The 56,688-nt window shown below is 68.0% G+C and carries 55 protein-coding genes and 2 pseudogenes (2 of these 57 cut by a window edge); 18 read left to right on the top strand and 39 right to left on the bottom strand.

Going from position 1 to position 56,688, the window contains the following annotated elements; genetic code table 11:
- Positions 1 to 2,202: the 5' portion of a carbamoyltransferase HypF gene (hypF, locus tag ACZ50N_RS09995; protein ID WP_464475263.1), read on the bottom strand. It extends 108 nt beyond the left edge of the window; only the first 2,202 of its 2,310 coding nucleotides appear in the window; the start codon lies at positions 2,200 to 2,202; its stop codon lies off the left edge, out of view.
- Positions 2,203 to 2,322: 120 nt separating this feature from the next.
- On the opposite strand from hypF, the gene ACZ50N_RS09990 reads away from it, so the two are divergent.
- Both ACZ50N_RS09990 and hypB read left to right on the top strand, forming a co-directional pair.
- A complete protein-coding gene (locus ACZ50N_RS09990) occupies positions 2,323 to 2,685 on the top strand; it encodes a hydrogenase maturation nickel metallochaperone HypA (RefSeq protein WP_046364075.1) in 363 nt (120 codons plus the stop codon).
- Positions 2,678 to 3,436, top strand: a complete 759-nt coding sequence (gene hypB / locus ACZ50N_RS09985) for a hydrogenase nickel incorporation protein HypB (protein ID WP_046364074.1) — start codon at positions 2,678 to 2,680, stop codon at positions 3,434 to 3,436. The genes ACZ50N_RS09990 and hypB overlap by 8 nt, the downstream gene beginning before the upstream one ends.
- Before the next feature lie 4 nt (positions 3,437 to 3,440).
- Here hypB and aldR read toward each other — a convergent pair whose 3' ends face one another.
- A complete protein-coding gene (gene aldR, locus ACZ50N_RS09980) occupies positions 3,441 to 3,953 on the bottom strand; it encodes an HTH-type transcriptional regulator AldR (protein ID WP_464475262.1) in 513 nt (170 codons plus the stop codon).
- Positions 3,954 to 4,058: 105 nt separating this feature from the next.
- Between aldR and ald the strand changes: the two genes are divergently transcribed.
- A complete protein-coding gene (gene ald, locus ACZ50N_RS09975) occupies positions 4,059 to 5,174 on the top strand; it encodes an alanine dehydrogenase (protein ID WP_046364072.1) in 1,116 nt (371 codons plus the stop codon).
- Between the two features lie 5 nt (positions 5,175 to 5,179).
- On the opposite strand, the gene ACZ50N_RS09970 is transcribed toward ald, so the two are convergent.
- Positions 5,180 to 5,542, bottom strand: a complete 363-nt coding sequence (locus ACZ50N_RS09970) for a YchJ family protein (protein WP_464475261.1) — start codon at positions 5,540 to 5,542, stop codon at positions 5,180 to 5,182.
- Positions 5,543 to 5,587: 45 nt separating this feature from the next.
- On the opposite strand from ACZ50N_RS09970, the gene ACZ50N_RS09965 reads away from it, so the two are divergent.
- Positions 5,588 to 6,145 (top strand): DUF4334 domain-containing protein, encoded by a 558-nt coding sequence (locus ACZ50N_RS09965; RefSeq protein WP_046364070.1) that lies wholly within the window; start codon positions 5,588 to 5,590, stop codon positions 6,143 to 6,145.
- On the opposite strand, the gene bla is transcribed toward ACZ50N_RS09965, so the two are convergent.
- From bla to ACZ50N_RS09935, 6 genes are all read right to left on the bottom strand, one after another.
- On the bottom strand, positions 6,128 to 7,027 hold the full coding sequence (gene bla, locus ACZ50N_RS09960) for a class A beta-lactamase (protein WP_464475260.1): 900 nt from the start codon (positions 7,025 to 7,027) through the stop codon (positions 6,128 to 6,130). The two genes, ACZ50N_RS09965 and bla, sit on opposite strands and share 18 nt — an antisense overlap.
- Positions 7,024 to 8,379, bottom strand: a complete 1,356-nt coding sequence (locus ACZ50N_RS09955; protein ID WP_083614497.1) for a M16 family metallopeptidase — start codon at positions 8,377 to 8,379, stop codon at positions 7,024 to 7,026. Before ACZ50N_RS09955 ends, bla begins: the two co-directional genes overlap by 4 nt.
- Positions 8,357 to 10,624, bottom strand: coding sequence for a polyribonucleotide nucleotidyltransferase (locus ACZ50N_RS09950; protein WP_046364068.1), 2,268 nt, complete (start codon positions 10,622 to 10,624; stop codon positions 8,357 to 8,359). The genes ACZ50N_RS09955 and ACZ50N_RS09950 overlap by 23 nt, the downstream gene beginning before the upstream one ends.
- A 279-nt stretch (positions 10,625 to 10,903) precedes the next feature.
- Positions 10,904 to 11,719, bottom strand: coding sequence for a class I SAM-dependent methyltransferase (locus ACZ50N_RS09945; protein ID WP_464475259.1), 816 nt, complete (start codon positions 11,717 to 11,719; stop codon positions 10,904 to 10,906).
- An 18-nt stretch (positions 11,720 to 11,737) separates the two neighbouring features.
- Entirely contained in the window at positions 11,738 to 12,007 is a 270-nt protein-coding gene (gene rpsO / locus ACZ50N_RS09940) for a 30S ribosomal protein S15 (RefSeq protein WP_046364067.1), read from the bottom strand.
- A gap of 142 nt (positions 12,008 to 12,149) precedes the next feature.
- Entirely contained in the window at positions 12,150 to 13,124 is a 975-nt protein-coding gene (locus ACZ50N_RS09935) for a bifunctional riboflavin kinase/FAD synthetase (protein WP_046364066.1), read from the bottom strand.
- A 93-nt stretch (positions 13,125 to 13,217) separates the two neighbouring features.
- Here ACZ50N_RS09935 and mntR point away from each other — a divergent pair, with 93 nt between their 5' ends.
- Positions 13,218 to 13,925, top strand: coding sequence for a manganese-binding transcriptional regulator MntR (mntR, locus tag ACZ50N_RS09930; protein WP_046364065.1), 708 nt, complete (start codon positions 13,218 to 13,220; stop codon positions 13,923 to 13,925).
- A 21-nt stretch (positions 13,926 to 13,946) separates the two neighbouring features.
- Positions 13,947 to 14,378: a type II toxin-antitoxin system Rv0910 family toxin gene (locus ACZ50N_RS09925; protein ID WP_046364064.1), complete on the top strand. Its 432-nt coding sequence runs from the start codon at positions 13,947 to 13,949 to the stop codon at positions 14,376 to 14,378.
- Between the two features lie 63 nt (positions 14,379 to 14,441).
- On the opposite strand, the gene truB is transcribed toward ACZ50N_RS09925, so the two are convergent.
- From truB to ACZ50N_RS09910, 3 genes are read right to left on the bottom strand one after another with little or no spacing between them, the layout of a single operon-like run.
- Positions 14,442 to 15,323, bottom strand: a complete 882-nt coding sequence (truB, locus tag ACZ50N_RS09920; protein ID WP_464475258.1) for a tRNA pseudouridine(55) synthase TruB — start codon at positions 15,321 to 15,323, stop codon at positions 14,442 to 14,444.
- Positions 15,320 to 15,997 carry a 4'-phosphopantetheinyl transferase PptT gene (gene pptT / locus ACZ50N_RS09915; protein WP_133413187.1) on the bottom strand — a complete coding sequence of 226 codons (678 nt, stop codon included), beginning with the start codon at positions 15,995 to 15,997 and terminating at the stop codon, positions 15,320 to 15,322. Before pptT ends, truB begins: the two co-directional genes overlap by 4 nt.
- On the bottom strand, positions 15,994 to 16,941 hold the full coding sequence (locus tag ACZ50N_RS09910; protein WP_046364062.1) for an ACP phosphodiesterase PptH: 948 nt from the start codon (positions 16,939 to 16,941) through the stop codon (positions 15,994 to 15,996). Before ACZ50N_RS09910 ends, pptT begins: the two co-directional genes overlap by 4 nt.
- A gap of 138 nt (positions 16,942 to 17,079) precedes the next feature.
- Between ACZ50N_RS09910 and ACZ50N_RS09905 the strand changes: the two genes are divergently transcribed.
- Positions 17,080 to 17,652, top strand: coding sequence for a DUF3558 domain-containing protein (locus ACZ50N_RS09905; RefSeq protein WP_046364061.1), 573 nt, complete (start codon positions 17,080 to 17,082; stop codon positions 17,650 to 17,652).
- Between the two features lie 18 nt (positions 17,653 to 17,670).
- On the top strand, positions 17,671 to 19,308 hold the full coding sequence (locus tag ACZ50N_RS09900; protein WP_464475257.1) for a CocE/NonD family hydrolase: 1,638 nt from the start codon (positions 17,671 to 17,673) through the stop codon (positions 19,306 to 19,308).
- Here the strand turns inward: ACZ50N_RS09900 and ACZ50N_RS09895 are convergent.
- Together ACZ50N_RS09895 and ACZ50N_RS09890 are read right to left on the bottom strand one after the other, a co-directional pair.
- Complete coding sequence (locus tag ACZ50N_RS09895) at positions 19,297 to 19,857, bottom strand: DUF1802 family protein (RefSeq protein ID WP_464475256.1); 561 nt, start codon at positions 19,855 to 19,857, stop codon at positions 19,297 to 19,299. The two genes, ACZ50N_RS09900 and ACZ50N_RS09895, sit on opposite strands and share 12 nt — an antisense overlap.
- On the bottom strand, positions 19,854 to 20,120 hold the full coding sequence (locus tag ACZ50N_RS09890; protein ID WP_464475255.1) for a DUF2277 domain-containing protein: 267 nt from the start codon (positions 20,118 to 20,120) through the stop codon (positions 19,854 to 19,856). The genes ACZ50N_RS09895 and ACZ50N_RS09890 overlap by 4 nt, the downstream gene beginning before the upstream one ends.
- A 45-nt stretch (positions 20,121 to 20,165) precedes the next feature.
- On the opposite strand from ACZ50N_RS09890, the gene ACZ50N_RS09885 reads away from it, so the two are divergent.
- Positions 20,166 to 20,927: an enoyl-CoA hydratase gene (locus ACZ50N_RS09885; protein ID WP_464468366.1), complete on the top strand. Its 762-nt coding sequence runs from the start codon at positions 20,166 to 20,168 to the stop codon at positions 20,925 to 20,927.
- A gap of 4 nt (positions 20,928 to 20,931) precedes the next feature.
- On the opposite strand, the gene ACZ50N_RS09880 is transcribed toward ACZ50N_RS09885, so the two are convergent.
- The 7 genes from ACZ50N_RS09880 to rimP form a co-directional block, all read right to left on the bottom strand.
- Positions 20,932 to 22,254 carry an MATE family efflux transporter gene (locus ACZ50N_RS09880; RefSeq protein WP_464475254.1) on the bottom strand — a complete coding sequence of 441 codons (1,323 nt, stop codon included), beginning with the start codon at positions 22,252 to 22,254 and terminating at the stop codon, positions 20,932 to 20,934.
- A gap of 6 nt (positions 22,255 to 22,260) precedes the next feature.
- Positions 22,261 to 23,253, bottom strand: coding sequence for a DHH family phosphoesterase (locus tag ACZ50N_RS09875; protein ID WP_464475253.1), 993 nt, complete (start codon positions 23,251 to 23,253; stop codon positions 22,261 to 22,263).
- Positions 23,234 to 23,749 carry a 30S ribosome-binding factor RbfA gene (rbfA, locus tag ACZ50N_RS09870; RefSeq protein ID WP_464475252.1) on the bottom strand — a complete coding sequence of 172 codons (516 nt, stop codon included), beginning with the start codon at positions 23,747 to 23,749 and terminating at the stop codon, positions 23,234 to 23,236. The genes ACZ50N_RS09875 and rbfA overlap by 20 nt, the downstream gene beginning before the upstream one ends.
- A gap of 47 nt (positions 23,750 to 23,796) precedes the next feature.
- Entirely contained in the window at positions 23,797 to 26,631 is a 2,835-nt protein-coding gene (gene infB / locus ACZ50N_RS09865) for a translation initiation factor IF-2 (protein WP_133413192.1), read from the bottom strand.
- A gap of 78 nt (positions 26,632 to 26,709) precedes the next feature.
- Complete coding sequence (locus ACZ50N_RS09860; RefSeq protein WP_464475251.1) at positions 26,710 to 27,279, bottom strand: YlxR family protein; 570 nt, start codon at positions 27,277 to 27,279, stop codon at positions 26,710 to 26,712.
- On the bottom strand, positions 27,177 to 28,232 hold the full coding sequence (gene nusA / locus ACZ50N_RS09855; RefSeq protein ID WP_046366784.1) for a transcription termination factor NusA: 1,056 nt from the start codon (positions 28,230 to 28,232) through the stop codon (positions 27,177 to 27,179). Before nusA ends, ACZ50N_RS09860 begins: the two co-directional genes overlap by 103 nt.
- Positions 28,229 to 28,762, bottom strand: coding sequence for a ribosome maturation factor RimP (gene rimP, locus ACZ50N_RS09850; RefSeq protein ID WP_464475250.1), 534 nt, complete (start codon positions 28,760 to 28,762; stop codon positions 28,229 to 28,231). The genes nusA and rimP overlap by 4 nt, the downstream gene beginning before the upstream one ends.
- A gap of 159 nt (positions 28,763 to 28,921) precedes the next feature.
- On the opposite strand from rimP, the gene ACZ50N_RS09845 reads away from it, so the two are divergent.
- Both ACZ50N_RS09845 and ACZ50N_RS09840 read left to right on the top strand, forming a co-directional pair.
- Positions 28,922 to 29,446 (top strand): hypothetical protein, encoded by a 525-nt coding sequence (locus tag ACZ50N_RS09845; protein WP_082133573.1) that lies wholly within the window; start codon positions 28,922 to 28,924, stop codon positions 29,444 to 29,446.
- Positions 29,443 to 29,925: a ferritin-like domain-containing protein gene (locus tag ACZ50N_RS09840; protein ID WP_464475249.1), complete on the top strand. Its 483-nt coding sequence runs from the start codon at positions 29,443 to 29,445 to the stop codon at positions 29,923 to 29,925. The genes ACZ50N_RS09845 and ACZ50N_RS09840 overlap by 4 nt, the downstream gene beginning before the upstream one ends.
- A 4-nt stretch (positions 29,926 to 29,929) precedes the next feature.
- Here ACZ50N_RS09840 and ACZ50N_RS09835 read toward each other — a convergent pair whose 3' ends face one another.
- The 9 genes from ACZ50N_RS09835 to mqo form a co-directional block, all read right to left on the bottom strand.
- Entirely contained in the window at positions 29,930 to 31,672 is a 1,743-nt protein-coding gene (locus ACZ50N_RS09835) for a proline--tRNA ligase (protein ID WP_046365938.1), read from the bottom strand.
- Between the two features lie 36 nt (positions 31,673 to 31,708).
- On the bottom strand, positions 31,709 to 33,178 hold the full coding sequence (locus ACZ50N_RS09830; protein WP_111512746.1) for an MFS transporter: 1,470 nt from the start codon (positions 33,176 to 33,178) through the stop codon (positions 31,709 to 31,711).
- 81 nt (positions 33,179 to 33,259) lie between these two features.
- Entirely contained in the window at positions 33,260 to 34,864 is a 1,605-nt protein-coding gene (locus ACZ50N_RS09825; RefSeq protein ID WP_046365940.1) for an MFS transporter, read from the bottom strand.
- A gap of 33 nt (positions 34,865 to 34,897) precedes the next feature.
- Complete coding sequence (cobA, locus tag ACZ50N_RS09820) at positions 34,898 to 36,094, bottom strand: uroporphyrinogen-III C-methyltransferase (RefSeq protein ID WP_048425358.1); 1,197 nt, start codon at positions 36,092 to 36,094, stop codon at positions 34,898 to 34,900.
- Positions 36,091 to 37,461, bottom strand: a complete 1,371-nt coding sequence (locus tag ACZ50N_RS09815; protein WP_464475248.1) for a cobyrinic acid a,c-diamide synthase CobB — start codon at positions 37,459 to 37,461, stop codon at positions 36,091 to 36,093. Before ACZ50N_RS09815 ends, cobA begins: the two co-directional genes overlap by 4 nt.
- A 34-nt stretch (positions 37,462 to 37,495) precedes the next feature.
- Positions 37,496 to 38,110, bottom strand: a complete 615-nt coding sequence (gene cobO / locus ACZ50N_RS09810) for a cob(I)yrinic acid a,c-diamide adenosyltransferase (protein ID WP_046365942.1) — start codon at positions 38,108 to 38,110, stop codon at positions 37,496 to 37,498.
- 12 nt (positions 38,111 to 38,122) lie between these two features.
- Positions 38,123 to 40,021, bottom strand: coding sequence for a magnesium chelatase subunit D family protein (locus tag ACZ50N_RS09805; protein WP_464475247.1), 1,899 nt, complete (start codon positions 40,019 to 40,021; stop codon positions 38,123 to 38,125).
- The gene (locus ACZ50N_RS09800) at positions 40,018 to 40,464 is read right to left on the bottom strand and encodes a GNAT family N-acetyltransferase (RefSeq protein WP_046365943.1); all 447 of its coding nucleotides are present in this window, start codon (positions 40,462 to 40,464) and stop codon (positions 40,018 to 40,020) included. The genes ACZ50N_RS09805 and ACZ50N_RS09800 overlap by 4 nt, the downstream gene beginning before the upstream one ends.
- Positions 40,465 to 40,494: 30 nt before the next feature.
- On the bottom strand, positions 40,495 to 42,051 hold the full coding sequence (mqo, locus tag ACZ50N_RS09795; protein ID WP_046365944.1) for a malate dehydrogenase (quinone): 1,557 nt from the start codon (positions 42,049 to 42,051) through the stop codon (positions 40,495 to 40,497).
- Positions 42,052 to 42,168: 117 nt separating this feature from the next.
- Here mqo and ACZ50N_RS09790 point away from each other — a divergent pair, with 117 nt between their 5' ends.
- On the top strand, positions 42,169 to 43,179 hold the full coding sequence (locus ACZ50N_RS09790; protein ID WP_464475246.1) for an alpha/beta hydrolase: 1,011 nt from the start codon (positions 42,169 to 42,171) through the stop codon (positions 43,177 to 43,179).
- Positions 43,172 to 44,584 (top strand): mycothione reductase, encoded by a 1,413-nt coding sequence (mtr, locus tag ACZ50N_RS09785; RefSeq protein ID WP_464475245.1) that lies wholly within the window; start codon positions 43,172 to 43,174, stop codon positions 44,582 to 44,584. Before ACZ50N_RS09790 ends, mtr begins: the two co-directional genes overlap by 8 nt.
- A gap of 7 nt (positions 44,585 to 44,591) precedes the next feature.
- Here the strand turns inward: mtr and ACZ50N_RS09780 are convergent.
- Positions 44,592 to 44,822 (bottom strand): annotated as a pseudogene (locus tag ACZ50N_RS09780) (sigma factor-like helix-turn-helix DNA-binding protein); the annotation flags it as partial.
- Between ACZ50N_RS09780 and ACZ50N_RS09775 the strand changes: the two are divergent.
- The 4 genes and pseudogenes from ACZ50N_RS09775 to ACZ50N_RS09760 form a co-directional block, all read left to right on the top strand.
- Positions 44,823 to 45,212 (top strand): annotated as a pseudogene (locus tag ACZ50N_RS09775) (sensor histidine kinase); the annotation flags it as partial. It lies immediately after the preceding pseudogene.
- A 326-nt stretch (positions 45,213 to 45,538) separates the two neighbouring features.
- Complete coding sequence (locus ACZ50N_RS09770; protein WP_464473616.1) at positions 45,539 to 46,774, top strand: IS256 family transposase; 1,236 nt, start codon at positions 45,539 to 45,541, stop codon at positions 46,772 to 46,774.
- Between the two features lie 57 nt (positions 46,775 to 46,831).
- Positions 46,832 to 47,233 carry a hypothetical protein gene (locus tag ACZ50N_RS09765; RefSeq protein WP_464475244.1) on the top strand — a complete coding sequence of 134 codons (402 nt, stop codon included), beginning with the start codon at positions 46,832 to 46,834 and terminating at the stop codon, positions 47,231 to 47,233.
- Positions 47,211 to 49,925 (top strand): hypothetical protein, encoded by a 2,715-nt coding sequence (locus tag ACZ50N_RS09760; RefSeq protein WP_464475243.1) that lies wholly within the window; start codon positions 47,211 to 47,213, stop codon positions 49,923 to 49,925. Before ACZ50N_RS09765 ends, ACZ50N_RS09760 begins: the two co-directional genes overlap by 23 nt.
- A gap of 282 nt (positions 49,926 to 50,207) precedes the next feature.
- On the opposite strand, the gene ACZ50N_RS09755 is transcribed toward ACZ50N_RS09760, so the two are convergent.
- Both ACZ50N_RS09755 and ACZ50N_RS09750 read right to left on the bottom strand, forming a co-directional pair.
- Positions 50,208 to 50,813: a hypothetical protein gene (locus ACZ50N_RS09755; protein WP_464475242.1), complete on the bottom strand. Its 606-nt coding sequence runs from the start codon at positions 50,811 to 50,813 to the stop codon at positions 50,208 to 50,210.
- A gap of 300 nt (positions 50,814 to 51,113) precedes the next feature.
- Complete coding sequence (locus ACZ50N_RS09750) at positions 51,114 to 52,265, bottom strand: tyrosine-type recombinase/integrase (RefSeq protein ID WP_464475241.1); 1,152 nt, start codon at positions 52,263 to 52,265, stop codon at positions 51,114 to 51,116.
- A gap of 193 nt (positions 52,266 to 52,458) precedes the next feature.
- Here ACZ50N_RS09750 and ACZ50N_RS09745 point away from each other — a divergent pair, with 193 nt between their 5' ends.
- On the top strand, positions 52,459 to 52,725 hold the full coding sequence (locus ACZ50N_RS09745) for an ATP-binding protein (protein ID WP_464475618.1): 267 nt from the start codon (positions 52,459 to 52,461) through the stop codon (positions 52,723 to 52,725).
- On the opposite strand, the gene ACZ50N_RS09740 is transcribed toward ACZ50N_RS09745, so the two are convergent.
- From ACZ50N_RS09740 to ACZ50N_RS09715, 6 genes are all read right to left on the bottom strand, one after another.
- A complete protein-coding gene (locus ACZ50N_RS09740) occupies positions 52,685 to 53,341 on the bottom strand; it encodes a superoxide dismutase (protein ID WP_464475240.1) in 657 nt (218 codons plus the stop codon). The genes ACZ50N_RS09745 and ACZ50N_RS09740 overlap by 41 nt on opposite strands.
- 165 nt (positions 53,342 to 53,506) lie before the next feature.
- Positions 53,507 to 54,259 carry an energy-coupling factor ABC transporter ATP-binding protein gene (locus ACZ50N_RS09735; protein ID WP_046366101.1) on the bottom strand — a complete coding sequence of 251 codons (753 nt, stop codon included), beginning with the start codon at positions 54,257 to 54,259 and terminating at the stop codon, positions 53,507 to 53,509.
- A complete protein-coding gene (gene cbiQ / locus ACZ50N_RS09730; RefSeq protein WP_073684736.1) occupies positions 54,256 to 55,035 on the bottom strand; it encodes a cobalt ECF transporter T component CbiQ in 780 nt (259 codons plus the stop codon). Before cbiQ ends, ACZ50N_RS09735 begins: the two co-directional genes overlap by 4 nt.
- Before the next feature lie 9 nt (positions 55,036 to 55,044).
- Positions 55,045 to 55,416 carry a PDGLE domain-containing protein gene (locus ACZ50N_RS09725; protein ID WP_464475239.1) on the bottom strand — a complete coding sequence of 124 codons (372 nt, stop codon included), beginning with the start codon at positions 55,414 to 55,416 and terminating at the stop codon, positions 55,045 to 55,047.
- Positions 55,413 to 56,099: an energy-coupling factor ABC transporter permease gene (locus tag ACZ50N_RS09720; RefSeq protein ID WP_464475617.1), complete on the bottom strand. Its 687-nt coding sequence runs from the start codon at positions 56,097 to 56,099 to the stop codon at positions 55,413 to 55,415. The genes ACZ50N_RS09725 and ACZ50N_RS09720 overlap by 4 nt, the downstream gene beginning before the upstream one ends.
- 111 nt (positions 56,100 to 56,210) lie before the next feature.
- Positions 56,211 to 56,688, bottom strand: the 3' end of a protein-coding gene (locus tag ACZ50N_RS09715) for a GcvT family protein (protein WP_464475238.1). The gene runs 1,988 nt beyond the window's last position; only the last 478 of its 2,466 coding nucleotides appear in the window; its start codon lies off the right edge, out of view; its stop codon occupies positions 56,211 to 56,213.

Genomic DNA, 56,688 nt, shown 5'->3' with positions numbered 1-56,688 from the left:
CGGCACCACCCTGTGGGTGAGCACCGTCAGTCCTCGGGCGCGCAGACCCGCCGAGATCCCGGCCAGCAGCAGGCGGTTGGCGAACACCCCACCGGTCAGGCCCACGGTCGTGATGCCGGCGTCGGCGGCGGCAGCCGCCGCGGCGCGCACCGTCGCATCACTCACCGCGTCGTGGAAGGTCCGCGCCAAGTCTTCGCGCGCCGCACCTGCGCGCAGGCCCTCCACCAGGCCGGCGATCACCGGCGCGGGATCGATGACACCGGCGGTGACATCCATTCGCAGCGCGGCACAGGGGCGCCCGCGGCGCGCGAGGTGCTCGAGCTCCACGGCGGCCTGGCCTTCGTAGGTCACCTGCTGGCAGACGCCGAGAAGACTCGCGACGGCGTCGAAGAGCCGCCCCATGCTCGTCGTCGGGACACATCCCACGCCACGCGCGAGCTGCTGGGTCAGCACGTGCATGCCCGTCGGCCCCAGTGTCACGACGGGAGGGAGGTCGTCGGCCGGATCGATGCCCGCGCGTCGCAGCAGATCGAGTGCGATACGCGCCGGCTGGCGGACGGCGCCTTCGCCACCCGGCAACCAGAACGGCGCCACGTGGCCGACGCGCGTGAACTCCGTGGCCCCCGTGATTGCGAGCAGTTCGCCACCCCAGATGGTGCCATCGGTGCCGAAACCCGTTCCGTCGTAGGTGATCGCGAGCATCGGCCGGCCGAGCAGGCGATGTTCGGCAAGCAACGACATCGCGTGGGCGTGATGGTGCTGTACGGCCTCCCGCGGGCCGCCGTGGCGTTGTGCCCACCCGGTCGTGGCATATCGCGGGTGCATGTCGTGCGCGACGGCAACGGGCACCGTGGCGGTCAGGAACATCAGGTGGTCGACCGCCGCGGTGAAGCAGTCCTGGGTGCGGGGGTCGGCCATGTCACCCAGGTGCGAGGACAGATGCACGCGCCCGCGCTCGTCGGTCAGCGCGAACGTGGTCTTCAGATCGCCGCCGGTCGCAAGGACCGTCGGCGCCGGCACGTCGAGCGCGACGGGTAGCGGCGCGTAGCCCCGCGACCGCCGCAGCGGGATCTCTGCCCCGTCGTCGGCGATCCCCACCACTGAGTCTTCGCACGGGACGTGGATCGGGCGGTCGTGGCCCAGCACGGCGTCGGCCAGACCGTCGATCCAGTCGAGGTTCTCGTCGCGGAAGACGATCGGGGATCCACCCTGATTCGCCGACGTCATCACCAACGCGGGCACGTCCAACCCGGCGAAGAGCAGATGGTGGACCGGCGTGTAGGCCAGCATCACCCCGAGATCGCCCAGCCCGGGCGCCACCTCGACGCTGACGCCGCCCGGGCGGGCGGGCAGCAGCACGATCGGCGCGGCCGACGAGGTGAGGGCCTGCTCGGCCGCGGTGTCGACCACACAGATCCGCCGGGCCGCGTCCACATCGGCGACCATCACCGCGAACGGCTTGGCAGGCCGGTTCTTTCTTCGCCGCAGCGCAGCGACGGCCTCGTCGTCGTCGGCGCGGCACGCGAGGTGGTAGCCCCCGACACCCTTGATCGCGACGATCATGGCTGCCCGCAGTGCCGCCGTGGCGGATTCGAGAGGAGCTCCACCCGAACCGGGCCCGTCCCACGTCAACTGCGGCCCGCAGTCGTGGCAGGCGATGGTCTGGGCGTGGTAGCGCCGGTCGGCCGGATCGGTGTACTCCGCGGCGCAACGCGCGCACAGAGCGAAACCAGCCATCGTGGTGGCCGGCCGGTCGTAGGGCAGGTCGGTGATCACCGTGTAGCGCGGCCCGCAATTGGTGCAGGTGATGAACGGGTGGCCGTGACGCCGGTCCGCCGGATCGAACAGCTCACGGCGACAGTCCGGACAGGTCGCGATGTCGGGTGGCACCAGCGTGCGGGCATTCTCGTCACCGCTCGTGGCGCTGTCGACGATGCGGAATCCCGGGTCGCCGCCGAGCGGGCGGGCCGTGACGTCGAAGGTGTCGATACGGGCGAGCGGCGGCGGATCGGTCCGCAGCGCATGTATCGCCGCGTCGACCTGCGGTCTCGGACCCTCGAATTCGCACTGCACCGAACCCGCGTCGTTGCGCACGAACCCGCTCAGCCGATGCGCCGCGGCGATGCGGGCCACCGTAGGGCGGAATCCCACTCCCTGGACCACACCGGTGACGCTCACCCGGACACGTATGTGTGCGCTCATGGCGCGGACTCCTCGAACGCTGCGACGCCCCAGGCTAACTCCGCGCGGCGTCCCCAACTATCGAAATCCGGCAGACACTTCTGCGCAATTCCGACCCCCCGTCGGGATTACGCTGACCGTGTGCACGAGTTGTCCCTGTGTCACGCCATCGCCGGCGTGGTCCGCAGCCACGCCGACGGCCGGCCGGTCGAGGTGGTCCGGGTGCGCGTCGGCGCCCTCCGGCAGGTGGTCGCGGATTCGTTGCTGTTCTGCTGGTCGGTCGTCGCCGAACACGACGGCTTGGCCGGGGCGGCGCTGGAACTCGAGCAGGTGCCTGCGGCGGTGAGTTGCCGTGTGTGCGGGCAGGAATCGGAGATCACCTCACGATGGTCGGTGTGCTGCCCGGCCTGCGGGAGCGCCGACGTGACGGTGGTCCGGGGAGAGGAGTTCCTCGTGACATCGATCGATGTCGCCACCGAAGCAGCGGGGCACCGCAGTGGGTAGATTCCACCGCCACGACGACGGCACGGTGCACAGCCACGATCACGATCACGGTCACGGTCACGGCGATCACAGCGGATACCAGACCGCCGGACAGCGCATCGACGTGCTCGAAGCCATCTTCTCCGAGAACGACGTCCTCGCCGCGCAGAACCGGGAGATGTTCGCCGACAACGGAGTTCGTGCACTGAACGTGATGAGCTCACCGGGCTCCGGTAAGACAGCGGTGTTGAGTGCGACCCTCGACGAGCTGGCCGGTGAGCTCGCGGTCGGAATCATCGAAGGGGACATCGCCACGGACCTCGACGCCGCCCGCCTGGCAGGTCGGGGTGCGCAGATCTCACTACTCAACACCGACAACGGCTTTGGCGGTGAATGCCATCTCGACGCCCCGATGGTGCACCGGGCCCTGACGGGACTGGACCTCACCGTCCTCGACCTGGTGATCATCGAGAACGTCGGAAACCTGGTCTGCCCCGCGGAGTTCGACGTGGGTGAACACGCCAAAGCGATGGTCTACTCGCTGACCGAGGGCGAGGACAAGCCGCTGAAATATCCGGTGATGTTCCGGGCGGTCGACGTGGTGCTGCTGAACAAGATCGATCTCGCGCCCTACCTCGATGCCGACGTCGCCACCTACACCGACCGGATCCGGCAGGTCAATCCGGGCGCCACCGTACTGCCGGTCAGCGCCAAGACCGGCGAGGGCATGGCGCAGTGGTTCTCCTGGCTGCGCCGCTTCAGCGGGGCCTGACGTCTCACAGCGGCGATGCGCCGCGCAGATGTTCGAAGATCAGCGACGTCTGGGTGCCCGCGACGTCCGCGTCGGCGTTGAGGTTCTCCACGACGAACTTTCGCAGATCGTCGGTGTCACGGGCGGCGACGTGCAGAAGGAAATCGTCGGCGCCGGCGAGGAAGTACACATCCATCACCTGGGGCTTGCGCCGGATCTGACCGATGAAATTACGGATCTTGCCGCGGGCGTTGGCCTGAAGGCTCACCGAGATCATCGCCTGCAGAGTCAGCCCGATCGCCGCCGGATCGATGTCGGCGTAGAAGCCGCGGATGACGCCGAGTTCGGTCAGTCGTCGCACCCGTCCGTGACACGTGGACGGCGCGATGCCGATGAGTTCGGCCAGGGCGCTGTTGGGTAGCCGAGCGTCTGCGTGCAGTGCGGTCAGAATGCGTCGGTCGACATCGTCGAGAATGATCCGAACATCCTTCGACGAGGTCCGCGATGACGCAGGGGTTGCCGCTGATTCGTCTGACATGGACGCAGTCTACCGAATCTTCGTCATAAATATTGTGTATGCATCGATGTTTCTTCACACTTGGAGCAACTCTGCCCCAGTTTCCCCCGATTTCCAGGAGCAAAAATGCGCGTCGGTGTGCCGACCGAGATCAAGAACAACGAGTACCGGGTCGCGATCACGCCCGCCGGTGTGGCCGAGCTGACCCAGCGTGGCCACGACGTGCTGGTCCAGTCGGGCGCCGGCGATGGCTCGGCGATCACCGACGGCGACTTCAAGGCCGCGGGTGCGCAGATCGTCGCCGATGCCGACACCGTGTGGGGCGAAGCCGAACTGCTCCTCAAGGTCAAGGAGCCCATCGAGCCGGAGTACGCCAAGATGCGGGCCGGCCAGACGCTGTTCACCTATCTCCACCTGGCGGCCTCCAAGCCGTGCACCGATGCCCTCCTGGCCTCCGGCACCACCTCCATCGCCTACGAGACCGTGCAGACCGCCGACGGCGCTCTGCCGCTGCTGGCACCGATGAGCGAGGTCGCGGGCCGACTCTCGGCACAGGTCGGTGCGTACCACCTGATGCGCACGCAGGGCGGACGCGGCGTTCTGATGGGCGGCGTTCCCGGCGTGGCTCCCGCCAAGGTCGTCGTGATCGGCGGCGGCATGGCCGGTGACAACGCGGCAGCGGTGGCCTGGGGCATGGGTGCCCACGTGACGGTGTTCGACCTGAACATCAACACCCTGCGCAAGATCGATGCCGAGTACGGCGGCGCCATCGAGACCCGCTACTCCTCGAGCCTCGACCTGGAAGCCGCGGTCAAGGAAGCCGACCTGGTGATCGGGGCGGTCCTGATCCCGGGCGCCAAGGCACCCAAGCTCGTCACGAATTCCACTGTCGCAGAGATGAAGTCGGGCGCAGTACTGGTCGACATCGCCATCGACCAGGGCGGCTGCTTCGAGGATTCCCGGCCCACCACGCACGACGATCCCACGTTCGCGGTGCACGACACCGTGTTCTACTGCGTGGCGAACATGCCCGGCGCGGTGCCGCGGACGTCGACCTACGCACTCACCAACGCGACCATGCCCTACGTGCTCAAGCTCGCGGGCAAGGGGTGGCGCGACGCCTGCCGCGCCGACGCCGCGCTGGCCAAGGGCCTGTCGACGCACGACGGGGCGCTGCTGTCCGAGCAGGTGGCCACCGACCTCGGTCTGCCGTTCACCGATCCGGCCGGCCTGCTGGCCTGACAACCTCAGAACACCTCCCCGTCGACGTAGAACCAGCGACGGGCTCTCACAGCGAACCGGGACCGCTCATGCAGCGTCCCGGTTCGTTGGCTTTCCCGGTACGTCGCCCGGAACTCGACGGTGTCGGTGTGGGTGTCGAGGATCTCGAGGCCGGTCCACTGCACCGCCGGGTCGACGGTCACCCGCTCCGGTCGGGTGCGCGGATGCCACGTGCGCCAGAGGTAGTCGGCGTCGCCGACCGCGAACGCGGTGTAGCGCGAGCGCATCAACTCCTCGGCCGTGCGCGCCTGCTGCTCCCCCCTCAGCAGCGGCAGGCAGCACTGCTCGGCGGCCAGGCCGCGGCCACACCGGCAGAGGGCTTCCGACATGACTGCAGTGTGCCTTATTTGACGGGTGTCAAGTACACTCCCGGTATGTCTGTGCTGACCGACGTTCTTCCGAGCGCCCCGACCACCACGGCCGATGCGCTGGCGCTGTTCGACTCGCTGCCCGCCGTCGAGACCGAGTTCATGCTCGGCACCTGGCACGGCGCCGAAGTCCCGACCGGCCACCCCCTCGACGGCATGCTCGAGGCCAGCGGCTGGTGGGGCAAGCAATACACCGACAGTGAGACCGTGCACCCGCTGCTGTTCCCCACCCGGGACAGCTCCGGGTTGTGGCCGCTGAATCCGCTACCCGCGTTCGCCGGGCTCGGCATCGCGACCAAGATCCCGGGGCTCAAGGACCGCGATCTCTCGGGGCTCATCGCCGCGCTGCGGCCTGTGCTCGCCGCCCGCGGACCGAAGGCGCGCCTGCGCACCACGCGCTACCGCGGAGTGGACACCGCGACGATGATCTACGACCAGCTGCCCATCAACGACGTGTTCCGTCGGCTGGGCGAGGAGACTGTGCTGGGCGCCATGGATTTGCGCGGTATCCGCAAGCCGTACTTCTTCGTCTTGCACCGCGACAATTCACGCCGGCTGGGATAGCTCGGGCGCTACCGCCGCGGCGATCTCACCGATCAACGGTCGCAGGCTGTCGCCGTCGGGATCATCTGTGGCCGAACGGGTCATGATCGACAGAAGCCACCGCTGGCCCTGCGGGCCGTAGGCGACGCCGACATCGTTGGTGGTGCCGTATCCCCCACTGCCGGTCTTGTCCGCGGTCACCCACCCGCCCGGCAGTCCCGCGCGCATGCTCGACGTCTGATTGGCCCGCATCCAGTCCTCGAGCATTTGGCGGTGCGCCCCGTCGAGGACCTCACCGGTCAACACCGCCCGGAAGCCGGAGCCCAGTGCGCGAGGCGTACTGGTGTCGCGCGGATCGCCGGGGATTGCGGTGTTCAGCTCGGTTTCCCAGCGGTCCAGCCGCGTCCGGTCGTCGCCGATGCTGCGAGCGAAGTCGGTGATCGCCGACGGCCCGCCCAGGGTGCGCAGCAGCAGATTGCCCGCTGCGTTGTCGCTCTGCTGCAGCGCCGCCTGGCACAGTTCTGCGAGCGTCATCGTCGAGCCCACCCGAGGCTCGGTCACCGGGGAATGCTCACGGATGTCGCTGCGCCCCACCAGGACTGCGTCGGTCAGTGCCAATCGCCCCTGCTGCGCGCGCTGCAGCACGGCCGCTGACGCATAGGCTTTGAACGTCGAGCACATCGCCAACATGTCGTCGGCGCCGACCTCGACGGTGCGGTCCGAGCCGAGATCGACGGCGTACACGCCGATCCGGGCGTTGTGCCGACGCCCGAGCGCGGCCAGCCGATCACCGATCGGCGGCAGCGGCTCGGCGGGGTCCGCCAGCACGGTCGATCGCGAACAGGCGGCCAGGCCGGCCAGGGTCAGCCCGCCGACCAGGAGTCCGCGCCGGGAGACCGTCATCCGGCGATCGTCTGCAACGGTCGCGGCAAGGACCTGCGTCCCCGGACAGGACCCAGCACCGCCGCCCCGAACGGCCGGGTGAGCAGTTGTCGGGCAACGGCATTCACGTCGTCCAGGCTGACCTCGTCGATGCGATTCAATGTCTCGGCGATGGTGCGGTGCTGACCGTAGTTCAGCTCGCTGCGGCCCAGCCGGTTCATCCGCGACCCCGAGTCCTCCAGCCCGAGGACGAGACCGCCCCGCAGGGAACCCTTGGCGATCCGGCACTCGTCGGCGGTGATGCCGTCGCGCGCGACTTCGGCCAGCACGTCGGTGGTCACACGCACGACTTCGTCGAAGCGCTCGGGGAGGCAGCCCGCGTAGATCGACAGCGCTCCGCTGTCGGCGAAGGTGTCGACAGTCGAGTACACCGAGTACGCCAGACCGCGGGTCTCCCGGATCTGTTGGAACAGACGCGAACTGAGCCCTCCGCCGAGGGCGGTGTTGAGCACCGAGAGCGCCCAGCGCTGGTCCCAGTGCCGGCCCGGAGTACGGACCCCCAGGGACAGGTGGGTCTGTTCGGCGTCGCGCTTGACCACTTCCAGTGTCGGCCGACCGCTGACCCGTCCCGCACCCTTGCGGGGCGGGATCGGCGTGCGACCGCGCACCAGCCGGTCGCCGAAGTGCTCACGTACCAGCGCGACGACCTCGTGGTGATCGATGTTGCCGGCCACCGCCACCACCATGCGGTCGGGGGTGTAGCGGCGCAGGTGGAAGGAGTGCAGCTGCGCGCGTGTCATCGTCGAGATCGACTCCACGCTGCCGATCACGGGCCGGCCCACCGGATGGTCGCCGAACATCGCCGACAGGAAGACGTCGCCGAGGGTGTCCTCGGGATCGTCGTCGCGCATCGCGATCTCCTCGAGCACGACGTCGCGTTCGACCTCCACGTCGTCGGCGAAGCACTGTCCCCGCAGCACCACGTCGGCGACCAGATCGACGGCCAGCGCGAGGTCGGTGTCGAGCACGTGGGCGTAGTAGCAGGTGTGCTCGCGCGAGGTGAACGCGTTCAGTTCACCGCCGACGGCGTCGACGGCCTGGGCGATCTGCACGGCGGTGCGGGACGGGGTCGCCTTGAACAGCAGGTGTTCGAGGAAGTGGGCGGCACCGGCCACGCTGCGACCCTCGTCGCGCGATCCGACGTTGACCCACACCCCGACCGACGCCGAGTGCACATGCGGAATCCGCTCGGTGACCACACGCAGGCCACCGGGCAGATCCGTGCGACGGATCGCGGTCGATTTCTCGGCCGCGTCGCCACCACCGCGCACCCGGCGCAGTGCCGCCGCGCTAGCTGCCGGCGGTCGCGGCATCGGCGGGTGCGGGCGCTTCCGTACCGGCGGCTTCGGTGGTCGCTTCGGCAGCCTCTTCAGCCACCAGCACCAGCGAGATCTTGCCGCGGTTGTCGATGTCGGCGATCTCCACGCGGAGCTTGTCACCGACCTTGACGACGTCCTCGACCTTGTTGATGCGCTTGCCGCGGCCCAGCTTGCTGATGTGGACCAGCCCGTCACGACCCGGCAACAGCGACACGAAGGCGCCGAAATCGGTGGTCTTGACCACGGTTCCGAGGAACCGCTCGCCGATCTTGGGCAGCTGCGGGTTCGCGATGGCGTTGATCTTGTCGATCGCCGCCTGCGCCGCTTCGCCGTTGGACGCGCCCACGAACACCGTGCCGTCGTCCTCGATGGAAATCGACGCGCCGGTCTCCTCGGTGATCGAGTTGATCATCTTGCCCTTGGGCCCGATGACCTCACCGATCTTGTCGACCGGCACCTTGATCGTGGTGATCCGCGGGGCGTACGGGCTCATCTCGTCGGGGGCGTCGATGGCCTCGGCCATCACCTCGAGAATCGTGATGCGCGCGTCCTTGGCCTGCGCCAGCGCGCCGGCCAGCACCTGCGACGGGATGCCGTCGAGCTTGGTGTCGAGCTGCAGGGCGGTGACGAAGTCCTTGGTGCCGGCGCACTTGAAATCCATGTCGCCGAAGGCATCTTCGGCGCCCAGGATGTCGGTCAGCGTGACGAAGCGGCGCTCGGTCTTGCCATCCACCTCGACGTCGTCACTGACCAGACCCATCGCGATTCCCGCGACCGGCGCCTTCAGCGGCACACCGGCGTTGAGCAGCGACAGGGTCGAGGCGCACACCGAGCCCATCGAGGTGGACCCGTTGGAGCCCAACGCTTCCGAGACCTGACGGATGGCGTACGGGAACTCCTCGACGCTCGGCAGCACCGGCACCAGGGCGCGCTCGGCGAGCGCGCCGTGGCCGATCTCGCGCCGCTTGGGCGAGCCGACGCGGCCGGTCTCACCGGTCGAATACGGCGGGAAGTTGTAGTGGTGCATGTAGCGCTTGGAGGTCTCGGGCCCCAGCGAGTCGATCTGCTGGGCCATCTTGACCATGTCGAGGGTGGTGACACCCATGATCTGGGTCTCGCCACGCTCGAACAGCGCGCTGCCGTGGGCCCGCGGGATCACCGCGACCTCGGCCGACAGGGCGCGGATGTCGGTGACGCCGCGGCCGTCGATGCGGAAGTGGTCGGTCAGGATGCGCTGGCGCACAAGCTTTTTGGTCAGCGACCGGAACGCGGCGCCGATCTCCTTCTCACGGCCGGCGTACTGCTCGGCCAGCCGCTGCAGGACCTCGACCTTGATCTCGTCGGTGCGGTCGTTGCGCTCGTTCTTGCCCGCGATGGTCAGCGCCTCGGAGAGCGCGTCGGTGGCCACGGAGGCGACCGAGTAGTACACGTCGTCGCCGTACTCGGGGAACAGCGGGTACTCGGCGGTTTCCTTGCCGGCCGAGCCGGCCAGCTCGGCCTGCGCGTCGCACAGCACCGCGATGAACGGCTTGGCCGCTTCCAGGCCCTCGGCCACGACGGTCTCGGTCGGCGCACCGGCACCGCCGGCGACCAGCTCGATGACGTTCTCGGTCGCTTCGGCCTCGACCATCATGATCGCGACGTCATCCTCGACCTTGCGCCCCGCGACGACCATGTCGAACACGGCCCGCTCGAGTTGTTCCACGGTCGGGAACGCGACCCACTGACCGTCGATCAGAGCGACGCGCACGCCGCCGACCGGGCCGGAGAACGGCAGGCCGGAGATCTGCGTCGACGCCGAGGCGGCGTTGATCGCGAGGACGTCGTAGAGGTCCTTCGGATCAAGCGAGAGCACGGTGACGACGACCTGGATCTCGTTGCGCAGCCCGCTGACGAACGACGGGCGCAGCGGCCGGTCGATCAGGCGGCAGGTCAGGATCGCGTCGGTCGACGGGCGACCCTCGCGGCGGAAGAACGAGCCGGGGATCCGGCCCGCGGCGTACATCCGCTCCTCGACGTCGATGGTGAGCGGGAAGAAGTCGAAGTGCTCCTTGGGCGCCTTGCTGGCGGTGGTGGCACTGAGCAGCATGGTCTCGTCGTCGAGGTACGCGACGACGGCGCCGGCGGCCTGCTGGGCGAGCCGGCCGGTCTCGAACCGGATGGTGCGGGTGCCGAAGCTCCCGTTGTCGATCACGGCGGTGGCTTCGAACACGCCGTCTTCAATTTCAACTACAGACATGGACGTCCGTATGGCCTCTCTGGATCAATTCGCTGTTTTGCGTCGTCACAGCGCGTCGACCACCGCTTTCGATGCGGCTACGGCCATCGATCGAAGCTGCCGGCATTCCTATCCGGCAGCCACTACCGAAGACCGCGCGATCGAGCGGGTCGGCGATGCGACGTGCGGGAACGGCACTCGCGGGTCTGCGATGACCGCACCCAGGTGTCCGCCTCGAGAAAACCCGGAGCCGAACCAGGCCATCGTACTCTGCGGCCCGTGTCCGGCGAAAAACGACGGTCAGGCGCGCCGGCCCCATCCGCCGACGATCGTCGGCATCGTCCACACCGCACCGCGCTCCTCGATCGCTTCGCCGAGGCGTTGCTCGAGCGTGGCGAGGTCCAGATCGTCGGCAGTGGCCGCGCCGGACGCGATGATCGCGTCCTCGAGAGCCCGCACCACCCCGACGACGTAACCCGCCGCTTGGCGTGCCTGGGGCGGGAAGTACACCTGCAGACCGAGGGTGCCGACATCGGCATAGCCGGCCTGCTCGAAGAGGACGGGGAATCGCATCCCGACCGCCGCATCGGCCTGAGCGTGGGCGAAGCCGGCCTGAATCCAATCACCGACACGGGTGAAGAGATCGACCTCGGGCAGCGCCCGGGCGCCGGTCATGTCGTAGTCGACGGCGATGAACACGCCACCCGGACGCAGGTTGCGGCGGTGGTGAGCCAGCACGTCGGCCGCGTCGGGTAGGTGCATCAGCAGCAGCCGGCAGACCACGGCGTCGAACGGTTCGTCGCTGACGAACGTGCGAGCGTCGCCCTGCTCGAACAGGACATTGCCCAGCCCGAGATGCTCGCGGCGCTGTTCGGCGACGGCCAGCTGCGCGGGGTCCTGTTCGAGCCCCAGCACTGAACCCTCGTCACCGACGATGCCGGCGACGAGAAACGACACGTCGCCGGGACCGCTGCCCAGATCGAGAACGCGCATGCCGGGACGCAGCCCGCCACGCCGAAAAAGCATGTCGGTGGGTTCGGCGATGATCGCGGCCTGACCCTGCAGGCGGGCGATCTCGGCGTCGTCGCTGCCGAGGACGTAGTCGGGTGTTGCCACCCGTGTGACGTTAGCGCGTCAGCGGCGCAAGCCGAGGCGCTCAATCAGCGAGCGGTAGCGCGCGACGTCGACCTGGGCGACGTACTTGAGCAGCCGGCGGCGACGGCCGACGAGCAGCAACAGGCCGCGGCGCGAGTGGTGATCGTGCTTGTGCTGCTTGAGATGCTCGGTGAGATCCGAGATCCGCTTGGTCAGCAGGGCGACCTGGGCTTCCGGCGACCCCGTGTCGGTGTCGTGCAGGCCGTACTGGCCCAGGATTTCCTTCTTCTGGTCGGCAGTGAGCGCCACGAAACAACTCCATCGATTCGGTCCGCGAGTGAGAATCTAGGGTGCGGCCACCGCGAACTGCAGCGCGCACCAGGTCGGCGAGGAGTCTAGCAGCGCCCGCGACTCGACCCCAATTCGCGCAGGGCGCGGGCCCCGATTCGCTTCAGCGGGCCGACAGGATCGTGCGGGCGCGGTCGGTGTCGGCGTTCATCGCGACGATCAGCTCGTCCACCGAGTCGAATTTCTCCTGGCCCCGCAGCCGCGCGACGAAGTCCACGGCGACGTGCTGGCCGTACAGATCGGCGCTGGTGTCGAGCACGAACGCCTCGACGGTGCGGGTGCGGCCGGAGAACGTGGGATTGGTACCCACCGACACCGCCGCCTGGTACCGCTCTCCCGGCGTCACGGTGCCGACGACCGGTCCGTGCCCCAACACCGTGAACCACGCGGCGTAGACACCGTCGGCGGGGATCGCCGAGTACATGGGCGGGGCCACGTTGGCGGTCGGGAAACCGAGGTCGCGGCCCCGGCCGTCGCCGCGTACGACCACGCCTTCCACCCGGTGGGCGCGGCCCAGCGCCTCGGCGGCCGCCACCATGTCGCCGGCATCCACGCAGGACCTGATGTAGGTCGAGGAGAAGGTGACCGTCTCGTCGCGGTGGTGTTCGGCCACCAGGCTCAGCGAATCCACCGCGAATCCGAACCGCTCACCGGCCTTGCGGAGGAGCTCGACGTTGCCGGCCGCCTTCTTGCCGAACGTGAAGTTCTCCCCCACCACGACCTCGACCACGTGGAGGCGCTCGACGAGCAGTTCATGGATGTAGCGCTCAGGCGTGAGCTTCATGAAGTCGGCGGTGAACGGGACGACCAGGAACACGTCGATGCCCATTTCCTCGACGAGCTCGGCGCGCCGGGTCAGCGTCGTCAGTTGGGCGGGGTGACTGCCCGGGAACACGACCTCCATCGGATGGGGGTCGAAGGTCATCAGCACGGTGGGTACGCCCCGGGCGCGGCCGGCCTTGACCGCGCCGTTGATCAGTTCCTGATGACCCCGGTGGACGCCGTCGAACACCCCTATGGTGACGACGCACCGGCCCCAGTCGGTGGGGATGTCGTCTTGACCCCGCCAGCGTTGCACGCCGCAAGCCTACGGCGTGCCGGCGACGCCGGCTCGAACTGTGGCGAAGCAGCGCCACCGGATCAGGTGATGTTTGCCTAAACTCTTGGACTTATGAGTCCTGAAGCCAAGCCGCCGGAGCTGACGACGGTGGCCCAGGACTACCTGAAGGTCATCTGGACGGCGCAGGAGTGGTCCCACGAAAAGGTGAGCACCAAGCTGCTCGCCGAGCGAATCGGCGTCTCGGCCAGCACCGCGTCGGAGTCCATCCGCAAGCTCGCCGACCAGGGATTGGTCGATCACGAGAAGTACGGCGCGGTGACGCTGACCGACGCGGGACGCCATGCGGCGCTGGCCATGGTCCGCCGCCACCGGCTGATGGAGACCTTCCTGGTGCGCGAGCTCGGCTACGGCTGGGATGAGGTGCACGACGAAGCCGAGGTGCTCGAACACGCCGTCTCCGACCGGATGCTCGACCGCATCGACGCCAAGCTCGGCTACCCGACGCGCGATCCGCACGGAGATCCGATTCCCGCCGCCGACGGCCGCGTGCCCACCCCGCCGGCCCGCCAGCTGTCGGCCTGCCAGAACGGCGAGGCGGGCACGATCGCCCGGATCTCCGACGCCGATCCGGAGATGCTGCGCTACTTCGACTCCGTGGGCATCAACCTGGATTCGCACATCCGGGTGGTCGCGCGGCGGGATTTCGCCGGCATGATCTCGGTCGCCGTGCACGATCCTCACGACAGCGACGGACCGGACGAGATGACCGTCGATTTAGGAAGCCCAGCCGCAGAAGCAATCTGGGTCATTGCACAGTGATTGCATAGGAGCGCACGCGAGATGGCCAAACTCGAACTGTCCCGATCCCTGCCGATGTCGGCCGACGATGCCTGGGCGCACGTGTCCGACCTGTCCACACTCGGGGACTGGATGGTGCTGCACCAGGGTTGGCGCTCCGATCTGCCCGGCGAACTCGCGGTCGGCACCACGATCGTGGGGGTCGCCGGGGCAAAGGGAATGCGTAACCGTGTGACGTGGACGGTCCGCGAGCTCGATCCCCCCAAGACGTTGGCGATCAGCGGCGAGGGCGTCGGAGGAACCCGGTACAAGCTCTCGATGAACGTCGCCGACACCAAGGACGGGTGCGCATTCACCCTCCGGATGGATCTCGGCGGCGCGCCGTTGTTCGGACCGATCGGTGCCGCGGCATCACGAGCGGTGAAGGGCGACCTCGACGCGTCGATCAAGAAGTTCGAGAAGCTCTACGCGTAGCAGTCGGAGTTCGAGCTCCGACGATATCGCGAAGCACGCGAACGACATTCGCGACCAGCGGCTCTACAGCGTCGCCGGCCGGATCACGACCACCGAGGCGGTTCTCTCCCCGGCGTCGCGCAGCAGTGCCATCACCCGGCCGTCCGGTGCCGTCGCCGCATAGACGCCGTCGACACCGGCGGCCGCCAACGGGCGGCCGTGTCCGGTGTCGATCACCTCGGCGTCGGTCAGGTCTCGGCGCGGAAACGCCTGCAGGCAGGCATCGTCGAGGCTGTAGCTCAACGTCGGTGCGTCGGCGAGCTGCTCCAGCGTGCGGGCGTGGTCGAGGCCGAACCGGCCCACCCGGGTGCGCCGCAGCGCGGTGAGATGGCCCCCCACCCCGAGCGTGTCCCCCACATCGCGGGCGAGCGCTCGGATGTAGGTACCGCTTGAACAGTCCACCGCCACATCGACATCGACGACACCTCCACCGCGGCGCACCGCCAGGACGTCGAAGCGGTCGATGCGCACCGGACGCGCGGGCAACTCGACCGCCTCCCCGTCGCGCACCATCTGATAGGCCCGCTTACCGGCGACCTTGATCGCGCTGACCGCGGACGGGATCTGCTCGATGGCTCCCCGCAGCGGCGCCACCGCGGCCTCGATCTGCTCGTCGGTCACCCCAGCCGCCGACACAGATCGGAGTAGTTCACCTTCGGCGTCCTCGGTGGTCGTCGTCTGCCCCAGCCGGATCGTCGCGTCATAGGACTTGTCGGTCGCGGTCAGCAGACCCAGGATCTTGGTGGCCCGGTCGATGCCGACGACCAGCACCCCGGTCGCCATCGGGTCCAGGGTCCCGGCATGGCCCACCTTGCGGGTACCGAACAGCCGGCGGCACCGGCCCACCACGTCGTGGCTCGTCATCCCGGCCGGTTTGTCGACGATGACCAGGCCCGGCGTGCTCACAGCACGATCGCGGTCAGCGTGATGCCGCTTCGCACCGCCCACCGACCGTTCAGAGCCGTCAGCGGCGGACCGGACAGCGCCTCGGGGTCGATCAGGATCTCGGAGGTGAACGTGCCGGCCTGACCCGATCCGTCGACGTCGAAGGTGATGTGGGCATCCTCGAACCCGAGCCACCGCCGCGTCAGCGGGAACCACGCCTTGTACGTGGCTTCCTTGGCGCAGAACAACACTCGGTCCCAGTGCACGCCGGACGGCAGGGCTCTCAGTTCCGAGCGCTCCGCCGGGATGCTGATCGCGTCGAGCACACCGTCGGGCAGCACCCCGTTCGGTTCGGCATCGATACCCACCGAGCGGACCCGCTCGCTGCGTCCGACCGCGGCGCCGCGAAATCCCTCACAGTGGGTCAGGCTGCCGACGAACCCGTCGGGCCAACGCGGTTCGCCCTTGTCTCCCTTGAGGATCGGGGCAGGTTCTGCGCCGAGTTCGACCAGCGCCTGGCGCGCGCAGTAGCGCGCGCTGATGAACTCGTTGCGGCGTTTGGGCACCGACTTGGCGATCAGCGGCTCCTCTTCGGGCAGCGGCGCCAATTCCCTGGGGTCGGAATACAATTCGGCCGCGGCCAGCCCATCCAGGTCGCCGGGCAGCACGCCGGCCAGCAGGGTTGCGGCGATCATGCCCTGTCCCTGATGCGTTGCTGCATCTTCTCGGCGTGATCCCGCATCTCCTGCGTGATCTGGAAGTGGCCGCCGAACTCGTTGAGATAGCCGGGGCTGTACTGCGGATCGGGCAGGATCTGGCGCAACCATCGGTAGGGCCGACGGCGCCGCCACTCGCGCGGGTAACCGACCGACACCTCCTCGAAGCGCACCCCGTCGTACCAGGTGGTCCGCGGGATGTGCAGGTGGCCGTAGACCGAGCACACCGCGTTGTAGCGGGTGTGCCAGTCCGCAGTCGCGGTGGTGCCGCACCACATCGCGAACTCGGGATAGAACAGCGCGTCGCAAGGGTCGCGCACCATCGGGAAGTGGTTGACCTGCACGGTCTGGTCCATCCAGTCCAGGTCCTCGAGCCGCTTGCGGGTGTAGGCGACCCGCTCGCGGCACCACGCGTCGCGCGTGGAGTACGGCTCGGCCGAGAGCAGGTACTCGTCGGTCGCCACGACGTTGCGGTCCTTGGCGATCGTCAGACCCTCGGCCTTGGTGCCCGCCCCCTGCGGCAGGAACGAGTAGTCGTAGAGCAGGAACATCGGCACGATCGTCGCCGGGCCACCCTCGTCGGTCCACACCGGGAACGGGTGCTCGGGGGTGATCACGCCCATCTCGTCACACATCGTGACCAGGTAGTCGTAGCGGGACTTGCCGAAGATCTGCATCGGATCGCGGGTCGTGGTCCACAACTCGTGATTGCCCGGCACCCAGATGACCTTCGCGAACCGCTTGCGCAGCAGGTCCAGCGCCCACCGGATCTCGTCGGTGCGCTCGGCCACGTCGCCGGCGACGATCAGCCAGTCATCGGGCGACGCGGGGTGCAGCGACTCGGTGACCGGCTTGTTCCCGGTGTGCCCGGTGTGAAGATCGCTGACCGCCCACAGCGTCGGGCGGCGATCCTCGGAGTTCACAACCTGTCAGCCTACTGGTGCCCCGCACACCCCCGCCGCCCGGCAACTAGAACAGGTTCTAAGGTCTTGCCGTGCGGCCGGTCACCGGCCGTTACACTCCGGGCAGGGACGGGGCCGAATCAGGATTTGAGGGGTGCGATGCTCGCGAAGGCGCGACTGCTGTCGGCACTGTGTGCTCTCGTCGCCGCTGTGGTGGTGGTGTCCCAGGTGCAACCGGACCCGGCGGCCGGTCCGGACGCAGTCCAGCTGCGATCCACCGACATTCCGATGACCACGATCAAGTCGCCGGTGATCGCGACCGTCAACCCCGACCCGTTCGATCCGTGCCGGGACATCCCGCTCGACGTCGTCCAGCGCATCGGGCTGGCTTACACCCCGCCCGACCCCGAGGACGCTCTGCGCTGCCACTACGACGCCGGCAACTATCAGATGGCCGTCGAGGCATTCGTGTGGCGCACCTACGAGCAGACGCTGCCGGCCGACGCGGTCGAGCTCGACATCGACGGCCACCGCGCGGCGCAGTACTGGATTATGAAGCCCACCGACTGGAACAACCGGTGGTGGATCACCTGCATGATCGCGTTCAAGACCAGCTACGGCGTGATCCAGCAGTCGCTGTTCTATTCACCGATCTACTCCGAACCCGACCCGGACTGCATGCAGACCAATCTGCAGCGCGCGCACGAGCTGGCACCGTTCTACAAATTCTGAGTACGTAACCTGGCGCGGGTGAGCGTCAAGCATGCCGTGACGAGCCGGCTCTCCAGCCTGCTCCATCTCCCGCCGCCGAGCACCGAGGTCGACGTCGAGCGCAGCATGCGGGTGCCGATGCGCGACGGGATCGACCTGGTCGCCGACCACTACGCACCGCGCAGCGGGACCCCCGCGGGAACCCTGCTGGTGCGCGGCCCCTACGGCCGGGCCTGGCCGTTCGCGGCGCTGTACGCGCAGGTGTACGCCGCACGCGGCTACCACGTGCTGCTGCAGAGCGTGCGCGGCACCTTCGGCTCAGGTGGTGCGTTCGATCCGTTCGTCCACGAGGTCGACGACGGTGCCGACACCGTCGCCTGGCTGCGTGAGCAGCCGTGGTTCACCGGCACGTTCGGCACGATCGGACTGTCCTATCTCGGCTGGACACAGTGGGCGCTGCTGGCCGATCCGCCCCCAGAACTGAAGGCCGCGGTCATCACTGTGGGCCCCCACGACGTCACCGGGCCGCGCTGGGGCACCGGCTCGTTCGCGCTCAACGACTTCCTCGGGTGGAGCGATCTGGTCGGCCGTCAGGAGGACGGGCACCGGGTGCGGCAGCTCCTGCGGCAAGCCCGCGCGCAGCGGCAGGTCGCCGCCGCATCGCTGGGTGTGCCGCTCGGCGAGTCCAGTCGGGCGTTGCTCGGTGACGGGGCGAGATGGTTCGAATCATGGCTCGATCACCCCGACAGCGGGGACCCGTTCTGGACGGGCCTGCACCTCGGCGACGCCCTGGAGCGCACCGATGTTCCGGTGCTGCTGCTGTCCGGCTGGCAGGACCTGTTCCTCGAGCAGACGCTCGAGCAGTACCGCCGACTGCATGCCCGAGGAGTGACGACGGGCCTGACGGTGGGCCCGTGGACCCACTCGCACATGATGACGAGCGCGGCACCGACCGCACTGCGCGAATCGCTGGACTGGCTCGGCGCCCACCTCGGCGCCGATCCAGATGGGGTCCCACTGCAGCGCGCTTCACCGGTGCGCATCCATGTCGGCGGCGCCGGGCAGGGGTCCGGCTGGTACGACCTGCCGGACTGGCCGCCCGCGTCGACCGAGCAGGTGTTCCACCTGCAGCCGTCGCACCGCCTCGGCGCCGAGCAACCGGCACCGGCCGGGGAAGCCACCTTCGTCTACAACCCCTCCGACCCCACCCCGACCATCGGCGGTCGGCTGCTCTCCCCCGCCGCCGGCTACCGAGATGACACCGCCCTCGCCCGCCGCGCCGACGTGCTGACCTTCACCAGCGCGCCCCTGGCAGCCGATCTCCGGGTGATCGGCGAGCCGTTCGTGGAACTGGCGCACCGATGCGCGAACCCCTACAACGACCTGTTCGTCCGCCTCAGTGAGGTCGACGCACAGGGTCGTTCACGCAATGTCAGCGACGGATACCTCGCATCAGTGCCCGATGCGGACAGTGTGCGGATCGATCTCGACGCGATGGCCCGCGTCTTCCCCGCCGGATCCCGCATCCGGGTCCTGATCGCCGGCGGATCGCACCCCCGGTTCGTCCGCAACCTGGGTTCGGGCGAAACGCTCTCCACAGCAACGACATTGACGACGGCCCGCCACACGGTGACGCTGGACGGCCGGTCCCGGCTGGTGCTGCCGTCAGCCGACTGAGCGGCACACGCGCGCGGCGATCCGACGCAGCGTCGCGTCGTCGTGCACCGGCGGACCCCACCGGGGCGTGATCGGCAGGTTCACCCAGCTGGTGCATCCGCGGTAGTCGGGGGTGCGCGGCAGCGTCACAGGTTCGGCCAGTGCCGCGGCGGACACGACGAGCACGGTCAGCCGATGCCGGGGGCGGAAGTCCAGCCGATCTTCGCGTACCGAGTTCGCGGTCCAGATGTGTTGGTCGGCAATGTCGTCGAGCTCGTCAGGGCGGTTGACCTCGATCGTGTCGATCACGCGGGCGCCGGCACGCACCACGACCTCGTCGTCGGTGCTGTCCGCTGCCGCGGGCCCGAGCAGATCGCGGTGTTCGGGTCTCACGCGTTCGGTGTGGCTGTGCGCCACCGTGGGGAACAACAGGAAACGCGGCGCGGCCACCTCGAAGCGCTTTTCGTGGATCCCGCCTTTGCGCAGCAGCACCGTCTGCCTGCCGTCGAGCAGCGCGTGTACTGCCGCGCTCCACTCCTTGAGCCCGGGGCTGGTCAGCGTCGCGGTCACGATCGGGCGAGGCGCGCCTGCACCTCGGGACGACGAAGAGGCGGAACGGTTTTGGGAGGTTGTCTGCGCGGCTGCAAACCGGCGAGCAGGCGCCGGGTCGTCGCGGTCACCTCGGCCACCGCGGCCTCGAACGCGTCGACATTCGCCCCGGACGGTCGGGTGATACCGCTGACCTTGCGGACGTACTGACGCGCGGCGGCCTGGACCTCCTCGTCGGTCGCCGCCGGTTCCAGACCACGCAATTCGGTGATGTTTCGGCACATGACCTCCACGATAGGCGCGGGCCGGTGCCCCGATACGGTGAGCGAATGACCAACGCCTCCGACGTCCTGCTCATCGACACGCGCGATCGGATTCGCACGCTGACGCTGAACCGACCCGATGCGCGCAACGCGCTGTCCGCGACGCTGCGCAGCCAGTTCTACAGCGCGCTGCGCGAGGCGGAGAACGACGACGCCGTCGACGTCGTCATCATCACCGGTGCCGACCCGGTGTTCTGTGCCGGACTGGACCTCAAGGAACTCGGCGACACCACAGAGCTACCGGACATCTCCCCCAAGTGGCCGCCGATGTCGAAGCCGGTGATCGGTGCGATCAACGGCGCGGCGGTCACCGGTGGGCTCGAAATCGCCTTGTACTGCGACATTCTGATCGCGTCGGAGCACGCGCGGTTCGCCGACACCCACGCCCGAGTGGGACTTCTGCCGACGTGGGGGCTCTCGGTTCGGCTGCCGCAGAAGGTGGGCGTCGGGATGGCGCGCCGCATGAGCATGACCGGGGATTATCTGTCGGCGCAGGAGGCGCTGCGCACCGGCCTGGTCACGCAGGTCGTGCCGCACGATCAACTTCTCGACACTGCGCGTCAGGTCGCGACGTCGATCGTCGGGAACAACCAGAAGGCCGTGCGTGCACTGATGACGTCCTACCACCTCATCGACGACACACAGACCAGTGGCGCGCTGTGGCTGGAGGCGGCCTCGGCGCGGGAGTGGATGAAGAGCACCTCCGGCGACGACGTCGCGACGAGCCGCGCCTCGGTGATCGAGCGCGGCCGCAGCCAGGTGCGCTGACGGGTCAGCCCGGGACCAGCCAGCGACCCGAGAGCGTGCGCCAGCCGACGAACGCCAGCCGTAGCACCATGAACGTGCTCAGCCCCGACCAGATGCCGAGCAGCCCCCACCCGAACGCGAGCGACAGCCAGATCAGGGGCAGGAACCCCAACAGCGCGCTGGCCAGCGTCGCCGTGCGCATGAACCGGGCGTCGCCCGCACCGAGCAGCACGCCGTCGAGAGCGAACACCACCCCGGCGACGGGCAGCTGCGCCACCAGGAACCACCACGGCACGCTGATCTCGTCGAGCACCGTGCGATCGTCGGTGAACACCCCCGGGAGCACCGAAGCGCCGAGCGCGAACAACGCCGCCAGCACGCAGGCCGCGACGGCAGAGAACACCGTCACCCGCCACGCCACCGACTGCGCATGCCGCAGCCTGCCCGCACCGAGCGCCGCGCCCACGAGCGATTGCGCTGCGATCGCCAACGAATCCAGCACCAGCGCAAGGAAACTCCACAGCTGCAGGACCACCTGGTGCGCCGCCACGGCCGCGGCACCGAACCGTGCAGCCACCGCACCCGCCGAGATGAAGCACGCCTGGAACGCCATCGTCCGGATCACCAGGTCGCGACCCATCACCAGCTGGGCGCGCAGTACCGCCGGGCGCGGGCGGATCGGTACCCGCTCGACCCGCAGTGCACGCAGGAACAGCAGGGCCGCCAGCCACTGGCCGGTGACGTTGGCCACCGCCGAACCGGCCAACCCCAGAGCCGGCGCGCCGAACCAGCCGTACACGAGCGTCGGACACAGCACCGCCGCGATCGCGAACCCGATCACGACGTAGCGCAGCGGCCGGGCGGTGTCCTGCACCCCGCGCATCCAGCCGTTCCCCGCAGCCGCCACCAAGATGGCCGGGACCGCCAGACTCGCGCTGCGCACCCACGGCAGAGCCGTCGCCGCGATGTCGCCGCCGGCCGCCAGTGCCGTGACGAGCGGGACCGCGAAGATCTGGACCGCGACGACCACCAGCGTGCCGATCGCCGCCGCCAACCACGTCGCCTGCACGCCTTCGGCGACCGCGGCGGCGCGGTCGCCACGGCCGTAGAAGCGTGCCGCACGAGCGGTGGTGCCGTAGGACAGGAACGTCAGCTGCGAGCTCAACACGCCCATGATCAGCGCGCCGATCGCCAGCCCGGCGAGACTCAGTGCACCGAGGCGTCCGACGACGGCGAGGTCGAAGAGGAGATAGAGAGGTTCGGCGGCGAGCACGCCGAGCGCCGGGAAGGCCAGGGCGGCGATCCGCCGGCTGGTGGCGGGCGCCAAGGCCCCGTCGGTGTCAGACAAGAAAAGTCAGCCGAGAACCCTGCGCAGAGCCGACACGACATCCTCGGCGCTGCCCGTGGCCGAGAACCCCGCGGCCAACCGGTGCCCACCGCCGCCGAACGTCGCCGCGACCGTCGACACGTTGAGTGCCTTGGAGCGCATCGACACCGACCACTGCGCCGGCCGGATCTCTTTGAACACCGCGGCCACCTCGGCCTGCTGCGTGGTGCGCACGATGTCGACGATGCTCTCGACCTCCTCGGGCCGGGCGTCGGTCCACTCCTGATGTGACACCACGGCGTAGACGAAGCCGCGACCGTCGCACGCCTGAGTGTCGAGCTGCGCGGTACCCAGCACACGCGACAACATCGGCAGCCACGCGAACGGGTGCGTGTCCATCAGCGCCCGGCTGACACCGGCATTGTCGATGCCGAGGTCGACCAGCCGCGCGGCCAGTCGCAGCGCCCGGGCACTGGCCCAGCGGAACGATCCGGTATCGGTGGTCAGCCCTGCGTAGATGCAGTGCGCGACGGCCTCGTCGATGGGTTCCCCCCACGCGTCGAGCAGATCGGCGACCAGCATCGTCGTCGAATCCGCTGCCGCATCGACGAAGTTCGCCGTCCCGAACATCTGGTTGCTGGCGTGATGGTCGATGACCAGCACCGGGCGGTCGCCGGTCACCAGGTCGGCCAGCGCGCCGAGTCGGTTGACACTGGGCACGTCGACCGTGACGACCAGGTCGACGTCACGGCGCACGTCCTCGGGCGCCACCAACAGCCGGCCACCGGGCAGCGTCGCCAGGGAATCGGGAAGGTCCTGCGGCTCGGCGAAGGTGACCTGCACGCTGGTACCGATCCGGTCGAGCACCACAGCCAGCGCCAGCCCCGCGCCCACGGTGTCGGCGTCGGGATGCACATGGCAGAGCACGCTGACCGAGTCGGCGGACGACACCAGGTCTGCGGCGCCTCGGGCGTCGACCCGGGCACCGGTCATCAAGGCGTCAGCGGTCGTATCTGTCATGGAGCGTGTCGAAGTCACCAGTGTCCTCAGCGTCCGCCTCGTCTGGCCCCCGGCCCTCGTCCTCCGCCCCAGTTATACGGTACGGGTCGGCGTCGCCTGCGTGCTTGGCACCTTCCCGAACTCTCGCCAAATCCTCATCCGCGGCGCGCGCCTTGGCCAGCAGCTCCTCCATACGGTGGGCCGCGTCGGGAACGGTGTCTCGCTGGAAGGCCAGCGTCGGGGTGAAGCGCACCCCCAGCGAGGCCCCGACCTTGGTGCGGAGCACGCCTTTGGCACTCTCGAGCGCCGCGGCGGCACCGGCGTAGTCGGGGTCCTCGTCCAGCGATCGGCCGATGACCGTGTAGTACAGCGTGGCGTCGTGCAGGTCGTTGGTGACCTTGGCATCCGTGATGGTCACCCCGGCGAGCCGGGGATCCTTGATCTCGTATTCGATCGCCGAGGCGACCACCGTGGAGATGCGCTTGGCCAACCGCTTCGCCCGTGCGGGATCAGCCATGTCAGATTGCCTTCTTCACTTCGTTCATCAAGCGGTTCATCAGGCGGCTACGTGCGTGCCTTCTCGACCAGTTCGTAGGTCTCGATGACGTCGCCTTCCTTGATGTCGGAGTAGGTCAGCGTCAGACCGCACTCGTAGCCTTCACGGACCTCGGTGGCGTCGTCCTTCTCACGCTTGAGCGAGGAGATCGTGAGGTTCTCGGCGACCACGACGTTGTCGCGCAGCAGCCGCGCCTTGGCGTTGCGGCGCATGATGCCCGACTGGACGAGGCAACCGGCGATGTTGCCGACCTTCGACGACCGGAAGATCGCCCGGATCTCGGCGCGGCCGAGTTCCTTCTCCTCGTAGATCGGCTTGAGCATGCCCTTGAGCGCGCTCTCGATCTCGTCGATGGCCTGGTAGATCACCGAGTAGTACCGGATCTCCACACCCTCGCGGTTGGCCAGCTCCGTCGCCTTGCCCTCGGCACGGACGTTGAACCCGATGATGATCGCGTCCGACGCCGACGCCAGGTTTACGTTGGTCTCGGTGACACCACCGACGCCGCGGTCGATGACGCGCAGCTCGACCTCGTCGTCGACCTGGATACCGAGCAGGGCCTCCTCCAGCGCCTCCACGGTGCCGGAGTTGTCGCCCTTGAGGATCAGGTTCAGCTGGCTGGTTTCCTTCAGCGCCGAATCCAGATCTTCCAGGCTGATCCGCTTGCGGGTGCGGGCCGCCATCGCGTTGCGCTTGCGCGCGCTGCGGCGGTCCGCGATCTGACGGGCGATGCGGTCTTCGTCGACGACGAGGAAGTTGTCGCCTGCACCGGGCACCGACGTGAAGCCGATGACCTGGACCGGCCGCGACGGCAGGGCCGCCTCGACGTCCTCGCCGTGCTCGTCGACCATGCGGCGCACACGACCGTAGGCGTCGCCGGCCACCACCGAGTCGCCGACACGCAGCGTGCCGCGCTGGATCAGCACGGTCGCCACCGGGCCGCGGCCACGGTCCAGATGGGCCTCGATCGCCACACCCTGAGCCTCCATGTCCGGATTGGCTCGCAGGTCCAGCGACGCGTCGGCGGTCAGGATGACCGCTTCCAGCAGCGCCTCGATGTTCGTGCCCGCCTTCGCGGAGATGTCGACGAACATCGTGTCGCCGCCGTACTCCTCGGGCACCAGGCCGTACTCGGTCAGCTGACCGCGGATCTTGGCCGGGTCGGCGCCTTCCTTGTCGATCTTGTTGACCGCCACCACGATCGGCACGTCGGCCGCCTGCGCGTGGTTGACCGCCTCCACCGTCTGCGGCATGACGCCGTCGTCGGCCGCGACCACGAGGATCGCGATGTCGGTGGCCTTCGCGCCGCGGGCACGCATGGCGGTGAACGCCTCGTGACCCGGGGTGTCGATGAACGTGATCGGCCGCTCGGAGCCGTCGAGGTCGACAGTCACCTGGTAGGCGCCGATGTGCTGGGTGATGCCGCCGGCCTCACCCTCACGCACGGTGGCGTTACGGATCGTGTCGAGCAGTCGGGTCTTGCCGTGGTCGACGTGACCCATGACGGTGACGACGGGCGGACGGAATTCGAGGTCGTCCTCGTCGCCTTCGTCCTCGCCGTAGGAGAGGTCGAACGACTGCAGCAGCTCGCGGTCCTCATCCTCCGGTGACACGACCTGCACGACGTAGTTCATCTCGCTGCCGAGCAGTTCCAGCGTCTCGTCACCGACCGACTGTGTGGCCGTGACCATCTCGCCGAGGTTGAACAGCGCCTGCACCAGCGACGCCGGGTTGGCGTTGATCTTGTCGGCGAAGTCGGACAGCGAGGCGCCGCGGGCCAGCCGGATGGTCTCGCCGTTGCCGTGCGGCAACCGCACGCCACCGACGACCGGCGCCTGCATGTTCTCGTATTCGGCCCTCTTCGCGCGCTTGCTCTTGCGACCACGCTTCGGAGCACCACCGGGACGACCGAACGCACCTGCCGCGCCTCCGCGCTGGCCTGGGCGTCCGCCGCCACCGCCACCGGGGCGACCGCGGAAGCCACCGCCGGCACCGGCACCGCCACCGCCGCCGGGGCCGCCGCCGCGGTAGTTACCGCCGCCGCCACCGCCGCCACCGGGACGACCGACACCACCGGGTGCCGGGCGCGGACCACCGCCGGGACGCGGCCCACCGCCGGGACGCGGGCCGCCGCCGGGGCGGGGACCCTGCGGGCGAGGGGGCATGTTGCCGGGCGATGCGCCAGGGCGCGGACCGCCGCCGGGACGCGGGCCGCCGGCACCGGGGCCCGGGCGAGGGCCGCCGGGTCCGGCCGGGGGCCGGGGTGCGGGCCGTTCGACGGGCTGCTGGGACGAGAAGGGATTGTTGCCGACGCGCGGGGTACGCCCGGCGGGCTTGGGGGCGCCGGGGCGCGGGCCACCGGGGCCGGGGCGCGGACCCGGGGTGGGCCCGGGTGTCGGACCGGGGCGCGGGGGCGCAGCCGGAGCAGATGCCGAGGCCGCCGGTGATGCCGAAGCCGGCGGGGCCGGGGTCGGCGCCTGCGGGGCAGCCGGCGGTGCGCTCGCGGCGGGCGCCTGCGGGGCCGCGGGAGCGGCGGGGGCGGGCGCGGACGGCTGCTGCGCGGCCGGTGCCGACGGACGGGGGCCGGGTCGCGGACCGGGCTTCGCCGGTGCTGGGGCGCCGTTCGACGCGCTGCCGTTGCCGGCGCTGCCGGCACCACTCGACGATCCGGACGCGGGCTTGGAGCCGCCGAACGACTCCCTCAACCGGCGGGCGACGGGCGCCTCCACCGTGGACGACGCCGACTTGACGAACTCTCCTTGTTCGCTCAGCCGGGCCAGAACTTGCTTACTGGTGACACCGAGTTCCTTAGCCAACTCGTGCACGCGGGCCTTACCTGCCACTACATCTCCTGTCTGAGAGGCGACAGCGGTGGTGGGCGCCGCGCCTCGGGTTAGCTATGACGCATGGTCATCGGGACTTCACGGTGTGCTCATGTTCTTCGCTACCTGTTCTCTTGCCCGGGGTGACTCGGACGTTCCGAATTCCTCGAAACGCTCGACCACCGCGGTGATGTCCGGTGAGCCGGCGATCCGCAGCGCTCGACCGAAGGCTCGCCGGCGGACCGCTTCGCGTAGACACCCTGGGTCGGGATGCAGCCATGCACCCCGTCCGGGAAGTCTCTTCGCCGCGTCAACGGTCACAGCCCTGGTGTCATTCCCAGGACCCTGTCCGCCGTCGACGGCGACAACTCGGAGCAGATCGACGGCCAACTCTCGTCGTCGGCATCCGATGCAGGTCCGCACCGGTCCCCCGGAAGGGTTGTCGCTGCTTTTCTGCGTCCGAGCCGACGTCTCGCGCTGGATCACAGCTGAGTCTACCGTCACGACGTCGTCGAAAAGAAAATCGGTCCGCCCCGACGCGACGACCGGGGCGCAGCCGTGAGCCGCTACTGTTCGCCCGCCGCGCCGCGGGCAGCGTCGGGCCGCCGGTCGGTGCGGTCCCGGCCGGTGTCGGCCGCCGCATCGTCGCTGCGGATGTCGATGCGCCATCCGGTGAGCCGCGCCGCGAGCCGGGCGTTCTGCCCTTCCTTGCCGATCGCCAGCGAGAGCTGGAAGTCCGGCACGATGACGCGCGCCGCCTTGGCCGCCTCGTCGATCACCGTCACTGACACGACCTTGGCCGGCGACAGCGCGTTGGCGACGAACTTCGCCGGGTCGTCGTCGAAGTCGATGATGTCGATCTTCTCGCCGGACAGTTCGCTCATCACGTTGCGGACCCGCTGGCCCATCGGCCCGATGCAGGCCCCCTTGGCGTTGAGCCCGGGCGCGCGCGAGGCCACCGCGATCTTGCTGCGGTGCCCGGCCTCGCGAGCCACCGCGACGATGTCCACCGAGCCGTCAGCGATCTCGGGCACCTCGAGAGAGAACAGTTTGCGAACCAGATTGGGATGGGTGCGCGACAGCGTGATCAATGGTTCACGGGCCCCGCGGGAGACGCCCACGACATAGCAGCGCAGCCGGTCTCCGTGTTCGTAGCTTTCCCCAGGCACCTGTTCCGCCGCGGGGATCACGCCCTCGGAGCCCTTGGTCTCACTGCCGATCCGGACCACGACCAGGCCGCGCGCGTTGGCGCGGGCATCGCGCTGGATCACACCGGCGACGATGTCGCCCTCGCGCGCGGAGAACTCGCCGTAGTTCTTCTCGTTCTCGGCGTCACGCAGGCGCTGGAGGATCACCTGCCGGGCGGTGGTCGCCGCGATCCTGCCGAAGCCTTCAGGGGTGTCGTCCCACTCGTGCAGCACGTTGCCGTCTGCATCGGTCTGCCGGGCCATCACCCTGACCACGCCGGTCTTGCGGTCGACGTCGATCCGGGCGTCGGCCTCGTGCCCGTCGGTGTGTCGGTAGGCGGTCAACAGCGCCGACTTGATGGTCTCGACCACCACGTCGACGGAGATTCCCTTGTCTGCCTCGATCGCGTGCAGCGCGGCCATGTCGATGTTCATGGTTCACTGTGCTTTCCGGTCTGCCCCGCAAGCTCGAGCTCACGCGGACTCGGTGGTGAGAACTCCACCTGGACAACAGCTTTGACGATGTCTTCGCGCGGGACTTCGCGCACCGACAGTGCGCGCCGGGGTCCGTCGCGGACGACGACGTCGACGGTGGCGCCGCGCAGTTCGCCCAGTCGGCCCGCCAGTGTGGAACCGTCGGCCAACGCCAGTTCGACCAGTCGGCCCTGAGCGCGCCGGTAATGGGTGTCTGTGGTCAGGGGTCGGTCCACGCCCGGCGAGGTGACCTCCAGAACGTAGGCCTGCGAGTCGAGATCGTCGAGAATCCCCGAGGCGAGGCGGGACAGTTCGGCGATCGCGTCGAGATCGAGCCCCTTGTCGCCGTCGGCGACCACTGTCACCCGGGGCGGACGGGCCGCTGCGTCGACCACGACGTCCTCGAGGTCATACCCGGCGCGCGCGAACTCCCCGGCGAGCAAATCGATCACCTGTCGCTGGGACGGCAATCCCGCGGACTGCTCCGCCACGGTGGGCTCCTCGTCTTGAGTTGTCTCTCGAACTGGTCGAACGGGACCCTACGATACGCCAGCCGAGCGATCCGAATAACGAAAGTGCGGCGTCGGCGGGCGGCACGGGCTGCACCCGCCGCGATGTCGCCCCCGGTGGACGCCGGGCGCAATGGCAGGATGAGGCACGTGCCGAGCCGCCCGCCGACCCTGCGCCGCCGTGAGGTATTGGCCGGACTCGTCCTGCTGACGGCCGTCGCGGCGACAGCCTGTGGTGCGCCGCCTCCCCCACCGGACCTCGACGACCTGACCACCGCGCTCGACCGGGCGCGCGCGGACAGCCGCCTGGCCGGCCAGGCCGCCGCGGCGGTGCGCGGCCGTGCGGCCGCGACCCTGACCGACATCGCCGGACTGCGCACCGCGCACGCCGAAGCCCTGTCCGACGAGATCGTCCGGCTGACCGGGCAGGCCGCGCCGAGCACCGGAGTGACGGTGACGACGTCGGCCAGCCCGGCCGCGGGCGCCCCCGAGCCACCTCCGCCGAACGCCGACGATGTCGTGGGTGCGCTGCGCGCATCGGCCGACAGCGCATCGCACTCGGCGGCGGCGCTGTCCGGGTACCGCGCGGGCCTGCTGGCCTCGATCGCCGCCGCCTGCACGGCCGCCTACACGGTGGCTCTGGCTTCTCCCGGCGGTGCGCAGTGACCTCCCCGACACCGGAACCGACGCAGGGCCCGGCCACCCGCCCCACCGATGCCGCCCTGGGCGCTCTGTTCGACGCCGTCGCCGTCGAACACGCGACGATCTACGGTTCTGGGCTGGTGTCAGCGCATTCGACGCCGGACGACAACAGCCTGGTCGCCGATGCGATGGCCGAGCACCGGGCTCGTCGGGAAGCTGCGATCGTCATGCTCGAAGACGCCGGCGGCGCGGTCCCCCTGCCCGCGGTGGGGTACTCGATGCCCTCGGAGGTCGACACCCCCGCCCAGGCCGCGAAGCTCGCGGTGCGCATGGAAGAAGACAGCGCGACCGCGTGGCGGGCGGTCGTCGAGCAGGCGACCGACGAGAAGGTGCGCGCGTTCGGCGTGGCCGCGATGCTCGAAAGCGCGGTCACCGCCGCGCGGTGGCGCGTCGTCGTCGGTGCCACACCGGTCGCGGTGCCGTTCCCCGGCGGGAAGGAATAGGCAGCTAGCGGATCGCGGCGAGGATCTCCTCGGTCGCCGACGCCGCAGCGACGTCACGCTTGTCACCGCTGAACCGGTCGCGCAGTTCCACGACGCCGTCGGCCCAGCCGCGGCCCACCACGACGATCCACGGGACACCGAGCAGTTCGGCGTCCTTGAACTTCACCCCCGGGGATGCGGTGCGATCGTCGAGCAGCACGTCGACGCCGAGCCGGTCCAGATCGGCGGCCAGTTCGGTCGCCCCGGCGCGCGCCTCGGGGTCCTTGTTCGCGATCACCACGTGCACGTCGAACGGCGACACCGCCGACGGCCAGCGCAGGCCCAGTTCGTCGTGCTGCTGTTCGGCGATCACCGCCACCATGCGGGACACCCCGATCCCGTAGCTACCCATCGTCAAGCGCACCGGTTTGCCGTCCTCACCGAGCACGTCGGCCGAGAACGCGTCGGCGTACTTACGCCCCAGCTGGAAGACGTGGCCGATCTCGATGCCGCGGGCGGACACCAGCGGGCCCGCGCCGTCCGGCGACGGATCGCCCTCCCGCACCTCGGCGGCCTCGATCGTCCCGTCGGCGACGAAGTCCCGCCCGGCGACGAGGTCGACGACGTGCTTGCCGATCTCGTCGGCGCCGGTGATCCAGGCGGTGCCGTCCACCACGCGGGGATCGACCAGGTAGCGAACGCCGTTGGCCAGCAAGCCTTTCGGTCCGATGTACCCCTTCTTCAGGAACGGGTACTTCGCGAAGTCCGCATCATCGATCATCGCGAACTCGGCCGGCTCCAGCGCGGCACCGAGCCGCTTCTCGTCGACCTCGCGATCTCCTGGCACACCGATCGCCAGCAGTTCCCAGTCACCACCGGGCGCACGAACTTTCATCAGGACGTTCTTCAACGTGTCGGCCGCGGTGACCGTCCGACCCAGCTCGGCGGAGTTCGCCCAGTCGACCAGCGTCGCGATCGTCGGAGTGTTGCCGGTCTCGTAGACGGTCGCCTCCGGGAGACCCTCGAACGGGATCGACTCGGGGACGGCGGTGATGACGGCCTCGACGTTGGCGGCGTAGCCGGACTCCACGCACCGCACGTAGGTGTCCTCGCCGACCTCGCTCTCGGCGAGGAACTCCTCCGACGCGCTGCCGCCCATGGCGCCCGACACCGCCGAGACGATCACGTAGCGCACCGCGAGCCGGGCGAAGATCCGCTGGTAGGCCTCGCGGTGGGCGTGATAGGCGTTCTTGAGCCCGTCGTCGTCGATGTCGAACGAGTACGAGTCCTTCATCAGGAACTCGCGCCCGCGCAGGATGCCGGCGCGGGGGCGCGCCTCGTCGCGGTACTTGTTCTGGATCTGGAACAAGATGAGCGGAAAGTCCTTGTACGACGAGTACTCACCCTTGACGGTCAGGGTGAACATCTCCTCGTGGGTGGGGCCCAGCAGGTAGTCGTTGTCGCGCCGGTCCTGCAGACGGAACAGCGTGTCACCGTATTCGGTCCAGCGCGCGGTGGTCTCGTACGGTGCGCGCGGCAGCAGCGCGGGGAACAGGATCTCCTGTCCCCCAATGGCATTCATCTCCTCGCGGATGATCGCCTCGATCTTGCGGAGCACCTTGAGCCCGAGAGGCAGCCAGCTGTAGAGCCCGGGGCCGACCGGCCGGACGTAGCCGGCCCTGATCAGCAGCTTGTGGCTCGCCACTTCGGCGTCGGCCGGGTCGTCGCGCAGCGTGCGCAGGAACAGCTCGGACATGCGGGTGATCACAGCCGACCACCTTATGCGACCTTTTCGACGGCCTGCCTACAGCTCCCCCGCCTCCACAGCTTCCCTGGTCTCGCGGGCCCGGGCGATGTCGCGTGCGGAGTAGCCGATGAACAGCGCCGCGACGCCGACCAGGATCGCGATCGCCGCCACCCACAGCAGTGAGTAGGTGTAGCCCTGACCGAGCGCGTCGAGTTGGGCGGGCGTCATGGCCGTCACCGGGCCCGTGGTGCCGCCGAGGTACAGCGTGCGGGAGACCTGCACGGCCTGGACCACCACCAGCACCAGCGGACCGCCGAGGTTGAACACCATCAGCGTGACCGACGACAGCGAGCCGATCCGACGGGCCGGCACATTGGCGAGCAGGCACAGCGGCAGGATCACCGAGATCACGCCGATGCCCAGCCCGCCGACCACGACGGGTACGAACAGGTCGGGGAAGTACGGCACGGACCGGTCCAAGGTGGATCCGTAGAGCATGGCGAGCAGCACCAGCACGCCGCCGCCGAGGATCACCCAACGAGGCGCGATGCGGGGCGCGACGTAGGTGGCGATCACATTGCCCACCACGAAGGCCGCGGCGAACGGCAGGAAGCTGATGCCCGCCCGCAGCGGCGAATAGCCGAGGACGTCCTGAACGAGCAGACCGATCATCACCGACAGCGTCAACATGACTCCGCCGGCCAGGAAGTACGCCACGAACGACGCGACGCGGTGCCGGTTGTCGAAGATCGACAGCGGTACGAGGGGATTGTCGGCGCCGCGCTCGTCGAGCACGAACGCGGCGAAGAACACGACGGCGGCCACGGCGGCGCCGATCACCCACGGGTCGGCCCATCCCAGGGCAGGGCCCTGAGTGAACACCAGCACCGCCGACGTGCAGGCCAGCGTGGCCAGCAGCGCCCCGGTGATGTCGAGCTTGATGCGCTCCAGATGGGTCTCGGTCAGCCGCAACACCGTGATCGCGACGATCACGATGCCGATCGGCACGTTGACGAGAAATGCCAGCCGCCACGAGATACCGGTGACCGCGCCGCCCAGGACGAGCCCGAGCACCGAACCCAGCCCCTGCATGGCCGCCGACACCGCGAGCGCGCGGTTGCGCGGCTCCCCGACGGCGTAGGTGGTGGCGATCAGCGCGAGGCCGGTGGGCGCGGCCACCGCGGCGCCGATGCCCTGGACTGCGCGGGCGATGACCAGCGTGGCCTCGTCGTTGGCCAGCCCGCAGATCAGCGACGCGATCGTGAACACCCCGACCCCGGACAGAAACGCCCGCTTGTGGCCGATGGCGTCACCGATGCGGCCGCCGAGTAGCAGCAGCCCACCGAAGGCCAGCACATAGGCGGTGATCACCCAGCTCTTGCCCGCATCGGAAAGTCCGAGTTCTGCCTGCATCCGCGGCAGCGCGACGATCACGATGGTTCCGTCGAGCGTGGCCATCAGCTGCATGCCGGTGATCGCGACGATCGCGATGCCCAGCGAGGACGCCAGCGGAGCCCGGGAGGACATGGTTCGCCACCCTACCGGTGGGTGATTTCGGCGTGCTTATCGCCGCTGGGCACAGACAATCACGCCGAAATCGCTCTCGAGCTACAGCTCTCCGGCGTCGATCGCGTCCTTGACTTCCTGCGCATGCGCGACCTGCTCAGCGGTGTACCCGATGAACAGCGCCGCCCCGCCGACGATCACCGCGACGGCGGCCACCCACAGCAGGCCGTAGGTGTAGCCCTGGTCGAGAGCGTGCAGCTGCATGGCGTTCATGTCCTTGACCGGCCCGTTGGTGCCGCCGAGGTACAGCGTGCGCGACGTGATGACCGCCTGGATGATCGCGAGCACGACGGGCCCGCCGAGGCTCTGCAGCATCAGCGCGATCGCCGAGACCGGCCCGATCTGATCGAACCCGACGCCGGCGATCGCCGAGACCGTCAGCGGCACCACGATCATGCCGATCCCGAAGCCGCCGATGGTGATGGGCAGAACCAGGTTCGGGAAATAGGGGATGTTGGCGTCCAGCGTCGAGCCGTAGAGCATCGCGGCCAGCACCAGGATGCCGCCGCCGATCACCAGGACACGCGGCGGGAACTTCGACACCAGCGCCGACGACAGGCCCAGCCCGATGCCCAGGGCGATCACGAACGGGATGAACCCGACGCCTGCCTTCAGCGCGCTGTAGCCCATGATGTCCTGCACGTAGAGGCCGATCAGCACGGTGAGCGTGAACATCACGCCGCCGGCGAGGAAGATCGCCGCGAAGGTCGACAGCCGGTTGCGGTCGCGGAACAGCTCGAAGGGCACCACGGGGTTCTCCGCGGTCCGCTCGACCCACAGGAAGGCAAGGCCACAGGCCATCGCCACGACACCGGAGCCGATCGTGATCGGCGAGGCCCAGCCGGCCTCGGGACCCATCGAGAACGCGAACACTGCGGCGGTGCAACCCATTGTTGCCAGGAGCGCCCCGGCGGCGTCGAGCTTGAGCCGCTCGCGGTTGGTCTCCCGCAGCGTGGTTCGGGCCAGGTGGATCATCACCAGGCCGATCGGGACGTTGATCAGGAAGGCCCAGCGCCACGACACCTCGGTCAGCGCGCCGCCGACGATCAGCCCCATCACCGAGCCGACGCCCGTCATCGCCGCGAAGATCGCGGTGGCGGCGTTGCGCGCCGGACCCTTCGGGAAGGTGGTCGCGATCAGTGCCAGCGCCGTCGGAGAGGCGATCGCCGCCCCGACGCCCTGCAACAGCCGAGCGGTCACGAGGGTCGCCTCGTTCCAGGCCAACCCACACAGGATCGACGCGATGGTGAACAGGGCGACGCCGACGACGAACGTCCGCTTGCGCCCGATCACGTCGCCGAGGCGGCCACCGAGGAGCATCAGGCCGCCGAAGGTCAGCACGTAGGCGGTGATCACCCAGCTGCGTCCGGCGTCCGAGAGGCTCAGCTCGTCCTGGATCTTGGGCAGGGCGACGATCGCGACCGTGCTGTCCATCGTGGCGAGTAGCTGCATACCGCCGATCGCGATGACCGCGGCGATGAAGCGCCGCGACGGCAACCACGCCGGGGTCTTGGGAAATCGCGAGCCGGCGCCTCCGTCGGCAGCCGCCCTGATACGGGCCGGCACGGCCTTGTTGGCGCCCCGCTGGCCCTTGCCTTCAGCATCCCGAGAGATGGCGGCACGCTCCGCGTCATTGAGAGCCGTCATAACGAGTTACCTTACAGTACTCTTAATATCTCTTTAAGCCGCGAAGGCCGCCACAGACCCGATCACGATGATCGCGGGGGGCCTGATGCCCTCGGCCCGGATGCGTTCTGGCGCCTCAGCGAGGGTCGTCCGCAAACTCCGCTGCGCCGACGTCGTTCCGTGCTGAACCACGAGGACCGGCGTATTCGCAGGTCGGCCGCCCGCAAGCAACACCTTGGCGAAAAGTTCGATGCGTTCGACGGCCATCAGCAAAACGATCGTGCCGTGCAGAGCGGCGAGCGCATCCCAATTCACTAACGATTCGGGGTGGTCCGGCGCCAGATGGCCGCTGACCACCACGAACTCATGCGTCATCGCGCGGTGAGTGACCGGAACACCGGCCAGCGCAGGCACAGCTATGGCACTGGTCACACCCGGCACGATGGTGACCGGAACGCCGGCATCGGCGCACGCGATCACCTCTTCCTGACCGCGGGCGAACACGAACGGATCGCCACCCTTGAGGCGGACCACGAACTTGCCCTGCTTCGCCCGATCGATCAGCACCGCGTTGATCGCGTCCTGGGCCATCGCGCGGCCGTAGGGAATCTTGGCGGCGTCGATGACCTCGACGTCCGGGGAGAGCTCGGCGAGCAGATCCTGCGGGGCGAGCCGATCGGCCACCACCACGTCGGCATGGGCGAGCAGCCTGCGCCCGCGCACGGTGATCAGCTCCGGATCACCCGGGCCTCCCCCGACCAGCGCGACACCGCCGGCCACCACGCCGGGCGCGTCGGCCGTGATCATGCCTTGCTGCAGGGCCTCGTGGATCGCCGAGCGGATGGCTGCCGAGCGGCGATGCTCGCCGCCGGCCAGCACGCCGACCGACAGACCCTCGTACTCGAACGTGGCCGGGGTGACGGCAGTACCTTCCACGGCGATGTCGGCGCGGACGCAGAACACGCGACGGCTCTCGGCCTCGGCGACGATAGCGGCGTTCACATCGGGATCGTCGGTGGCGGCGATCACATACCAGGCGCCGTCGAGATCCCCGTCACGAAAAGGCCGCAGCGTCAGGGTGATTCCATCGATCGCCTCCACCGCAGGGGTCGCAGCGATGGTGATGACGTGCACGTCGGCACCGGAGGCCACCAGCAGGGGCAGCCGTCGCTGGGCGACCGTGCCGCCGCCCACCACGACGACCTTCTTGCCGGCCAGGCGTAGGCCCACCAGATAGGCGTTGTCGGTCACCCGGCGAGCTTAGAGCGTGCCGCCGCCCGGACGAAGCGGGCGATCGCCTCGGGGTGCGCGGCAGGATGGGTGTGCAGATAGCCCGCGTGCACGCCGTCCTGGACCACGCCGTCGTCGACCATCGCGCCCGACCGGCCCCGGTAGCGCCAGGCGGGCTGCCGATCCGGCGCGTAATGCATTGCGGTGCGGTGAAATTCGTGTCCGACGACACGATCGCCGATGCGGTGCAGCGGCGAGTCGGTGACAGTCACGGCGTCGCGATACCCCAAAGTCAAGGATTCGGTGAACGACGCCGAGCCGGGGATCACCCCGCACATGGGGTGGCCGTCGAGATCGTCGGCCAGGTAGGTCAGTCCGGCGCACTCGGCGTGGATCGGAGCGCCCGAACCGGCCAGCGCGGCGATCTGTTCGCGCACCGCGTGGTTCGCCGAAAGGTCCGGACCGAACTCCTCCGGGAAGCCACCGGGGATGACGAGAGCGGACGTGTTCGGTGGCAGCGGGTCGGTGAGCGGATCGAAGGCGACGACGTCCGCGCCTGCCGCGCCGAGGAGTTCGCCGTGTTCGGCGTAGTTGAACGTGAATGCGCGGCCAGCGGCCAGTGCGACGGTCACTGGTGCGCCGGTGGGTTCGGCGAGTTCCGGGGTCCACGGATCGGCGGAGACGTCGCTGCGGGCGGCGGCGACGACGGCGGGGAGATCGACGTGCCGGGCGACCAGTTCCGCCATCGCGTCGACGGCGGCGTGCGCTCGCCGGCCGTGTTCGACGGCGGTGACCAACCCGAGGTGACGCGACGGGACCGAGAGTTCCTCGGTCCGGGGAACGGCGCCCAGCACGGCCACTCCGGCCTGCTCGCAACCTTGCCGCAGCACCGCCTCGTGGCGCGCCGAACCGACCCGGTTGAGGATCACGCCGACGAGCCGGACCGCAGTGTCGAACGTGGCGAAGCCGTGCACCAGCGCGCCCACGCTGTGGCTCTGTCCGCGGGCATCGACGACCAGAATCACCGGCGTCCCGAGCAGTCCCGCGACGTGGGCGCTGGAGCCGCGCGCGGCCCCGGCGGCCGGAGCGTCGCTGATACGTCCGTCGAACAGGCCCATCACGCCTTCGACGACGGCGATGTCGGCGTCATCGCTGCCGTGGCGGTAGAGCGGGCCGATGAAGTGATCACCGACGAGCACGGGGTCGAGGTTGCGGCCCGGCCGTCCCGCGGCCATGCCGTGATAGCCCGGATCGATGAAGTCGGGGCCGACCTTGAACGGCGCCACTCGATGACCGGCCCGTCGCAGCGCGCCCATGAGGCCCGTCGCGATCGTCGTCTTCCCGCTGCCGGAGGACGGCGCCGCGATGACGATCCCCGGCGTACTCACCACTCGCAGCCCCGTCTGTCGTGGTTCGCTGCGCTCACCACTCGATACCTCGCTGGCCCTTGCGGCCCACGTCCATCGGGTGCTTGACCTTGGTCATCTCGGTGACCAGATCGGCGGCGTCGCACAGTGCGGCCGGGGCGTCGCGCCCGGTGATCACCACGTGCTGGGTGCCCGGCCGCGACGCCAACACGTCGACAACCTCGGCCACGTCGATCCACCCCCACTTCAGCGGATAGGTGAATTCGTCGAGCACATAGAAGTCGTGACGCTCGTCGGCGAGCCGGCGCGCGATCTCGGCCCAGCCTTCGGCAGCCGCCGCGGCGTGGTCCTCCTCGGAGCCCGCCTTGCGAGACCACGACCAGCCCGAGCCCATCTTGTGCCACTCGACGGGCCCGCCGACGCCACGTTCGGAGTGCGCCTGCCCGAGCTCACGCAGCGCCGTCTCCTCCCCCACCTTCCACTTCGCGCTCTTGACGAACTGGAACACCGCGATGTCGAAGCCCTGGTTCCAGGCGCGCAGCGCCATTCCGAACGCCGCGGTGGACTTGCCCTTACCCGCGCCGGTGTGGACCGCGAGCAGCGGGGCGTGGCGACGGGCCCGCGTGGTCAACCCGTCGCGGGGAACGGCCACGGGCTGACCCTGAGGCATCGGATTCCCTTCTCAGGCCGCGGCCTGTGTCTTGACGACAGCGGTCAGCGCGTCCGCGCGCAGTTGGTCCAGCCGCACCGCCGGGGCCAGCAGCCGCCTCGCCAGATCTTGCGCCAAACCCAAACGGACGAAGGAGGTTTCGCAGTCCACGACGACAGCCGATGCGCCCTCGGCGACCAGTCGGGCCGCTGCTGCTGCCGTGCGGCCCAGCGGATCAGGCCCGCCGGTGGCCCGCCCGTCGGTGAGCACAACCACCAGGCTGCGTCTCGCCCGGTCACGCGTGCGTTCGCGGACCACCATGTCGCGCGCGGCGATCAATCCGTGCGCCAGCGGTGTCCGCCCGCCGGTGTCGAAGCGCGCCAGGCGCGTGCTGGCCACGTAGACCGACGACGTCGGCGGCAGCAGCACCCGGGCATCCTGCCCGCGGAACGTGATGACGGCGACCTTGTCGCGGCGCTGGTAGGCGTCACGCAGCAGCGACAGTGTGGCGCCGCTGACCGCCGACATCCGGTCCCGCGCAGCCATGGAACCCGACGCGTCGACGACGAAGATCACCAGGTTGCCCTCGCGGCCCTCCCGCACAGCCCGACGTAGGTCGTCGGGGGCAGGTCGCAGCCGGCCTCGCCCGCTGTGCCGACCTGCGGCCGCGAGCAACGTGCCGAACACGTGCATCCCGTGACCGGCGTGCGGGTCAGTGGTCGCAGCGACGACCGTGCCGGTGCGGTTGCGGGCCCGTGACCGGCGGCCGGGTGCTCCGTCGCCGACCCCGGGCACCACCAGCGCCCTGGTCCGGAACGCGGCGGCCGGCGGCGCGCTGGGACGCGGCGGTGGTGGTGACGATGCTTGCGGCCCTGCGGCATCGGCGTCGGTGGCCTCGCCAGGCGAGGGTGCGCCGCCACCGGGCGGGTCGGGATCCGGCTCGGGGTCGCGATCGGGACCCGACGCGTCGTCGGCTGCCTCACCGGCCTGGGCCATCGCGTCGTCGAGCCGGCCCTCGTCGAGACCCGGATCGTCGAACGGATCGCGTCGGCGACGGTGCGGCAGCGCCAGTTCGGCGGCCACCCGCACGTCCTGCTCGGCGACCTCGGCCGCACCGCGCCACGCAGCGTGGGCCACCGCGGTGCGCGCCACCACCAGGTCGGCGCGCATCCCGTCCACGTCGAACGCCGCGCAGAGGGCGGCGATGCGCCGTAACTCGCTGTCGGGCAACGCCACATCGCTCACGCGTGCCCGCGCGTCGGCGATGTGGCCGGCCAGCTCGGCGTCGGCGGCGGCGTAGCGCGCGGCGAAGGAAGCGGGATCGGCCTCGTAGGCGAGCCGTTGGCGGATCACGTCGGCGCGGACGTCGACGTCACGGGAGGCGACCACGTCCACGGTCAACCCGAACCGGTCCAGCAGCTGCGGCCGCAGTTCTCCCTCTTCGGGATTCATCGTGCCGATCAGCACGAACCGCGCCTCGTGGCTGTGCGAGACGCCGTCGCGTTCGACGTGCACCCGGCCCATCGCCGCCGCGTCGAGCAGCACGTCGACGAGATGGTCGTGCAGCAAGTTGACCTCGTCGACGTAGAGAACACCGCGGTGCGCTCGCGCCAGCAGACCTGGCGAGAAGGCGTGTTCGCCGTCGCGCAAGACCTTCTGGAGGTCCAGTGAGCCGACCACCCGGTCTTCGGTGGCTCCGATCGGCAACTCGACCAGCTGTCCACCCGGATTCGCACTGTCACCGCCGGCGATGCGGAACGACTCCGTGAGCACGTGCGCCAGGCCGCGCACCGCAGTCGATTTCGCGGTGCCCTTCTCGCCGCGGATCAGCACGCCGCCGATGTCGGGGCGCACCGCGCACAGCACCAGCGCCAGCTTCAGCCGGTCGTGTCCGACCAGGGCGCTGAACGGGTAGAGAGCTTCACCATTCACGGCTTGACCATCGGAACGTGCGGAATGCCGTCGTCGAGGAATTCCTCGCCGTCGCGAACGAATCCATGCCTGCCGTACATCTCCTCCAGATACGTCTGGGCGTTGATGTGACAGGGGTAGTCGCCCACCTCGGCCAGCGCCGCGGTCAACAACCGCGCGGTGTGCCCGTGCCCGCGGTCGGAGCGTTTGGTGCACACCCGCCCGATGCGGAACGCCTTGTGTCCGGCCGGGTGCTCTTCCATCAGGCGCAGTGTCGAAATGACTTGTCCCTCAGCGTTTTCCAGCCAGAAATGGCGGGTTTCGCTGAGCAGGTCGCGGCCGTCGAGTTCCGGATAGGGCGTCGCCTGCTCGACGACGAACACCTCCACCCGCAGCTTGAGGAGCTCGTAGAGCGTGGCGGCGTCGAGATCCTTGGCCCAGCTGCGGCGCAACGCCGCGGTCATCGGGGCGACACCGTCATCGAATCGACACCGTCACACGGTCGCCGTGGTCGGAGTGTGCTCGGTGCCCGCCGACGACACGTCGAGTGCGGTGTCGGGCAGAGCGCCCGCGGGCTTGTCGAGTTTGAGCACCTTCGTGCCGCGGGCCCAGATCTCGTCGAACAGTGCGGGTTCCTCCGAGAGCTTGGTGCCCAGCGACGGCACCATCGTCTTGATCGTGGGAAGCCAGCTCTGGTAGCGGTCACCGAAGCACCGCGACATCACCTCGAGCATCGCGGGCACCGCGGTCGAGGCGCCCGGCGAGGCGCCGAGCAGGCCGGCGATGCTTCCGTCGGCAGCCGAGAGCACGGTGGTGCCGAACTCGAGAACGCCACCCTTGCCCTTGGCCTTGCGGATCACCTGCACGCGCTGACCGGCGATGTCGAGCTCCCAGTCCGAATTCTTCGCACTCGGCGCGAACTCCCGCAGCGCGTCGACGCGCGCCGATTCGCTCAGCAGCAGCTGGCCGATCAGGTAGCGCAGCAGCCCCATCTCCGTGAGCCCGACACCGAGCATCGAGACCAGGTTGTTCGGTTTGACCGACAGCGGCAGATCGGTGATCTTGCCCTGCTTGAGGAACTTCGGGGACCATCCGGCGAACGGCCCGAACAGCAGCCACGAGCGACCGTTGATCACCCGGGTGTCCAAGTGCGGCACCGACATCGGCGGCGCACCCAGCGGCGGGAGCCCGTACACCTTGGCCTGATGACGCGCAGTGAGATCGGCGTTGCCGCTGCGCAGCCACTGACCGCCCACCGGGAAACCGCCGAAGCCCTTGGCCTCCTTGATGCCCGCCTTCTGCAGCAGCGGCAGCGCACCGCCGCCGGCTCCGACGAACACGAAGCCCGCGTTGAACTTTCGCTTCTGGCCGGTGCGGCGGTTGACGACCTTGACCGTCCACCGCCCGTCGGAGCCCTGGTCGAGATCGGTGACGTCGTGGCCGAAGAGTGTCGACATGCCCTTCTTGGCGCCGAAGCCGATCAACTGCCGCGACAGCGAGCCGAAGTCGACGTCGGTGCCGTCCTGGGTCCAGTTCAGCCCGACCTTCTCGGAGAAGTCGCGTCGCTCCGCCATCAGCGGCAGCCTGCGGACGAACTCGTCGCGGTCGTCGATGAACTCCATCGTCGAGAACAGCGGGTTGGTCACCAGCGCGTCGTACCGGGCCTTGAGGTACTTCACGTTGTCCTCGCCCTGCACGAAGCTGACGTGCGGAATGGGGTTGAGGAAGCTGCGCACGTCGGGCAACACGCCGTTCTCGACGGCGTAGGTCCAGAACTGTCGCGAGACCTGGAACTGCTCGTTGACGTTGACGGCCTTGGCGATGTCGATGCTGCCGTCCGGACGCGCCGGGGTGTAATTGAGTTCACACAGCGCCGAGTGGCCGGTGCCGGCGTTGTTCCAGGGATCGCTGCTCTCTGCGGCCGCGCCGTCGAGACGCTCGACCAGCGTCATCGACCAGTTCGGCTCGACCAGGCGCAGCAGCGCCGACAGGGTCGCGCTCATGATGCCCGCCCCTACCAGCAGGACGTCGGTCTTCTCCGCTTCAGACACCAACTCGATCGGCCCTTCGTGGTCGCGTCCCCGTTGCTCACGGCTTACCGGTGTTCAGGTTATCCCGCCGCGCGCGGTCACAACCCGCCGACCACCTCGCCCACTAAGGTGGCTGTCGTGTCCGGATGGCAGCCCGATGTCCTGCCCGGGTACTGGCAGACCACTTTCGCGCTGGGGCCCGACCCCGACGGAGAGGGCGATCTGGAAGCCACTCTGGTGCGCCGGGGACCCGCCGATCCGGGGGCTCGGCACGCCGTCCTGATGGTGCACGGTTTCACCGACTACTTCTTCAACACCGAATTCGCCGATCACCTGGCCGCCCGCGGCATCGCGTTCTACGCAATCGACCTGCACAAATGCGGTCGCTCTCATCGCGCGGGTCAGACACCGCACTTCACCACCGACCTGGCCCGCTACGACACCGAGCTCGAGCGTGCGCTGGCGACGATCGCCGGGGAGACCGCAGCGGACGTGCTGGTCTACGGGCATTCGGCCGGCGGGCTCGTCGTCACATTGTGGCTGGATCGTCGCCGCCGCGGCGGCGCTCGGCTGGATCGCCGCCGTGACGCGCGGCCTGCGGTGTCGGGTCTGGTGCTCAACAGCCCCTGGTTCGACCTGCAGGGCCCGGCGATCCTGCGCGCGGCGCCGACCACGGCTGCGCTGCGCGCCGCGGGGCGATTGCGGTCACGCACCGTGGTGCGGCGCCCGACCCCCGGCGGCTACGGCACCACACTGCACCGCGACTACGCCGGCGACTTCGACTACGACCTGACGTGGAAACCCGTCGGCGGTTTCCCGGTGACCCTCGGCTGGATCCGGGCGATCCGCCGCGGCCACGCACAGCTGCACCGCGGCCTGGACGTCGGCGTGCCCAACCTGATCCTGCGCTCGGACCGCAGCGTGCGCGAAGTGGCCGACTCCGAGCTCATCCAGCGCGGGGACGCGGTGCTCGACGTCGCCCAGATCGCGCGGTGGGCCGGCTGTGTCGGCAACCGCACGACGGTGGTGCCGATCGCCGACGCCAAACACGACGTGTTCCTGTCGGTGCCCGAAGCCCGGCGCACGGCCTATCGCGAGTTGGACCGCTGGCTCGACTGGCATTCGGAAGAGGGAGAACCCCATGGCTGACTTCGACATCGCGATCATCGGCACCGGATCGGGCAACAGCATCATCGACGATCGCTACATCGACAAGAAGGTCGCGATCTGCGAGCAGGACGTGTTCGGCGGCACGTGCCTGAACGTGGGCTGCATCCCCACCAAGATGTTCGTCTACGCCGCCGAGGTGGCCGAACAAGTCAGGCAGGCATCGACATTCGGCATCGACGCCCGTGTGGAGGCGGTGCGCTGGCCCGACATCGTCTCCCGGGTGTTCGGCCGCATCGACCCGCTGTCGACCGGCGGCGAACAGTACCGGCGGTCCTCGCCCAACGTCGAGGTCTTCGCCAGCCACACCCGCTTCGCCGAACACAAGGGCGCGAACGGCTACCGGCTGCGTACGGACGGCGGTGACGAGTTCACCGCTGAGCAGGTGGTGATCGCGGCGGGTGCGAGGGCGACCGTGCCCCCGGCCATCGCCGACTGCGGCGTCGCGTATCACACCAGCGACACCATCATGCGGATCTCGGAGCTACCCGAGCATCTCGTGATCGTCGGAGGCGGTTATGTGGCAGCCGAATTCGCACACATCTTCTCCTCGCTGGGGACCCGGGTGACCATCGTGCTGCGCGGCACCACGATGCTGACGCACTGCGACGACACGATCTGCGAGCGGTTCACCGACCTCGCGGGCAAGAAGTGGGAGATCCGCAGCCGCCGCAACATCGTGCGCGGCTCGTCCGACGAGTCGGGGGTGACGCTCACGCTCGACGACGGCGCCACGGTGCACGCCGACACGTTGCTGATCGCCACCGGCCGGATACCGAACGGCGATCTGCTCGACGCCCACCACGCGGGCGTGGAGGTGGTCGACGGACGGGTCACCGTCGACGAGTATCAGCGCACGACCGCGCGCAACGTCTTCGCCCTCGGTGACGTCAGCTCGCCGTACCAGCTCAAGCACGTCGCCAATCACGAAGCCCGGGTGGTGAAGCACAATCTGCTGCAGGACTGGGACGACACCGAGAACCTGATGCCGGTCAATCACCGCAACGTGCCGTCGGCGGTGTTCACCGATCCGCAGATCGCGAGCGTCGGGTTGACCGAAAACGAGGCGCGCGCAGCGGGTTACCGCATCCGCTCCAAGGTCCAGGACTACGGGGATGTGGCGTACGGCTGGGCTCTGGAGGACACGACGAGCTTCGCCAAACTCATCGTCGACGACGAGAGCGGGCTGCTCCTCGGTGCGCACATCATGGGCCTCCAGGCGTCGTCGATCATCCAGCCGGTGATCCAGGCCATGGCCTTCGACCTGCCCGCGCAGGAGGTGGCGCGCAGCCAGTACTGGATTCACCCGGCGCTGCCCGAGGTGATCGAGAACGCGCTGCTGGCGCTCTGCGGCGAGCCGCCGTGGCCACCGTCCAGACGGCACTAGGGGCACCTCAGGCTGCGCGCAGGTAGCCACGGTCGGCGGCGACGTCGACGAGAAGCCGGCGCAGCGCGTTGCGACCCCGGTACACCCGCGACATGACGGTGCCGAGCGGGATGTCGAGGATCTCGGCGATCTCTCGCTGCGGCAGTCCCTCCACGTCGGCGTAGTAGACCGCGATGCGCTGGTCTTCGCCGAGTTGGCCGAGTGCATACCGCACCTCGTCGTCACCAAGGGCGGTCAGCGGATGCGCCAGTTCATCACTGATGCCAGCCACGAGCTGCGCACACCGCTTGCGGCGATCCATGGCTACGCCGAGCTGACCCGCCAGGACAGCGATGTCCTGCCCGAGACCACCGAATACTCATTGGCGCGTATCGAATCCGAGGCGCAGCGGATGAGCGATTTGGTCAGCAATCTGCTGCTGCTGGCCCGCTTGGACGACGGCCAGGATCGTCAGATCACCGATGTCTACGAGACCGAGCTGGTGGTCGACGCGGTCAACGACGCCGCGGTCTCCGCACCAACGCACCAATGGCCGACCCGGGTGCCGGACGGCGCGGTGTGGGTGCGGGCCGACCGCGCCCAGCTACACCAGGCGCTGGCCAACCTGCTGTACAACGCCCGGGTGCACCTACTCTTATCTTCCCCTGTCGCTGGCAAAGACCCAGCGTTAATGGTGTATGAACAGGTACTTTGCGTCAGCTTCTAGCGAAACGAGTTTTAAGTCATGTAAGTTAAGTCCCGTGATCGGATAACCACTCGGCTGTCCGGCCGGCCAGGAAGGCGAGCCAGTGAAGTCGTGGTTGTCGAAGATGCGCCGGGTTGCGTCCAGCAGAGTGGTGTACGAGTCGGACCTGATCAGCGGTACCGGCGTGTCGTAGCCGAGTGATTGAAGGTCATCGCGTGATTCTTCGAGGGACCGACCAAAGTCACTCGAGCAAAGAAGGAACACACGCGATGACCACTGCCCACAATATCGACCTGCCCACCGTGCTGGCCGAACGACTCACCACCACCCACCCCGACGTCCTGCGCGAGCTGCTCGCCACGTTCATCCACACCCTGATGGGCGCCGAAGCCGACGCCCTGTGCGGCGCCGGATACGGCGAACGCAGCACCGACCGCACGAACTCCCGCAACGGATACCGGCACCGCCAATTCGACACCCGCACAGGCACAATGGACCTCGCGATCCCCAAGCTGCGGCAGGGTTCCTACTTCCCGGAGTGGCTGCTGGAACGCCGCAAGCGCGCCGAGCGGGCCCTGACCACGGTCGTGGCGACCTGCTACCTGCTCGGGGTGTCCACCCGGCGAATGGACAAGCTCGTCGAAACCCTCGGCATCACCAGCCTGTCGAAGTCGCAGGTCTCGGTGATGGCCAAGGAACTCGACACCGCGGTCGAGGCGTTCCGCACCCGACCACTGGACGCCGGCCCGTACACGTTCGTCGCCGCCGACGCCCTGGTCCTGAAGGTCCGCGAAGGCGGCCGCGTCGTCAACGTGCACGCGCTGATCGCCGTCGGGGTCAACAACGAGGGCCACCGCGAAATATTGGGCATCGACGTCAGCACCGCCGAAGACGGCGCCGGCTGGCTCACGTTCTGGCGATCGCTGACCGCTCGCGGCCTCTCCGGGGTCAAGCTGGTCACCTCCGACGCTCACGCCGGGCTGGTGGCCGCGATCGGCGCCACCCTGCCCGGAGCTGCCTGGCAGCGCTGCCGAACCCATTACACGACCAACCTGATGGCGCTGACCCCGAAGTCGTCGTGGCCGTGGGTGCGTACCTTGCTGCACTCGGTGTTCGACCAACCCGACACTGAATCGGTTGCCGCACAATATGATCGGATCATCGACGCGCTGTCCGACAAGCTCCCGAAAGTCGCCGACCACCTCGAAGCTGCCCGCCCGGACCTGCTCGCATTCACCGCGTTCCCCAAGGCGATCTGGCGCCAAATCTGGTCGAACAACCCCCAGGAGCGACTCAACAAGGAAATCCGCCGGCGCACCGACGTCGTGGGCATCTTCCCCGACCGCAACGCGCTGATCCGCCTCGTCGGCGCCGTGCTGGCCGAACAACACGACGAATGGGCCGAGTCCCGTCGCTACCTCGGCCTGGACGTCCTGAGCAAATCCCGAGCCGCCCAGAACTCACCGACCGAACAGGAGGACGTGCCAGCGGCCCTGACCGCCTGAACCATCACCTCGAAGAATCACACGACGACGTCGTACACCACGTCCCGGGACTTGACCATGCGCCGCCGCCCAGGCGTGGTGGCCATCGGCGCTGTATCAGCGTTCGCAGAAGCCTTTGCGATTAACAAATTGACATCGCCCCCGACGGAGTGGTGGTGGTGGGTGGTCGCGGTCGCCGCACTCGTGGGCGCTGCAGCCTCTGCGATCATCCTCGAGCGCACTGAGATCGACGGCGAAGACGACAGGCACACCACGCAAATCGACGGCTCGGCTTCGACGGGCGGTTCTAACGTGCAGCAGTCGACTTCGTCCGGCAACAATATTTCGGCCGACCATGGATCGTTTGCCGCAAACCACGTCGAGAATGTCGGCGACATCAACATCGGCGCTGCGGAATCGGCGCGCGATGAGCCGGATGGCGATGGGAGCGTTGGCAATGACGACCGACGGGCCAGCTGAAGGGCCCGCAGCACAAGCCGCGGTGGTGGTCACGGCAAAAGATCGCTCAGTCGCCATCAACACCGTGAATGCAGTCAATACACTTGACGTCAGCGGTGCGAAATCGGTAACGATGAACATCCATGGCCCTGTCGGTTCTGCAGTCGGAGTAGGGAGCGCAGGTCCCAATCCGCTCGATACCGCCAACGCGGTCCTGCTCGGACCTCTCGCCAGTACAGACGCCCAAGGTCTCCTTGAACAGGCCAATCAACTGTTCGACGCGGATCCATCCACGGCGCTCGAATTGCTGCGCGAAGTCCAGAAACGATTGAGGGATGCTGGCTTCCATGTCCACGCATCGGAATTCAACGACCGCGTCGCAGCTCTCTGCGTGGCTACGGGTGACGAGACCACGGCCGTTCTCCTAATGATGACCGCGTTGTGGGAGGCCGACACCACAGCCAGTTCTATGCGAGCACAGAAAGTCTTGTCCGAACTGCAAAGTCTTGCAGGATTTCCGGACTTCGGGCCATATGATCCGGAGTCCGCTCGGTCTCCACTTCTCGGCGCTGCCGTCCAGGTCGCTGAATTCGTCGCCGACCATCTACAAGCTCCAGTACCACTACCAGACGAATTCCCCGGCGATGCAGTAGCCCTTCTCGACGAATTAAATCGTGCACGGACTTTGTTATTCGCTGCCGAACACGCTCTCGGGGACGATAATTCGTCGTGGATAGAAGCCAACCGACAGATTATTGAGGCATCTGTTGAAGAGGTCGCTCAATCAGACCAGCCGGTTGCCATTCGCCTCAGGCTGGCAGTAGCCGATGCCACCGGGGAGTGGGACAATTTGCTTCGGGTTACCAAGGCTGGCATTCCCCGAGAGCTCAAGGCGCTAATCCACGCAAGGTATGCCCGTTCGCGATTGCGGCAAGCTGCGCCGGCCGACGCGGACGAGGGCTGGCGTGAGGCGGTCGAGGAAGCGTGCCTGTCGGCCCGTTATGAGGATGCAGCCGATTGGCTGTTCAGCCAACGATATGTCGCGAATCGCTTCGGCGGAATGTTCGAGGATAAGTACTACCCGCTTGCTCAAGGGCTCCTCAGTAGGCCTTCGGAACCGCGGATTATCCCGGCAGCTAGGCAAGTCCGTGAACAGGCACTGGCCGCTCTGCACTTTGATCGGCCCAGGGTTGCCGCTATCAACCTTCGGCGCCAATTGCTTGAAGCCATCAGGTCTGCCTCCTTCGTCGATGAACGAGAAGCGCGGACAATGCTTGGTACCCACTACCTCGCATGCGGCGAGCTACCCCTCGCAACGATCTACAGCATCGCCGGCGGTGATTACGAGACGGCCCGGAAAGTGGCAGATGCCTTCGGCGACTCTTACCACGACGTAACAAATTTGATCGCAAGCCCTCTGTCGTGGGTGAGTGCGAGTGCGTTCCAATTCGCTGCGCAACAGGCAGATCTGATTCCAGACGACAACCTCAACGCAGTTGTGGCGCAGGCATTTCAAGTGATTAGGGACGTAGAGTCGGGCAATCTTCTCGACTCACCGGTGTTCAGCCCGTACATGCGTCGCTCAGCTTTCGGCCTCCTCGCCGCGCTATCGCAACGATTCACACCTGAAGACGCGCGGTCAGTGCTGGACATGCTCGCCGGATCAGTTGTGGTCGAGAAGCATCATTACCGAGACACCGACGAGAGTCATATTCGGATCGCCGCCGGCATCGCGCAATCACATTCTGTCGAGCTGCGTGAGATCGCCACGGACCAACTGCTCGGATTATTCGAGCGAGAACCACACCATTTCGGGCGATTCGAGCAGAAGGCGCTGGCGGTCAACATCGACTATGCCCGAGATCGGCTAACTGAGATGGCGGCTGGCAGCCACCGCGATGCCGCGGCACTTCTCGCCTATCTTGATGCGGGAGAGACAGACCCATCGGCCGCCGCGGCCGCCGCGGAGCGCCTGAGTAGCCCCTCAACGGCCAACGCGAATGGCTTTAGCATGGGAACAGGAGCGATCAACGATTCGCTCGTTGCAATGAGCCTGCCGACCGAGGATCGCGTGGCCTGCGTTGAGATGCTGCTGTCGAATGCAACGGAGCCGTGGGAGCCTGCTACGAATCGCGATGACTACCTGCGTGCTGCCATCAATCTCGTCGATGAGATTCCCGAAGAGGTGCGCCGGTCTTGTTTCGACAAAGCGATGGCTCTGGCATCGAACGCGTCCCGCTCGGGAGCAGATGCCCTACATGACTCCATGAGCAATCCGTTGGGCGCTGTCACAGTTGACGATGGGAGTGATGCCCGGCCGGCAGCTGTTCAGCTGGCCGCCAAGCTGGCCGTGTCGACCGATGAGAAGCAGTTGGTTCGAGACGCAGCGCTTCGACTCATTGGCGTGGGCAGCGACAGCGACTTTCGTGTGACCAGTGCCCTGCAGAAAGTCCGTTCGGAGATTGGCGACGATCACGTTGGCCTTCTGGCGCAGCAGCCGAGTTGGGCTCTCCGCAGCCTTGCCGCGCAGTGTTGGTCTCATTCGACGACGTTGCCGGAAGCGTTGGGGCTCGCGCTGGCTAACGACGAAGACGTGCGTGTCAGAAGGGCACTCGCTACCGAGCTGGGCACGACGGACGATCATCGAGATTCTGAGGTGAGAACGTTGCTTTCGATGGACCCCAGGTGGTCCGTGCGCTCATTGCTCAGCTAGTGGCCGCGGGCGCATCGTGTGCCGAGTCTTGACCATCGTCTAGGCGCATCTGATGTCGAATGTGGATGACACGCTTAGCGCGTTCGGAGTCCCTGAGGAGGGAACGGAGACGGACGTTACCGCGCCCCTCATGCGGCTCGAAGGAATCCGATTTTGGCGCCGTATTCACACCTGGAAGTCTAGATCCGCCACGTTGTGCCTGCCCGAAAACGATAGCGACGTCGCACGGCAGAGACCCTTGATACGAGGTCACAGCTGCCTTCTTTGGCGCGGCGCACCGTATCAGTCACTGTCGGGCGGCTGACCCTTCGCTCGTTCCGATGAGTTGCTCGGAATCATGCGCCGCAAGCTCGTACGTGCCGCTGACAGGTCGTCTTCAACTTCCTGCAGTCTCACGCGCGTGAGAGCCAACTGCTCTTCCAGAATTTGGTTCTCGCCCTGATAGCGGATATTGGAGGCGCCCAGCTCGTCAATGCGCTCGCGGAGCGATTGAGCTGCCTCTGCTTCCAGTTGCTCACCTAACCGACCGCGCAGCAAGCATTTAAGCTTGTTCACTTCGTCGCGTAGCCGCCTATTTTCCTGTCGAACAAGCTCCAAATCAGTCCGAAGACTGGCGTCTGAAGCGGCACGCCCTAACAATTCGTTTCGCTTCGGTTCGGCAGCCTGGGCTTCGCGCGCTGCCAGGATGTATTCGCGTACGCCGTCTGCGTAGACGAGCCACTGGGACACTTTTGCAGCGCGTGATACTGCCGCAAAAGTGATCTCGGCACCATCGCGCTTCATCGCGTCGACGGTCCGAAACACTTCATTGCGCTTTCGAAGCGATTCGCTTTGTCGTGCTTCGCGGAGGACATCTCCGGGCTTGCGCTTGTTCCCGGCTGCGGTCACGGCTACTCCTCTCGATCGGCGCCGTTGTTGACGGTTCTCAGGGGTACTGCAGACCCGAACTCCGGAACGCTCGGACGCACGATCTGCAGAGCCGGCCTTTGCCGATTATGACGGTGCATGACTGGACCATGCATGGCGACTCCGTCACCGACGGGTCATTACCCGTCGCGGTGAAGAGCCATGCCTCCTGATCCCACTGCTCTGCGCGCCACTTCGCATGGCCGTTGACGCGCAACCAGTTTGACCAGCGTTGAGCGCCGGGGAACTGCGTAACCGCTTGAGTCGAGGCTGGTTCCGACATCAGTTCGACCGGCCACTTGGGCCAACAGTTTTAACTGCTTCCCCCATTGCTTCGTCCGGGGGATGCCTGTAAATCTGCATCGACGCGGCAGACACATGCCCAAGCAGTGACTGGACGACGTCTCGCGATACCCCGGCAGACAGCCAGCGGGCGGCCGCAGAGTGCCTGAACATATGAGGCGTCACGGGGTATCCGACTGCGGCAGAGGTTCGCTCGAAAAGCTTCTTCACATTGTGATACCGCATCGGAGCTCCGATTGGCGGTCGGTACAGGTTGACGAAAACGAAATCCGAGGTGTCCTCATCAACCAATGAGTAACGTTCACGCTGATATGTGCTGTACAGCTCAGAAACGACACTGGTCACGGGAATCGAGCGTTCGTATCGGCTCTTTGCGAGAGCTCCATTAGCATTCAAGCGTCGACGGATGTGCACGTGAGGCCCCACAGTGGAGCATCCCAAGGCCGCACTCGAGGAGAGGAAGTGCATATCCTCGCGCCGGAGCCCTAACGCTTCACCGATGCGTATACCCGATTCAGCAAGCAGCCCGAATAATAGCCGATCTCGGGGCCGTTGTGCCGACTCAAAAACTGCAGCAATTTGATTGTCGCCCAGCATTCTGGGCCGGGTCTCTGCCTGTGGCAGCTTGAATGAGCGGGCTTGTATCGTGCGGAATTGTTGCCGCTCACCCCAGTCGTAGCCCGGAGGTCGGTCTCGAAGAGACTGACGACAATTAAGACTTTGCACAACCTCAGGTGCAATCCACTCACGAGTTGCAGCAAATCGCATGAACTCGGAAACCGAGGTCAGGATCGCATTAGCAGTTTTCGGTGACCGGAAATATGGACTATTTCGACCGCCACGGCCGATGTCCGGCAGAACCGGTTCGGCGACCAATCTAATAAGAAATGTCGTCAGATCGCCATTCGACAACGTCTTCCATTCCAACCGCTCAGATGAGCAGTACGTCAGGAAGAGTGCAATTCGTCCCGCATAGACACGCTCGGTGTTGGACGACCTCCCTGCGGCGCGCAGCCAAGCCAGATAGGCACTGGCTTCCGGATGGAGGCCAAAGTGCTCGTTGACGATCACAAGGACCGTCGAGCCGTCGCTCGGCAGAACGGCCCTCTCCACGACGAACGTATCGCCCACAGCCAACAACGATATCCATCGTGTCGTCGACAGGCCTGATAACGGACTGTTCCGTTATAGGGCAGCACTCTGTCTGGCTCCACAAGTGCTCAAATCCAGGGGTAGATAAACCCCGGCCGGCACCACCGTCACCACCTCGATCGCGACCGGACGCGGCGACGCCGATGTGCTCGGGGGCGAGCCTTTCGTGGCGATGACCGTCGCCGACGACGGACCCGGCATCGACGCCGCGGTCCTGCCCCATCTGTTCGGCCGGTTCGTTCGCGCCGACTCGTCACGATCCCGGGAGACCGGCAGCTTCGGTCTGGGGTTGTCGATCGCCGCGTCCATCGTCGAATCCCACGGTGGCACCATCAGCGCCGAATCTCGGTCAGGATCAACGTCGTTCACGATTCGGCTGCACGCGGCAACCGCGCCGCTCAGTTCACAAGACCCGGCGCCTGCGTCGTCGCTGCGGTGAACCGCCGCTGGACATCGGCCCAGTTGACCACATTCCAGAAGGCCTTCACGTAGTCGGCTTTCACGTTGCGGTACTGCAGGTAGTAGGCGTGTTCCCACATGTCGACCTGCAGCAGCGGGATGACGCCCAGCGGCACGTTGCCCTGCTGGTCGAACAGCTGGAAGGTCAGCAGCCTGCTGCCGAGCGTGTCGTAGCCCAGCACCGCCCACCCCGAGCCCTGTAACCCGTTGGCCGCAGCGGTGAACTGTGCGCGGAAGGCGTCGAAGGAACCGAACTGGTCGTCGAGGGCTGCGGCCAACTCATCGACAGGCTTGTCTCCGCCGTCCGGCGACAGGTTCTTCCACCAGATCGTGTGGTTGACATGCCCGCCGAGGTGGAACGCGAGGTTCTTCTCGTGCAGGAAGATCGCACTGTGGTCGCCGGCACCGCGCGCCTCCTCCAGTGCGCCGATCGCGTCGTTGACGCCCTTGACGTAGGTCGCGTGGTGCTTGCTGTGGTGAATCTCGTTGATCTGTCCGGAGATATGGGGTTCGAGCGCCCCGTAGTCGTAGTCGAGATCGGGCAGCGTGTACTCCGCCGTGGAAGCCGTAGAAGCCGTAGAAGCCGTAGAAGCCATGGAAATCCTTTCGTCGTCGACGCCCACGACTATATCTGTTCACCTGAACAGATGAGCAGCCTTGTGTTAGGCTCGTGGAGCGGGGCCGGCCGCGGCAGACGTCGATGCAGCACATCACGCACCTACCGCGGCGGGACCCGCGCCAAACATTGGGAGACAGGCAATTCAGGGCGTCGGAACCGCGAAGCCCCAGGGCAGTTCCAGCCGATGCGCAGCCAGCAACTCGCCATCGGAGAGCACCTCGGCGATCGGGCCGTCGGCCACCACAGCGCCGTGGTCCATGATCACCGCGCGGGTGCACAACTGCGCGGCGTACGGCAGATCATGGGTGACGATCATCATCGTCGCCTCCAGCCCGGCCAGCGTCTCCGCCAATTCCCGTCGAGCCACCGGATCCAGATTCGCCGACGGCTCGTCGAGCACCAAAACCTCTGGTTCACAGGCTAATACCGTGGCCAGCGCGGCCCGTCGCCGTTGCCCGCCGGACATGTGGGCCGGGCTGCGCGCCGCCAGCTCGGACATCGACACCGCCGCCAGAGCCGCGGCCACCCGTGCCTCGAGCTCGGCGCCGCGCAGCCCGAAATTCGCCGGGCCGAACGCGACGTCCTGAGCCAACGTCGGCATGAACAACTGGTCGTCGGGGTCTTGGAACACCAACCCCACGCGGCGGCGGATCTCACGCAGGGTGCTGCGCACCACCGGCGTCCCGCCGATCTCCACCCGACCCTGCGATGCGCTCAGCACACCGTTGAGGTGCAGCATCAGCGTCGTCTTTCCCGCCCCGTTGGGCCCGAGCAGCGCGACCCTCTCCCCCGGTGCGACGTCGAGATCGACACCGGAGAGCGCGGTGTGCCCGTCCGGATAGGTGTAGTGCAGGTCCTCGACGTGTATCGCTGTGATCGGCGAATCCGGGCTCATCGGATCACCCAAGCAGAGGCCGCGACCAGCACCGCAGCCGTGGCGGGCAGCAGCGCGAGCACCCATTGCCGCGACGACGCGGCAGCCGGACATCCGGCACCGAGCGCCAACGGCGGCACCCGTCCGTCGAAGCCGCGGGACAGCATCGCCAGGTAGACCCGCTCGCCGCGTTCATAGGACCGCAGGAACAACGCCCCGACACCGGCAGCAGTCGCGCCGATCTGATGCAGCATGCGCGGTGAATCACCGCGAGACACCCGGGCCAGCCGCATGCGTCGGATCTCCGCGGCGAGCACGTCGACATAGCGGATCATCAGCGTCAGCATCGACACGATCACTGCCGGCACACGCAGCCGGCTGAGCGCCACGGGGAGCTCGCGCGCTGTCGTGGTGGCAGCCACGGTCAGCGAGGCGGCCACCCCGAGCGTGCCCTTGATGACGATGCCCCACGCCGCGTACAGACCGGCCACCGACAGCGACAGTCCGCCGACCCTGACCTGCTCGCCGCCCTCGGCGAACGGCAGCAGTACCGCAAGCACGACGAATGGTGCCTCGATGAGCATCCGAGGCAGCACCCACCGCAGCGGGATCTTCGCCACCGCCCACACCATCAGCACGATCAGCGCGTAGACACCGAAGGGCCAGAACAACTCTCGCGGCGTGGCGACGACGGCCAGCACGAACGCCACCAGCGTGACGATCTTCACCTCGGCGGGCAGCCGATGCAGCGGCGAATCACCGTCGCGGTAGAGCGGATGCGCGTGGCCGGCCCCCATCGGACGGGGTCAGTCTTCAGTCGTGGGCGCGACGGGCGCCGACGCCCGGCGCGAGCGGGCGATCAGCCAGAAGGCACCGGAGGCGATGAGCACGGTGACCGCGACACCGGCCACGCCGGCCACCCCGCCGGTCCCGTCGCGTCCGCCGATGGAGTAGTCGGCCAGCGGCGAGTGCGAGAGCACATGCTCGCCGGCGTGCTGGGCGATGCAGTCTCCCTGCAGGTGCTCGCCATCGACGGTCTCGACCCGCTGGCAGCCCTGCAGTGTGGCCGAATCCAGCCCGTCGGGGCTCGAGCTGGCCAGGTAGGACAACCCGCCGGCGATGATCAGCGTTGCCACGGCGAATGCGGCCCAGAACCGCCAGCGGCGGGCCCCGGTCATGCCGCCACCGCGGCCGGGGTGCGCGTGGTCCGCAGCAGGTAGACCAGGTCGGGACGAGCGCGGACGACGGCGACCACCGTCAGCGCAGTGATGATGCCCTCGCCGATGCCGATCAGCACATGAGTGCCGAACATGTAGGACGCCACCGTGGTGAGCGACGACGAGCCCGCCCCACCGAGGGCGTATTCGAGCACGAACCCCATCGCGGCGCACACGGTGCCCACGACCGCGGAGACGAACGCGACCGCACCCACCAGCGGAACAGACACGTCAGACCGCACCCGACGAACGAGACGGTAGGTCAGCACCGCGGTGCCGTAACCCGCGGCAACCCCGATCAGCGCCATGTTGGTGATGTTGGTGCCCAGCGCCGTGATGCCGCCGTCGGCGAACAGCAGACTCTGCACGACGAGCACGATCGCCACACACAGCGCGCCGGTGAACGGGCCGACGAGGATCGCGGCCAGCGCGCCCCCGAGGAGGTGGCCGCTCACCCCGGGCAGGATCGGGAAGTTGACCATCTGGACCGCGAAGATGAACGCGGCGACCAGGCCGGCGAGCGGCACGGTGCGCTCGTCGAGTTCCTCCCGGGCCCGCCATGCGCAGAGGCCGAGCGCGACCAGGGCCAGCACCCCGAACAGCACCGAGACCGGGGCGTTGACGATGCCGTCGCTCATGTGCATCGCCTGGTAAGTGACGTTCACATCGGCGAGCGTATGACCCTTGTGATCATCTGTCTAGCTGATCAGATGAGCAGGCTTTCGACCTGTCGGACCTACCCGACCGGGCAGGTGTCACCCGCGGATCCGCTCCCCCGCCGGGTCGTAGAGCGACCGCAGGGACACAGAGATCGGGTAGCGGCGGGACCCGACGCTGATCTCGTAATCGCCGGCGCGTACCCAGTCCGCGTCGACCACCGAACCGTCCGGCGCCCTCAGGTACGCCAGACCCACGCACGCGCCCGTCGTCTCGCCCCAGGCCGCGGAGGTGGCCTGCCCGGCGACCACGCCGTTGCGCAGGACCAGTTCGCCACCCCACAGCATCGGATCACCCGACTCCACGCGGAATCCGGCGAGTTTGCGCGTCGGCCCGCGGCGGCGCGCCTCCTCCACCGCCGCGCGGCCCAGGAAATCGATGTCGGTGCCGAGCTTGCACGCGAACAGCAAGCCGGCCTCGACCGGGCTCTCACTGGGCGAGAGCTCACGGCCGAAGGCACGGTAGCCCTTCTCCAGACGCAGAGACTCGAGCGCGTAGTACCCGCCACGAGCGACC

It is taken from the genome of Mycolicibacterium obuense (assembly GCF_055397605.1).
Note: the sequence above shows the minus strand (reverse complement) of the source record. Positions and strands in the feature narration are given on the sequence as shown.

Coding starts and splice junctions, on each gene's coding strand:
- ACZ50N_RS09760 (WP_464475243.1), top strand. CDS start 47,211: ATGACGACCGACGGGCCAGCTGAAGGGCCCGCAGCACAAGCCGCGGTG.
- ACZ50N_RS09770 (WP_464473616.1), top strand. CDS start 45,539: ATGACCACTGCCCACAATATCGACCTGCCCACCGTGCTGGCCGAACGA.
- bla (WP_464475260.1), bottom strand. CDS start 7,027: ATGACGGTCTCCCGGCGCGGACTCCTGGTCGGCGGGCTGACCCTGGCC.
- ACZ50N_RS09965 (WP_046364070.1), top strand. CDS start 5,588: ATGTCTGTGCTGACCGACGTTCTTCCGAGCGCCCCGACCACCACGGCC.
- mntR (WP_046364065.1), top strand. CDS start 13,218: ATGAGTCCTGAAGCCAAGCCGCCGGAGCTGACGACGGTGGCCCAGGAC.
- rbfA (WP_464475252.1), bottom strand. CDS start 23,749: ATGGCTGATCCCGCACGGGCGAAGCGGTTGGCCAAGCGCATCTCCACG.
- cbiQ (WP_073684736.1), bottom strand. CDS start 55,035: ATGGGGGCCGGCCACGCGCATCCGCTCTACCGCGACGGTGATTCGCCG.
- ACZ50N_RS09890 (WP_464475255.1), bottom strand. CDS start 20,120: ATGTGCCGAAACATCACCGAATTGCGTGGTCTGGAACCGGCGGCGACC.
- cobO (WP_046365942.1), bottom strand. CDS start 38,110: ATGCCTCAGGGTCAGCCCGTGGCCGTTCCCCGCGACGGGTTGACCACG.
- ACZ50N_RS09745 (WP_464475618.1), top strand. CDS start 52,459: ATGACCGTCGCCGACGACGGACCCGGCATCGACGCCGCGGTCCTGCCC.
- ACZ50N_RS09725 (WP_464475239.1), bottom strand. CDS start 55,416: ATGACCGGGGCCCGCCGCTGGCGGTTCTGGGCCGCATTCGCCGTGGCA.
- ald (WP_046364072.1), top strand. CDS start 4,059: ATGCGCGTCGGTGTGCCGACCGAGATCAAGAACAACGAGTACCGGGTC.
- aldR (WP_464475262.1), bottom strand. CDS start 3,953: ATGTCAGACGAATCAGCGGCAACCCCTGCGTCATCGCGGACCTCGTCG.
- ACZ50N_RS09720 (WP_464475617.1), bottom strand. CDS start 56,099: ATGCACATGAGCGACGGCATCGTCAACGCCCCGGTCTCGGTGCTGTTC.
- ACZ50N_RS09825 (WP_046365940.1), bottom strand. CDS start 34,864: ATGACGGCTCTCAATGACGCGGAGCGTGCCGCCATCTCTCGGGATGCT.
- ACZ50N_RS09735 (WP_046366101.1), bottom strand. CDS start 54,259: ATGAGCCCGGATTCGCCGATCACAGCGATACACGTCGAGGACCTGCAC.
- ACZ50N_RS09800 (WP_046365943.1), bottom strand. CDS start 40,464: ATGACCGCGGCGTTGCGCCGCAGCTGGGCCAAGGATCTCGACGCCGCC.
- ACZ50N_RS09875 (WP_464475253.1), bottom strand. CDS start 23,253: ATGACAGATACGACCGCTGACGCCTTGATGACCGGTGCCCGGGTCGAC.
- mtr (WP_464475245.1), top strand. CDS start 43,172: ATGGCTGACTTCGACATCGCGATCATCGGCACCGGATCGGGCAACAGC.
- ACZ50N_RS09950 (WP_046364068.1), bottom strand. CDS start 10,624: ATGTCTGTAGTTGAAATTGAAGACGGCGTGTTCGAAGCCACCGCCGTG.
- ACZ50N_RS09830 (WP_111512746.1), bottom strand. CDS start 33,178: ATGTCCTCCCGGGCTCCGCTGGCGTCCTCGCTGGGCATCGCGATCGTC.
- ACZ50N_RS09955 (WP_083614497.1), bottom strand. CDS start 8,379: ATGCCGCGACCGCCGGCAGCTAGCGCGGCGGCACTGCGCCGGGTGCGC.
- ACZ50N_RS09740 (WP_464475240.1), bottom strand. CDS start 53,341: ATGGCTTCTACGGCTTCTACGGCTTCTACGGCTTCCACGGCGGAGTAC.
- nusA (WP_046366784.1), bottom strand. CDS start 28,232: ATGAACATCGACATGGCCGCGCTGCACGCGATCGAGGCAGACAAGGGA.
- ACZ50N_RS09860 (WP_464475251.1), bottom strand. CDS start 27,279: ATGGCGCATCGACATCCGCAGCGACGATGCGGCGGCCGACACCGGCCG.
- ACZ50N_RS09970 (WP_464475261.1), bottom strand. CDS start 5,542: ATGTCGGAAGCCCTCTGCCGGTGTGGCCGCGGCCTGGCCGCCGAGCAG.
- ACZ50N_RS09905 (WP_046364061.1), top strand. CDS start 17,080: ATGCTCGCGAAGGCGCGACTGCTGTCGGCACTGTGTGCTCTCGTCGCC.
- ACZ50N_RS09885 (WP_464468366.1), top strand. CDS start 20,166: ATGACCAACGCCTCCGACGTCCTGCTCATCGACACGCGCGATCGGATT.
- pptT (WP_133413187.1), bottom strand. CDS start 15,997: ATGATCGCCGCAACCCTGCTGGCCGGCGTGCTGCCCGGCGACCTGGAT.
- ACZ50N_RS09765 (WP_464475244.1), top strand. CDS start 46,832: ATGCGCCGCCGCCCAGGCGTGGTGGCCATCGGCGCTGTATCAGCGTTC.
- ACZ50N_RS09845 (WP_082133573.1), top strand. CDS start 28,922: ATGAGGCACGTGCCGAGCCGCCCGCCGACCCTGCGCCGCCGTGAGGTA.
- ACZ50N_RS09925 (WP_046364064.1), top strand. CDS start 13,947: ATGGCCAAACTCGAACTGTCCCGATCCCTGCCGATGTCGGCCGACGAT.